General features: G+C 39.7%; 43 protein-coding genes and 1 tRNA gene (1 of these 44 only partly in view). 34 read left to right on the top strand and 10 right to left on the bottom strand.

Annotated features, from left to right (window positions below; all coding sequences use genetic code 11):
* The first annotated feature begins 36 nt into the window (after window positions 1-36).
* The 3 genes from DXA54_RS01755 to DXA54_RS01745 all read left to right on the top strand — a co-directional run bounded on the left by DXA54_RS01755 (window position 37) and on the right by DXA54_RS01745 (window position 4933).
* Window positions 37-1188: an ISAs1 family transposase gene (locus DXA54_RS01755; RefSeq protein WP_032853018.1), complete on the top strand. Its 1152-nt coding sequence runs from the start codon at window positions 37-39 to the stop codon at window positions 1186-1188.
* Window positions 1189-1505: 317 nt separating this feature from the next.
* Window positions 1506-4643, top strand: a complete 3138-nt coding sequence (locus DXA54_RS01750) for a DUF2723 domain-containing protein (RefSeq protein ID WP_008775691.1) — start codon at window positions 1506-1508, stop codon at window positions 4641-4643.
* Window positions 4644-4654: 11 nt separating this feature from the next.
* Window positions 4655-4933 (top strand): DUF3098 domain-containing protein, encoded by a 279-nt coding sequence (locus DXA54_RS01745; protein ID WP_004296016.1) that lies wholly within the window; start codon window positions 4655-4657, stop codon window positions 4931-4933.
* Here DXA54_RS01745 and DXA54_RS01740 read toward each other — a convergent pair.
* Window positions 4905-5924: an arginase family protein gene (locus tag DXA54_RS01740; RefSeq protein WP_004296015.1), complete on the bottom strand. Its 1020-nt coding sequence runs from the start codon at window positions 5922-5924 to the stop codon at window positions 4905-4907. The two genes, DXA54_RS01745 and DXA54_RS01740, sit on opposite strands and share 29 nt — an antisense overlap.
* 91 nt (window positions 5925-6015) lie before the next feature.
* Here DXA54_RS01740 and DXA54_RS01735 point away from each other — a divergent pair, with 91 nt between their 5' ends.
* The 10 genes from DXA54_RS01735 (at window position 6016) to DXA54_RS01690 (ending at window position 18075) form a co-directional block, all read left to right on the top strand.
* A complete protein-coding gene (locus DXA54_RS01735; protein WP_004296014.1) occupies window positions 6016-6366 on the top strand; it encodes a winged helix-turn-helix transcriptional regulator in 351 nt (116 codons plus the stop codon).
* A 95-nt stretch (window positions 6367-6461) separates the two neighbouring features.
* Window positions 6462-7013: an RNA polymerase sigma-70 factor gene (locus DXA54_RS01730; RefSeq protein ID WP_004296013.1), complete on the top strand. Its 552-nt coding sequence runs from the start codon at window positions 6462-6464 to the stop codon at window positions 7011-7013.
* A 97-nt stretch (window positions 7014-7110) separates the two neighbouring features.
* The gene (locus DXA54_RS01725; RefSeq protein WP_120078853.1) at window positions 7111-8085 is read left to right on the top strand and encodes a FecR family protein; all 975 of its coding nucleotides are present in this window, start codon (window positions 7111-7113) and stop codon (window positions 8083-8085) included.
* Between the two features lie 124 nt (window positions 8086-8209).
* Window positions 8210-10831 (top strand): carboxypeptidase-like regulatory domain-containing protein, encoded by a 2622-nt coding sequence (locus DXA54_RS01720; protein WP_120078852.1) that lies wholly within the window; start codon window positions 8210-8212, stop codon window positions 10829-10831.
* 147 nt (window positions 10832-10978) lie between these two features.
* Window positions 10979-12082: an MBL fold metallo-hydrolase gene (locus tag DXA54_RS01715; RefSeq protein WP_004306093.1), complete on the top strand. Its 1104-nt coding sequence runs from the start codon at window positions 10979-10981 to the stop codon at window positions 12080-12082.
* A gap of 187 nt (window positions 12083-12269) precedes the next feature.
* Window positions 12270-13778 carry a 4Fe-4S binding protein gene (locus DXA54_RS01710; protein ID WP_022198943.1) on the top strand — a complete coding sequence of 503 codons (1509 nt, stop codon included), beginning with the start codon at window positions 12270-12272 and terminating at the stop codon, window positions 13776-13778.
* Window positions 13779-13797: 19 nt separating this feature from the next.
* Window positions 13798-15201 carry an aldo/keto reductase gene (locus DXA54_RS01705; protein ID WP_120078851.1) on the top strand — a complete coding sequence of 468 codons (1404 nt, stop codon included), beginning with the start codon at window positions 13798-13800 and terminating at the stop codon, window positions 15199-15201.
* A gap of 8 nt (window positions 15202-15209) precedes the next feature.
* Complete coding sequence (locus DXA54_RS01700) at window positions 15210-15629, top strand: DUF1893 domain-containing protein (RefSeq protein WP_004306090.1); 420 nt, start codon at window positions 15210-15212, stop codon at window positions 15627-15629.
* A 30-nt stretch (window positions 15630-15659) separates the two neighbouring features.
* Entirely contained in the window at window positions 15660-17549 is a 1890-nt protein-coding gene (locus DXA54_RS01695; protein WP_061448356.1) for a TonB-dependent receptor, read from the top strand.
* A gap of 13 nt (window positions 17550-17562) precedes the next feature.
* Window positions 17563-18075, top strand: coding sequence for a hypothetical protein (locus DXA54_RS01690; protein WP_004296005.1), 513 nt, complete (start codon window positions 17563-17565; stop codon window positions 18073-18075).
* Window positions 18076-18206: 131 nt separating this feature from the next.
* On the opposite strand, the gene DXA54_RS01685 is transcribed toward DXA54_RS01690, so the two are convergent.
* The 5 genes from DXA54_RS01685 to DXA54_RS01665 all read right to left on the bottom strand — a co-directional run bounded on the left by DXA54_RS01685 (window position 18207) and on the right by DXA54_RS01665 (window position 27203).
* Window positions 18207-22193: a two-component regulator propeller domain-containing protein gene (locus tag DXA54_RS01685; protein ID WP_120078850.1), complete on the bottom strand. Its 3987-nt coding sequence runs from the start codon at window positions 22191-22193 to the stop codon at window positions 18207-18209.
* A gap of 229 nt (window positions 22194-22422) precedes the next feature.
* Window positions 22423-23607: an ABC transporter permease gene (locus DXA54_RS01680; RefSeq protein ID WP_120078849.1), complete on the bottom strand. Its 1185-nt coding sequence runs from the start codon at window positions 23605-23607 to the stop codon at window positions 22423-22425.
* Complete coding sequence (locus tag DXA54_RS01675; RefSeq protein WP_120078848.1) at window positions 23591-24775, bottom strand: ABC transporter permease; 1185 nt, start codon at window positions 24773-24775, stop codon at window positions 23591-23593. The genes DXA54_RS01680 and DXA54_RS01675 overlap by 17 nt, the downstream gene beginning before the upstream one ends.
* Window positions 24776-24797: 22 nt before the next feature.
* Complete coding sequence (locus tag DXA54_RS01670) at window positions 24798-25784, bottom strand: HlyD family secretion protein (RefSeq protein ID WP_004312436.1); 987 nt, start codon at window positions 25782-25784, stop codon at window positions 24798-24800.
* Between the two features lie 6 nt (window positions 25785-25790).
* Window positions 25791-27203, bottom strand: a complete 1413-nt coding sequence (locus DXA54_RS01665) for a TolC family protein (protein WP_009041125.1) — start codon at window positions 27201-27203, stop codon at window positions 25791-25793.
* Window positions 27204-27979: 776 nt separating this feature from the next.
* Between DXA54_RS01665 and DXA54_RS01660 the strand changes: the two genes are divergently transcribed.
* The 5 genes from DXA54_RS01660 (at window position 27980) to DXA54_RS01640 (ending at window position 32474) form a co-directional block, all read left to right on the top strand.
* Window positions 27980-28052: transfer RNA gene (locus tag DXA54_RS01660), tRNA-Gly, on the top strand.
* 141 nt (window positions 28053-28193) lie between these two features.
* Window positions 28194-28622 carry a DUF2867 domain-containing protein gene (locus tag DXA54_RS01655; protein WP_004295997.1) on the top strand — a complete coding sequence of 143 codons (429 nt, stop codon included), beginning with the start codon at window positions 28194-28196 and terminating at the stop codon, window positions 28620-28622.
* 170 nt (window positions 28623-28792) lie between these two features.
* Window positions 28793-30286 carry a proline--tRNA ligase gene (proS, locus tag DXA54_RS01650; protein WP_004318252.1) on the top strand — a complete coding sequence of 498 codons (1494 nt, stop codon included), beginning with the start codon at window positions 28793-28795 and terminating at the stop codon, window positions 30284-30286.
* A 214-nt stretch (window positions 30287-30500) separates the two neighbouring features.
* Window positions 30501-31178 carry a response regulator transcription factor gene (locus DXA54_RS01645; protein WP_004295994.1) on the top strand — a complete coding sequence of 226 codons (678 nt, stop codon included), beginning with the start codon at window positions 30501-30503 and terminating at the stop codon, window positions 31176-31178.
* 21 nt (window positions 31179-31199) lie between these two features.
* On the top strand, window positions 31200-32474 hold the full coding sequence (locus DXA54_RS01640; RefSeq protein WP_004295993.1) for a sensor histidine kinase: 1275 nt from the start codon (window positions 31200-31202) through the stop codon (window positions 32472-32474).
* 129 nt (window positions 32475-32603) lie between these two features.
* Here DXA54_RS01640 and DXA54_RS01635 read toward each other — a convergent pair whose 3' ends face one another.
* Genes DXA54_RS01635 through DXA54_RS01625 form a run of 3 tightly spaced genes read right to left on the bottom strand, consistent with a single transcriptional unit; the run spans window position 32604 to window position 35451 of the window.
* Window positions 32604-33560: an ABC transporter permease gene (locus DXA54_RS01635; RefSeq protein WP_004295992.1), complete on the bottom strand. Its 957-nt coding sequence runs from the start codon at window positions 33558-33560 to the stop codon at window positions 32604-32606.
* The gene (locus tag DXA54_RS01630) at window positions 33553-34296 is read right to left on the bottom strand and encodes an ABC transporter ATP-binding protein (RefSeq protein ID WP_004295990.1); all 744 of its coding nucleotides are present in this window, start codon (window positions 34294-34296) and stop codon (window positions 33553-33555) included. The genes DXA54_RS01635 and DXA54_RS01630 overlap by 8 nt, the downstream gene beginning before the upstream one ends.
* 3 nt (window positions 34297-34299) lie before the next feature.
* Window positions 34300-35451, bottom strand: coding sequence for an NEW3 domain-containing protein (locus DXA54_RS01625; protein ID WP_004306080.1), 1152 nt, complete (start codon window positions 35449-35451; stop codon window positions 34300-34302).
* 318 nt (window positions 35452-35769) lie between these two features.
* On the opposite strand from DXA54_RS01625, the gene DXA54_RS01620 reads away from it, so the two are divergent.
* Window positions 35770-36207, top strand: coding sequence for a PepSY-like domain-containing protein (locus DXA54_RS01620; protein WP_004306079.1), 438 nt, complete (start codon window positions 35770-35772; stop codon window positions 36205-36207).
* Between the two features lie 21 nt (window positions 36208-36228).
* On the top strand, window positions 36229-37086 hold the full coding sequence (locus DXA54_RS01615; RefSeq protein ID WP_008647531.1) for a PepSY-like domain-containing protein: 858 nt from the start codon (window positions 36229-36231) through the stop codon (window positions 37084-37086).
* 87 nt (window positions 37087-37173) lie between these two features.
* On the opposite strand, the gene DXA54_RS01610 is transcribed toward DXA54_RS01615, so the two are convergent.
* On the bottom strand, window positions 37174-41628 hold the full coding sequence (locus DXA54_RS01610) for a translocation/assembly module TamB domain-containing protein (protein WP_120078847.1): 4455 nt from the start codon (window positions 41626-41628) through the stop codon (window positions 37174-37176).
* A gap of 200 nt (window positions 41629-41828) precedes the next feature.
* Here DXA54_RS01610 and tsaD point away from each other — a divergent pair, with 200 nt between their 5' ends.
* The 14 genes from tsaD to DXA54_RS01540 all read left to right on the top strand — a co-directional run.
* Window positions 41829-42848: a tRNA (adenosine(37)-N6)-threonylcarbamoyltransferase complex transferase subunit TsaD gene (tsaD, locus tag DXA54_RS01605; RefSeq protein WP_120078846.1), complete on the top strand. Its 1020-nt coding sequence runs from the start codon at window positions 41829-41831 to the stop codon at window positions 42846-42848.
* A 44-nt stretch (window positions 42849-42892) separates the two neighbouring features.
* On the top strand, window positions 42893-44125 hold the full coding sequence (locus DXA54_RS01600) for a competence/damage-inducible protein A (protein WP_004325927.1): 1233 nt from the start codon (window positions 42893-42895) through the stop codon (window positions 44123-44125).
* 122 nt (window positions 44126-44247) lie between these two features.
* Window positions 44248-44508: a 50S ribosomal protein L28 gene (gene rpmB / locus DXA54_RS01595; protein ID WP_004295983.1), complete on the top strand. Its 261-nt coding sequence runs from the start codon at window positions 44248-44250 to the stop codon at window positions 44506-44508.
* Between the two features lie 21 nt (window positions 44509-44529).
* Window positions 44530-44718 (top strand): 50S ribosomal protein L33, encoded by a 189-nt coding sequence (gene rpmG / locus DXA54_RS01590; RefSeq protein WP_002560155.1) that lies wholly within the window; start codon window positions 44530-44532, stop codon window positions 44716-44718.
* Window positions 44719-44734: 16 nt separating this feature from the next.
* Window positions 44735-44893: a DUF4295 domain-containing protein gene (locus tag DXA54_RS01585; protein WP_004295982.1), complete on the top strand. Its 159-nt coding sequence runs from the start codon at window positions 44735-44737 to the stop codon at window positions 44891-44893.
* A 138-nt stretch (window positions 44894-45031) separates the two neighbouring features.
* A complete protein-coding gene (gene ftsY / locus DXA54_RS01580) occupies window positions 45032-45991 on the top strand; it encodes a signal recognition particle-docking protein FtsY (RefSeq protein WP_004295981.1) in 960 nt (319 codons plus the stop codon).
* The gene (gene rimO / locus DXA54_RS01575; protein ID WP_120078845.1) at window positions 45988-47298 is read left to right on the top strand and encodes a 30S ribosomal protein S12 methylthiotransferase RimO; all 1311 of its coding nucleotides are present in this window, start codon (window positions 45988-45990) and stop codon (window positions 47296-47298) included. Before ftsY ends, rimO begins: the two co-directional genes overlap by 4 nt.
* Window positions 47291-47563, top strand: a complete 273-nt coding sequence (locus DXA54_RS01570) for an HU family DNA-binding protein (protein WP_004306073.1) — start codon at window positions 47291-47293, stop codon at window positions 47561-47563. Before rimO ends, DXA54_RS01570 begins: the two co-directional genes overlap by 8 nt.
* Window positions 47564-47575: 12 nt before the next feature.
* A complete protein-coding gene (locus DXA54_RS01565; RefSeq protein WP_120078844.1) occupies window positions 47576-48991 on the top strand; it encodes an HU family DNA-binding protein in 1416 nt (471 codons plus the stop codon).
* Between the two features lie 237 nt (window positions 48992-49228).
* Window positions 49229-50224 (top strand): AAA family ATPase, encoded by a 996-nt coding sequence (locus DXA54_RS01560; protein WP_004295977.1) that lies wholly within the window; start codon window positions 49229-49231, stop codon window positions 50222-50224.
* Window positions 50225-50307: 83 nt separating this feature from the next.
* A complete protein-coding gene (locus DXA54_RS01555) occupies window positions 50308-51177 on the top strand; it encodes a DUF58 domain-containing protein (protein ID WP_004295976.1) in 870 nt (289 codons plus the stop codon).
* Window positions 51177-52265, top strand: coding sequence for a hypothetical protein (locus DXA54_RS01550; RefSeq protein WP_004312449.1), 1089 nt, complete (start codon window positions 51177-51179; stop codon window positions 52263-52265). The genes DXA54_RS01555 and DXA54_RS01550 overlap by 1 nt, the downstream gene beginning before the upstream one ends.
* Before the next feature lie 49 nt (window positions 52266-52314).
* A complete protein-coding gene (locus tag DXA54_RS01545; RefSeq protein WP_004295974.1) occupies window positions 52315-53298 on the top strand; it encodes a vWA domain-containing protein in 984 nt (327 codons plus the stop codon).
* Window positions 53299-53343: 45 nt separating this feature from the next.
* On the top strand, window positions 53344-54370 hold the 5' portion of the coding sequence (locus tag DXA54_RS01540; RefSeq protein WP_120078843.1) for a VWA domain-containing protein. Its footprint extends 2 nt past the window's final position; the window shows 1027 of its 1029 coding nt (coding positions 1-1027); the start codon lies at window positions 53344-53346; only part of the stop codon is in view: it crosses the right edge, with 1 base visible at window position 54370.

Genomic DNA, 54370 nt, shown 5'->3' with positions numbered 1-54370 from the left:
CTTATCTTTATAAGATATATTAAAACATAAACTAACATGAAAATTGGCATAATTGACCTTTGTAAACAAATAGAAGATCCTAGGATGAACCGCAAAAAAGTACATAAAATGGAAACTATTATCTATATATCCATTGCTGCTGTAATCTGTGGCGCTCAATCCTGGAATGAGATTGAGGAATTTGGCAATGCGAAAATTGCTTTTTTCAAAAGTCGCATACCTGGTCTGGAGTTCATCCCTAGTCATGATACTTTTAATAGATTCTTCAGTATAATAAAGCCCGAGTATTTTGAGTTGATCTTCCGTAATTGGGTAAAACAAGTCTGTCAGGAGGTGAAAGGCGTTGTTGCTATAGATGGCAAGCTCATGCGTGGTCCAAGCCAATGTGACGGAGAACATACTACGGGAAAAGAAGGATTCAAATTATGGATGGTTTCTGCATGGTCTGCCGCTAATGGAATTTCTTTAGGTCAGGTAAAAGTAGATGATAAAAGCAATGAGATTACAGCTATTCCATTGTTAATTAACTCTTTGGAACTAAGTGGTTGTATTGTTACAATTGACGCGATGGGATGCCAGAAAGATATAACCCAGACCATTATTGAGCATAATGCAAATTATATTATAGCTATAAAGGAGAATAAGAAAAAAAATTATCAACTAGCTAAACAAATCATTGACGATTATCAGGATAGAGATGAAATAACCAATAGAGTCACCAGGCATGTGTCGGAAAACACCGGACATGGAAGGATTGAGACAAGAACATGTACTGTAGTCAGTTATGGATCTATTATGGAGAAAATGTTTAAGAAGAAACTTGTGGGGTTGAAGTCTATTGTAGGGATAAAGTCGGAGAGAACAATAGTAGCAACAGGAGAATATACTCAAGAGGTCAGATACTATGTAACTTCACTTGATAATACCAAACCGGAGGAGATTGCATCTGCCATCAGGCAGCATTGGTCTATTGAGAATAATCTTCATTGGCAACTGGATGTTACCTTTCGAGAAGACTACAGTAAAAAGGTGAAAAATGCAGCCAGAAACTTTTCGGTGGCAACAAAAATGGCACTTACCATACTAAAGAATGAGAAAACAACAAAAGGAAGCATGAATCTGAAAAGACTAAAAGCGGGATGGGATGAAAAATATTTGTCACAACTTTTACAGGAAAATAATTTTTAATGCGTCTGCCCTGTAGAAGAATGAAAGTCATTAAAGATACGAAATTAAATAGCAAAAAACAAGAGTGGCACTTGTTTTTCCTAATATCCCAATAGTTTTTTCATATTTGATACATTGTCATTTTTATGCCATTTACTTTACTATGCCATTATTAATTTGTACCTAATTTATCCTCTGTCTGTTTTTGTCTATCTCTTCACTTTTATTATTATTGATTATCAACATATTATCATTGACGACCGTCCGTATCCGTCCGGTAAAAAATGCCTGTTTTAGCAGTATGTCCTGTAACTTTGCAAATAAAAAAGTACAGAACAATGAGCAACTTATTATTTAAAAGATGGAATGATTTCGGTGGGTGGCTGGTCTTTCTGATAGCAGCATTTGTGTATGGGATGACCATCGAACCAACCGCAAGTTTCTGGGATTGTCCCGAATTTATTTCTTGTGCTGAAAAATTACAGGTAGGGCATCCGCCGGGAGCACCTTTCTATATGCTTGTCGGCAACCTGTTTACCCAGTTTGCTTCCGATGCTTCGCAAGTGTCGGGAATGGTCAACTTTTTAAATGCACTATTGAGTGCCGGTTGTATCTTGTTTCTTTTCTGGAGTATTACCCGATTAGTGAGAGCCTTGCTTGTGGGCGATGAACGGAAATTATCTGTTATGGATGTTATTATCATTCTGGGAGCAGGTTTTGTGGGAGCTTTAGCTTATACTTTCAGTGATACATTCTGGTTTAGTGCGGTAGAGGGGGAGGTATATGCCTTCTCTTCTTTCCTCACAGCCTTGGTATTTTGGATGATTCTTCGCTGGCAGGATGAAGCAGATTCTGTGTCCGGTGACCGCTGGATTATCCTGATAGCCTATATTATAGGGCTTTCAATCGGAGTGCATTTGCTTAATCTGCTTTGTATTCCTGCCATTGTATTAGTGTTCTATTACCAAAAATATCAGACTCTATCACTCAAGGGAGTTATCGGGGCCATTGCATTATCCGGTATTCTTATTGTATTGATTCTTTTTGTTTATATACCCGGAATGGCTGATGTAGGAGGATGGTTCGAATTATTCTTTGTCAATGTGATGGGATTACCCTTCCAGTCAGGATTGATCGTCTTTCTGGGTTTGGTCCTGTTTTTACTGATAGGAGCCATTTATCGGTTCAGAAAACGCATCGTGAATACCGGTTTGTGGTGTTTACTCATGCTCACCATAGGATATACCACCTATGCGGTCATACTCATTCGTGCCAATGCTAATACGCCGCTCAACGAGAATGCACCGGATACTATTTTCACACTCAAAAGCTACCTGAATCGCGAACAGTATGAAAGTGCTCCTTTACTTTATGGGAGAACCTATGCGTCCGAACCGGAGTATGTGCCCGAAGGAGACTATTACAAGGTAAAGACAGAAAAAGGTAGTGCCATCTATCGGCCGGATAAGAAAGAAGGCAAGTATAAAATTATTCGCTATAAGGAAGACGTGTGCTACACTCAAAATATGTTATTTCCGCGAATGTGGAATGATCGTTCGGCCGCTTCTTACAAAGGATGGTCCGGTGGAGGTGCGAATGAGGCTCCTACACAAAAAGAGAACCTGACTTATTTTATCACATACCAACTCAATTACATGTACTGGCGCTATTTCTTATGGAATTTTGTCGGACGACAGAATGATATTCAAGGAAGCGGTGAACCGGAACATGGTAACTGGATTACAGGAATTTCCTGGCTTGATAATCTGCGACTGGGGGATCAAAAACTTTTGCCGGAATCTTTGCGTGAGAACAAAGGTCACAATGTGTTCTATGGCTTACCATTATTATTAGGATTACTCGGTATCTATTGGCAATGGACACGTGGAAAAAAAGGCAAGCAGCAATTCAGTGTCTTATTTTTCCTTTTCTTTATGACGGGATTGGCTATTGTGCTCTATCTGAATCAGACTCCCGGACAACCCCGTGAACGGGATTATGCGTATGCAGGTTCGTTTTATGCGTTCGCTATCTGGATTGGAATGGGAGCCGCCGGATGCTGTGACATGCTTCGCAGGAAACAGGCAAAAATCCTCCCAGTCGGCTTACTTATGCTGCTTTGCCTGTTTGTCCCCATACAAATGGCAAGCCAGACTTGGGATGACCACGATCGAAGCAACCGGTATACCTGTCGTGACTTTGGTGCTAATTATCTGATGACACTTCCCGACAAAGGAAATCCGATCATATTCTGTGAGGGGGATAATGATACGTTCCCCTTGTGGTATAATCAGGATACGGAAGAAGTACGCAGAGATGTACGTATCTGCAATTTAAGTTATGCGCAGACCGACTGGTACATTTATCAGCAACAATGTCCTCTGTACGATGCTCCCGGACTGCCGATCAGTTGGGATCAAAATCAATACCAGGAAGGGAAGAACGAATATGTGGCTGTTCGTCCGGAATTGAAGAAACAGATAGAAGCATTGTATCAGAAACATCCCGAAGAAGCCCGTGATAGTTTTGGAAATGATCCGTATGAAATAAAGAATATCCTGAAATATTGGGTGTTCGCAGAGAAACAGGAATTCCATGTGATACCTACCGATACTATAAATATTTATATTGATAAGGATGCAGTACTCCGTTCTGGAATGATGTTGCCTGAAGCCATTCGTCATTTAAAAGGGGAAGAACTAAGAGATGCAATACCGGATAAACTGTCTATTTCTCTAAAAAATATACGTCTGTTGACTAAAGTGGACTTACTCATGCTCGAGATCCTGGCTAACTGTAACTGGGAACGTCCCCTGTACATGGCTATCTCGGTAGGCAACTCCAGTAAACTGAAATTTGATGACTACTTTGTTCAGGAAGGGTTAGCATTCCGGTTTACTCCTTTCAACTATAAAGAATGGGGAGACGTGGAAGAAGGCAATGGATATGCCATAGATACGGAGAAGCTCTACGAGAATGTGATGAACAGATATAAATACGGTGGATTGGATACTCCCGGACTTTATCTGGACGAAACAACCCTGCGCATCTGTTATTCTCATCGAAGGCTCTTTGCGCAACTGGCTAAAGAATTGGTGAAACAAGGAGACGACATCCGTGCCAGAAAAGTATTGGAATATGCTGGGCAAGCTATTCCGGCATATAATGTTCCTGAAGTATACGAGAGTGGTTCGTATGATATAGCCACCGCTTATGCTTCCATAGGAGAAACGCAGAAAGCGACCGATCTATTGAATCATCTGATAGCAGAATCGGAAAATTATATCGACTGGGCTTTCTCATTGGGAGATAACCGGATAGGGATGGTTCAACAGGATTGTTTGTATAGGTTCTGGCAATGGAATCAGTGTAATGAATTACTGAAGAGTATGGATAAAGAGAGATATGAACAGAGTAATCAGCAATTTGAAAAGAAATATATGCGCTTTACTCAACTAATGAATTATCACAACTAAACTCAAAGAATATGAAATCGAAAAGAATAAGAGAAGAAGAAATAAAAACAGTATTGGGCAAAAGAAATTACGTCATCTTAATTATCGGCTCTATATTGATTATCATAGGATATATATTAATGAGCGGCGAGGGGAGTACCCTTGCCGCCTATAATCCCGATATATTTAGTGGAACACGCATACGTATTGCCCCATTATTGTGTTTATTGGGGTATCTACTGAATGTATTCGGTATTCTTTACCGTCCTCGTCAAAGGGGATTTAATCTTTCAATAGAGGTAACTGATTGAGCATATTTCTAAGTTTGATTGCCACTCGTGGCATAGGTTCGGCAACTGTAAGTCCTACCAGATCATATTCGGAGGATATATCATTAATGATACGAACTACTTCTTCAATCTTCATGCCGTTAGGCTCAACGCCTACGGCAGCGATTATCTCTGCCGGGTCCAATACATCCATATCGAAATGTATAACCACCTTCGAAACCCCGGTACTTTTCAGCCATTCCATAATCTTTGTACGATCATTGGCAACTTCCTGTGGAGATAATCCTTTAATTCCCAGCTTTCTTTGTCGTTCCTGCATACCCTCATCCCATGAGCGGAGTCCGACAATCAGGGCTTTGGAAGCATCCGTTTTTCCCGGAAGTAATTCCATTATTTCTTCATCTCCCATTCCCAAACAAGCTGTTAGTGCCATTGCATGATAACCCTTATATTCATCATAAGGCAGATTGATGTCGGGATGTGCGTCTATCCAGACGATAGCTACATCATCCGGGTATCTATTGATTAAATAAGTAAACGGAACAACACTAACGGAACATTCTCCTCCTAAAGTGACAATCCGATCCGGATGATTCTCTTTAAGCAGATCAAGCGCAGCTTTAGTTTGTTTCAGTATGACACTGCGTGCACTGATACCTTTTTCCGTCGCTCTGTCATTTATATCCAGTGAAACCGGAACTTCGACCGTATTCTGACCGGTCTGTGGGGCTAAATAGTTCAATAACTGTGCTCCCAGATAGTAGCCTCTGGATGAATCTTCCGCCGGAATATCAGGCATCCAATGATCTACAATTCCTCCTTGCCATTGAGGATAGATAAAACGAAGAGTTGATTTTTTATTTTCCATATTTACATTGTTTGTTACTTTTTCTTGTGCATTCATTGAAACGACTCCAACGACTAATGCAAGTGATAATAAATACTTTCTCATCTTTTTGAAGCAAAAGTAGGGAATACCTGAAACATCGGCAAGTAGGGACGAATTATTCATATACTGATAAATTTAGCCCTATACTACATTTGGGGATTATTATTTTTGTTTTTGTAGTGATATCCTTATTTTTGCAGAAAAGCAGAAAACTATGTATAAGAAGAAAATTCCTTTTGATATTGATTGTGGGATAAAGATTACGATGGAAGTGATCGGGGGAAAATGGAAAAGTTGCATCATTCAGGAATTATGCACTGGTCCGAAACGTCCCAGCGAGCTGCATCGTTTATTTACCGAGGCAAGTCCCCGGGTCATCAATCAACAACTGAAAGAATTGGAGATGCACGGCATTATCAGCAAAAAGATATTCATGGAGCTTCCTCCCCATTCGGAATATGCTATCACCGAATTGGGAAAGACGCTGATTCCTCTGATTGAGCAACTGGAAATCTGGGGTGATAGCTTTCGTCCGGAGATGAAGAGAATCTTGAAAATAGAATAAATCTTTCTAATATCATTAATATTTCAAAAAAGACCATCTATCTAAAATAAATTATTGCTTCTTTTGTCCTAATGAAATGAAAATTGGGAGATAGTATGAATAACAACATTGATATAAAAACGCTGGAGGCCTTTCAGGATGGGAATCACAAGGCCTTTGAGACTATTTTTATAGCATACTACAACAAAACCAAAACATTCATTGACGGATATATAAAATCAGAACCTGATGCGGAAGAGCTGACAGAGGATTTATTTGTCAATCTTTGGATCAACCGTCATTCGATTGATACGTCCAGATCATTCAATTCTTATTTGCACACCATTGCAAGAAATGCAGCAATCAACTTTCTGAAACATAAATATGTGTGTGATGCCTATCTGAACAATAATCAAGAAACAGGATATAGCTCTACTTCCGAAGAAGACCTTATTGCCAAGGAATTGGAAATGCTGATTGACGAACTTGTCGGAGGAATGCCCGAACAACGGAGAATGATTTATACATTGAGTCGTAACGAAGGATTATCCAATGCCGAAATTGCCGAACGCCTGAATACTACCAAAAGAAATGTTGAAAGCCAGCTAAGTCTTGCTTTGAAAGAAATACGGAAGGTTATTTCATGTTTCCTGGTATCACTATTATAGCATTATATTTTTTTTCATTCTGCTTTATAAAAAAAACTTCCACTTTCTTATTGAGCTTTTTGCCACTAAACTGTATATATAGTAAAGTGCAGCAAAAATGAAGAAAAGTAATATCAGTAAAATCATCAAAATGTTCCTCTCCGCCCGCTTTCCATCTGAAACGGAAGAGAAAGTGCAGAAATGGATCATCAAAGATGAAAATCAGCAGGCGAAAGCTAAAGCCTCATTGGATTATTGGAATGAATTGGACATAGAAGCCGATTCAAGCACTTATGCTTCATTGGAACGGGTGAATTTAAGAACAGGATATAATAAGGAGCATCTGACCAACATAGCTTCTTACCAGAAGTTTGCCCGTGTCGCCGCCGTTATTGTTCCTTTATTTCTATTTGCGGGAGGGATGTTCTACTATCTTTCTCCTCACAACGAAATGATAGAAATATCCGTTGTCTACGGAGAACAGAAGCGCTTAATCTTGCCGGATAGTTCGGAAGTATGGTTGAACGCGGGAAGTAGCATTTTATACCCGGAAACTTTTGCCAAAGATAAACGCTTGGTCATGCTTGACGGTGAAGCTTATTTCTCTGTCAAAAAAGATACTGTAAGTCCTTTTATTGTAGAAACCTCCCAACTCTCTGTGAAAGTTCTTGGAACCAGGTTCAATGTGAAAGCCTATCCTAATGATGAGAAAATAACGACTACATTGACTAGCGGTAAGGTGGAAGTGAGTGTCCGGTCTCAACCTCCCCATATACTAAAGCCCGATGAGCAGCTTACATACGACAAAAAATCATCAGATATTCACATATCAGTGATAGATACGAATGATACAAACTCTTGGATGGTGGGAAAACTGGTCTTTACCAATGCCAGCGCCGGAGAAATATTCCGAACTCTGGAAAGACACTATAACACCACGATTGATAATACAGCAAATATCCCTGCATCCAAACGATATACAGTCAAATTCCTGAAAGATGAAAGCCTGGATGAAATACTGAATATATTGAAAGATATAATCGGCTTTGATTATCAGCAGTATGAAAAGAAAATAGTATTAACCCGACAATAAAAAGAAACAGCCTATGAATAAAAAGAACCGGGAAGCAGCTTGAGACCCTCTTCCCAGTTCTGAAATGTCTACCCTCATTCAACAAGTGACGTAAAATGAAGTATCAACATACAAATATAGAATAATGAATCGAATAAATACAAATAAACGGGCAGGTAAGCTCGCCATTTTTTTATTTTTTACTTTTCTATCTCTTACAACTATTGCACAGAATAAAGATAAAAAGATTACCATACAAAATAAAAATATCTCATTAAAAGAGGCTTTTGCACAAATTGAAACACAAACCGGATATAGCATCGCTTATGAACAATCGAACCTGAATATCGAAAAGAAGCACTCTTTATCATTCAAAAATGTAACCATTGACAAAGCTATGGCTCAACTATTGAAGGAAACCGGATATGTATATAAGATAAAAGGATATCATATTATAATTTCTTTGCAGGATAACAAACAAAAGACTACTAGCAATGATACACAAAAACTGACTCAAACCATAAGAGGAATCGTTGTTGATTCCAAAACCAATACACCCATAGAATATGCCTCTGTCTGTATAATAGAAGATCCCTCACGGGGAGGTTCGACTGACGGACGGGGAAATTTCCGGATTAATAATATCCCGGTGGGTCGTTATAATATTCAGGCATCTTTTATGGGGTATCGCCCAAGTATCATCAGCGAAGTATCTGTCACTTCATCCAAAGAAGTATTTGTAGAGATTCCTATGGATGAGAATGTACAAGATTTGGCTGAAGTACTTGTCAAGCCGGAAATAAAAAAAGACCGGACTGTCAACCCAATGGCTATCACAGGAGGACGTATGATTAGTATTGAAGAAGCGTCCCGATTTGCCAATGGTTTTGACGATCCTGCACGGTTAAGTTCTGCATTTGCAGGTGTAGCAGGAGATGTCGGTACTAATGCGGTTGCCATCCGGGGAAATGCCCCGCAATTTACACAATGGAGACTGGAGGGAATTGAAATACCTAATCCTACTCACTTTGCTGATTTATCAGGCTTGGGAGGAGGATTCCTGTCCGCTTTGAGTACGCAAGTCATCGGCAACTCCGATTTCTACAACGGAGCTTTCCCGGCGGAATACAGCAATGCCTTATCAGGAGTTTTCGATATGCATCTGCGAAATGGTAATAATCAGAAGTACGAACACGCTTTTCAAGTCGGGCTCATGGGGATAGATTTGGCCTCGGAAGGACCTATCAATAAAAAGCGGGGAAGTTCCTACCTGATTAATTACCGCTTTTCTACTACTTCACTGGCGTCGGGCAATGACATCAACCTGAAATATCAGGATGTAGCTTTCAAACTAAATTTCCCCACACGTAAAGCCGGAACTTTTTCGATTTGGGGATTAGGATTGACAGACAGAAATAAAGTGGATGCTTTGGAACGTTCCGAATGGGAAACGATGGGAGACCGATCTTCAGGATCTAATAAACTGGATAAACTAGCAGGCGGATTAGCGCACAAATATATAATTGATGAAAATACATATATCCGTTCTTCTCTATCGGCAACTTATTCCAAAGACCGTTCAATGGTGGATTTGCATACTGACAATGAGATTGTCCAAGCAGCAGATATTCAAAACAGCAGATGGAATTTTGTGTTCAATTCTTATCTGAACAAGAAATTCAGTTCGAGGCATACCAATAGAACAGGAATTACCATTACAGAACTTAAATATGATCTTGATTACAAGGTTAGTCCCTATTTAGGATTAAACAAACCCATGGAGCAACTTTCAAAAGGTAGTGGAGAAAGTACAGTCCTTTCAGCGTATAGCAGTTCCGTAATAAACTTAGGCAACAGCTTGACAACTAGCTTAGGAGTTACCGGACAATACTTCACTTTAAACAAAAACTGGTCAATAGAACCGAGAGTTGCGCTTAAATGGGAAATGAATCCGGCACATTCTTTAGCAGTAGCTTACGGTTTGCATAGCCGCAGGGAAAGGCTCGACTATTATTTTGTTGAACAGGTAATCAACGATAAAAAGGAATCAAACCGATATCTGGATTTTTCTAAGGCACATCATTTCGGGCTTACTTATGACTGGAATATCAATCAAGGTCTGCATCTGAAAATAGAACCCTATTATCAATACCTGTTCCACATACCGGTGGAAGAGAATTCTTCCTTCTCAATTATTAATTATGAGGAATTCTATTTAGACCGGATATTAATAAACACCGGAACTGCGAAAAATTATGGAATAGATATAACACTGGAGCAGTACATGAAAAATGGCTTCTACTATATGATTACAGGTTCATTATTCAAGTCGAAATACAGGGGAGGGGATCGTATCTGGCGAAATACGAGATTGAACAAAAGCTATTTAGTGAACTTGCTCGCCGGAAAAGAATGGATGGTCGGCAGACTCAAACAAAATGTATTAAGTGTAAACGGACGCCTGTTCTTTCAGGGAGGAGGACGCTATACACCTGTCGATGAAGAGAAAAGCCAGGAAGAGCACGACATCGTTTTTGACGAAAGCAAGGCATATACCAAACGTTTCAATCCTTCCATCAACGGTGATGTTTCTATCAGCTTCCGGATTAATAAGAAAAGAGTGTCTCACGAGTTTTCTCTAAAGATACTGAATGTAGGTATGCGTACCGGAATGCATTTCTATCAATATAATGAAAGGACGAGCGTAGTAGAAGAAAAGAAGGGATCAGGATTGATACCGAATATCAGTTACAAAATTTATTTCTAAAGAACCAAATAAGAAAAGGTTTGTTCACACAATAGACTGACATCCAACGGACAACTGCTTTCAGTAATTATGGTATAACAATCTGTAATATATATACTAACAAGTTCTCTGAATACCTGTATATTTGCTGCGTGAAATAATTTAGTTATGAATTATATGCGTATCATATTCAAGAAATTCAAAGCACGTATGATTGTAGGATGTATATTAGCTGTAATAGCATTGCTGGCGGTGTCAGTCATTGTTTTTATCAATCAAGCCAGTTTCGGCAGAACTCCCCGTGGGGAACGGCTGGAAAGAGTCATGAAATCTCCTAATTACAGAAACGGAGAATTTAAAAATCAGCATGAAACTCTATTGATGACTTCCGACAGGGGACGTTTTAGCGGAATCTGGGAGTTCATTTTCAGAAAGATAGACGGTTTGCGCCCCAAACAGGCTGTCAAAGCAATAAAAACAGATTTACGCAAGATTGACCGTAATGAAGAAATATTGGTATGGTTCGGACATTCATCTTACCTGATTCAAACGGGAGGAAAGCGAATATTGGTTGACCCGGTATTTTGTATGGCTTCTCCCGTATCTTTTGTCAACAAGCCATTCAAAGGTACGGAACTTTATACACCGGATGATATGCCGGACATTGATTATCTCGTGATTAGTCACGATCATTGGGATCATTTGGATTACAACACAGTCAAAAAATTAAAAGACCGGATTGGAGCAGTGATTTGTCCGTTGGGTGTTGGCGAACATTTCGAATATTGGGGATTTGATAAAGAGCGTCTGATAGAACTTGACTGGAATGAAGACGCAAACCTCGCTCCGGGCTTTATGATACATTGTTTGCCTGCCCGCCATTTCTCCGGTCGCGGACTTACTGCCAACCAGTCACTTTGGGCTTCCTTCCTGTTAGAAACTCCTTCACAAAAGATATACATCGGTGGAGACGGAGGATATGATACGCATTACGCAGAAATAGGTAACCGATTTCCGGACATCGACCTTGTAATCCTCGAAAACGGACAATACAACGAAGAATGGAGCTTGATCCATTTGATGCCCCAGTATATGGCACAGACGGCCAGAGATTTAAAAGCGAAAAGAGTTCTGACCGTACATCATTCTAAATATGCGTTGGCCAAACATCGTTGGGATGAACCTCTCAAAAATGCAGAAGAGATGAAGAATAAAGATTCTCTGAATGTATTGATTCCGGAGATTGGAGAGGTCGTGGCATTAGAAAAATAGTGCTTTACCCAATCGGCTAAAGGTTTTCCCGTCTGTTATCAGTGAAATTGGTAAAACATTCTGTAATTTGTATAGTTGAAAAACAAATTTCCCTGATTAACTTTGCAAAGTTGAAATATAGATGGTTCAATCCTGACAGTTTTAGACATTTAGATATAACTACTATAAATTGAAAATTAATTAGTTTATGCTACGTACTATCAGACTTACAACCGCCATTGTGTGCTTTACACTTATTACCCTGCTCTTTCTCGACTTCACGGGTACATTGCACACATGGTTCGGATGGTTGGCGAAAATTCAATTTCTGCCGGCTTTATTAGCCTTGAACATAGGTGTCGTATTGTTTTTAGTTGTACTTACATTCCTGTTCGGACGTATCTACTGCTCTGTTATTTGTCCGTTGGGAGTGTTTCAGGACATTGTTTCGTGGGTATCCGGCAAACAAAAGAAAAACCGGTTCCGTTATTCACCAGCAATGAAATGGTTGCGGTATGGCGTTTTAGGAGTATTCATTATTATGATGGTTGCAGGATTGAACTCTTTGGCTATCTTGCTGGCACCGTATAGTGCTTATGGCCGGATAGCTTCCAGTCTTTTTGCACCGGTCTGGCAATGGGGAAACAACCTGTTGGCGTACTTCGCCGAACGAGTGGATAGTTATGCTTTTTATGAGGTAGATGTATGGATAAAGAGTCTTTCGACGATGCTGATTGCCATTGTTACCCTTGTTGTTCTTTTCATTCTGGCGTGGCGCAACGGACGAACCTATTGTAATACGATCTGCCCCGTAGGTACTGTATTAGGGTTTATATCCAAATATGCGATATTCAAACCGGTAATTGATACTTCCAAATGCAATAGTTGCGGTTTGTGTGCCCGCAATTGCAAAGCATCGTGTATTAATCCGAAAGCTCATGAAATAGATTATAGCCGTTGTGTGACTTGTATGGATTGCATCGGAAAGTGTAAGCATGGAGCCATTACATACACAAGACGGAAACCTAAGAACGAAACAGCTACGAGCGAAGATACGAAAGCAAAGTCTGTCACTACTGAACAGGTAGACAATGCCCGTCGTAGCTTCCTTTCAGCATCGGCCATTTTTGCAACAACTTCTGTACTGAAAGCACAAGAGAAAAAAGTAGACGGAGGATTGGCTACTATCGAAGATAAAAAGATTCCCCAAAGAGAAAATCCTATCTATCCTCCCGGTGCTTTAAGCGCACGCAATTTCACTCAACATTGCACAGCCTGCCAATTATGTGTCTCTGTTTGTCCCAACCAGGTATTGCGCCCATCGGACAACCTATTGACATTGATGCAACCGGAAATGTCATACGAACGTGGGTATTGCCGTCCCGAATGTACTAAATGTTCGGAAGTTTGTCCTGCCGGTGCTATTCATCTCACCAGTCTTGCCGAGAAATCAGCTATTCAGATCGGGCATGCCGTATGGATTAAAGAGAACTGTGTACCTTTGACAGATGGAATGGAATGTGGCAACTGTGCCCGCCATTGTCCGACAGGTGCCATACAGATGGTAGCTTCCGATCCTGAAAAAACAGATTCTCCAAAGATTCCGGTAGTAAATGTAGAAAAATGTATCGGTTGTGGGGCGTGTGAGAACCTTTGTCCGTCCCGTCCTTTCAGCGCTATTTATGTGACAGGACATCAGATGCATAGAATTATTTGATCTAAATCAGTATAAGATTATGGAAGATAAAAATAAGAAAGATATAAATAGAAGAGATTTCATTAAGATTGTAGGTATTAGTGCAGCCACGTCGACAGGGCTATTATACGGATGCTCTTCAAAAGGTACTTCCTCTTCAAGCAGCGCAACAGGAGAAGGAGAGGTGCCTACCGATAAAATGACTTACCGCACGTCTCCGACTACCGGTGACCGTGTTTCACTCTTGGGATATGGTTGTATGCGTTGGCCTCTCAAACCTGTTCCCAACGGTAATGGTGAAGTAATCGACCAGGATGCCGTGAATGGACTAATTGATTATGCAATCGCTCACGGAGTAAACTATTTCGATACATCTCCGGCATACGTACAGGGCTTTTCCGAAAAGGCAACGGGTATTGCATTGAGCCGTCATCCCCGTGACAAATATTATATCGCCACCAAGTTATCCAATTTCTCTCCCGATACATGGTCTCGTGAAGCATCGCTCAAGATGTACCACAAATCGTTTGCAGACCTGCAGGTAGATTACATTGATTATATGCTGCTTCACGGCATCGGCATGGGAGGAATGGAAGCCCTTAAAGGACGCTACCTGGATAACGGAATGCTTGACTTTCTAGTGAAAGAACGGGAGGCAGGACGTATCCGCAATTTGGGATTCTCCTATCACGGGGATATCGAAGTGTATGACTATCTGCTTTCACGGCACGATGAATTCAAGTGGGACTTCGTACAGATACAATTGAACTATGTAGACTGGAAACATGCCAAAGAAACCAATACCCGGAATACGGATGCTGAATATCTGTATGGAGAATTGCATAAACGAGGAATTCCATCTATCATCATGGAACCGCTTTTAGGAGGTCGTTTGTCTAAATTGAATGACAACCTGGTGGCACGGCTCAAACAACGCCGTCCGGAAAGTAGTGTCGCTTCCTGGGCTTTCCGTTTTGCCGGTTCATTTCCGGACATTCTGACTGTGTTAAGTGGCATGACTTATATGGAACATCTGCAAGATAATCTCCGCACTTATTCTCCTTTGGAACCGTTGACAGATGAAGAAAAAGAGTTTCTCGAAGAAACGGCACAATTAATGTTGAAATATCCAACGATCCCTTGCAACGACTGCAAATATTGTATGCCATGTCCGTATGGGTTGGATATACCTGCTGTGTTGTTACATTACAACCGTTGTGTCAATGAAGGGAATGTCCCCAGGAACAGGCAGGATGAGAATTATGCGAAAGCCCGGCGTGCTTTTCTAGTCGGATATGACCGTAGCGTGCCCAAACTTCGTCAGGCAAGCCATTGCATCGGTTGTAACCAGTGTGTGGCACACTGTCCGCAGAACATTGATATTCCGAAAGAGCTGCATCGGATAGATCAATTCGTAGAACAATTGAAACAAGGTACTTTATAAAAGAAAAGATGGAAGAATTAATCAATTTACTACATACGGGAGGATATTCCTGTACTATTGCTAACAAAGGAGAAATCCGTACTTTCACTCAACGCGGTGTGGCTGATATCTATGATTTACTGACCCAGGAACCGGAGTTTCTTAAAGGAGCCTCGATTGCTGATAAGGTGGTTGGAAAGGGAGCTGCCGCCCTGATGATTCTGGGAGGTATCAAAGAGTTATATACTGATATTATCAGTACCAAAGCTCTGGAGTTGCTTCAGAAATCAGATATAAAAGTTGGTTTTACAGAGAAAGTACCTTTTATCTGGAACCGTAACCATACAGGAGGATGTCCTGTAGAGACAATGTGCAGCGAAGTGGAATCAGCAGAAGAAATATTACCACTGATCCGCGATTTTCTGGAAAAGATCAGAAATAAGAAGTAAAAAGAAGAAACTTGAAACACGAAATAAAGTATGAAAAGAAATACAGCTTGTTTATTCCTGTTCGGTAGCTTGCTTTCCATCTCGGGAATGGCACAGACTAAAAAGGATAGCATACAGGCCGGAAGAAATTATATGATTGATGAAGTCGTAGTCACCGGAACACGTAATGAAACCGATGTGCGTCATCTTCCGATGACCATTTCCGTAGTCGGCAGGCAACAAATTGAGAAAAGATATGAGCCTTCTCTTTTGCCGTTGTTAACGGAGCAGGTACCGGGATTATTCACTACCAGTCGTGGCATCATGGGATATGGCGTATCTACCGGAGCTGCAGGTGGCATGAGCTTGCGTGGTATCGGTGGTAGTCCGACAGCGGGATTATTGGTACTGATTGACGGTCATCCCCAGTACATGGGGTTGATGGGACATCCGATAGCGGATGCTTATCAATCTATGATGGCAGAGAAAGTGGAAGTTTTACGTGGTCCTGCATCTGTACTTTATGGTTCGAATGCCATGGGTGGTGTGATTAATATTGTTACCCGTCGGCAACAGGAAGAAGGTGTGAAGACGAATATGCAAGTTGGGTACGGTTCATATAACACGTTGCAGACTGAATTTTCCAACCGTGTCAAGAAGGGACGTTTCAGTAGCGTCGTAACCGGATCATATAATCGTACAGATGGACATCGTCCCGATATGGGGTTCGAGCAATATGGTGGATACGCAAAGTTAGGTTATGATATCAGTTCTTTCTGGAAAGTATGGGGAGATGTGAATGTAACCCATTTTAATGCTTCCAATCCGGGGACTATCCAAGTACCACTGATTGACAACGATTCTCGTATCACTCGTGGAATGACATCGTTCGCTTTGGAAAATCATTATGAAAAGACTTCAGGAGGTTTGAGCTTTTTCTATAACTGGGGACGGCATAAAATCAATGATGGCTATCAGATAGGAAAAGAACCGCAAAAATCACATTTCAACTCTAAAGACAAAATGCTGGGTGTATCATGGTATCAGAGTGCCACTTTCTTTACCGGTAATCGTTTGACCGTAGGATTTGATTATCAACACTTCGGAGGTGAATCATGGAACAAAGTACTGGCTACGGGTGAACATACTCCGGGAGTAGACAAGCAAATGGATGAGTTTGCCGGATACGTTGATTTCCGTCAGGATATCAGCAGTTGGTTCTCACTGGACGCAGGTATTCGTGTAGACCACCATTCACACGTAGGTACAGAATGGATTCCACAAGGCGGACTGGCTTTTCATTTACCCAAGAATGCAGAACTTAAAGCAATGGTCAGCAAAGGATACCGTAATCCAACCATTCGTGAGATGTATATGTTTCCTCCTGCCAACCCGGAACTGAAACCGGAAAAACTAATCAACTATGAACTTTCCTATTCACAACGTCTGCTGGAAGGGGTATTGTCCTATGGAATCAGCCTTTACTATATCAATGGCGACAATCTGATTATGTCAAACGGACTCTTTCCTCCATTGAATATCAATTCCGGAGAGATAGAGAATTGGGGAGTTGAAACGAATATAGGCTACCACATCAATTCACATTGGAATGTGAACGCCAATTATAGCTGGTTGCACATGGAGAATCCCGTTCTTGCTGCCCCCGAACATAAATTGTATGCAGGGGCGGACTATACTTCCGGACGTTGGAGTATATCGACTGGAGTACAATATGTGAAAGGACTTTATACTTCTGTTGTAAAGGGTAGCGAGCAACAGGATCATTTTGTTTTATGGAATTTTCGTGGGAATTATCGTGTCTGCCGTTTCGCTAACCTCTTCATAAAAGGAGAGAACCTGCTGGCACAGCGTTATGAAATAAATGCAGGTTATCCCATGCCCAAAGCTACGTTTATGGGTGGTATTAATTTGAACTTTTAAATAATAAAATGATATGGAATCAACTACTGTAAAACTCTATTCGCTGAATTACGGCAATGTGAGAACTTATCTGGCAGCCTCGTTATTCATCGTTGGCAATATCCTTTTTCCCCAATTTTTTCATCTCATACCGCAAGGAGGAATAACCTGGCTGCCTATCTATTTCTTCACACTGATCGGAGCTTATAAGTACGGATGGAAAGTCGGTCTGCTGACTGCTGTTCTTTCCCCTATTATCAACTCCTCACTTTTTGGTATGCCGATGCCGGTGGTGCTGCCTGCTATTTTATTAAAGTCCGTATTGCTCGCCATTGCTGCCGGTTGGGCCGCACAACGTTTCGGACGTATCTCCATCCCGGTATTGGTTGGCGTAGTACTTACCTATCAAGTTGTAGGGACATTGGGAGAGTGGATGTATATAGGAAATTTCTACAATGCCATTCAGGATTTCCGCATTGGAATTCCCGGAATGTGCCTGCAAGTATTCGGAGGTTATTTATTCATTAGATATTTGATTCGCAAATAACTTCCTTATCAATAACCGCTTTTCCCTGAAAAGAGTTATAAGCCTTGAAAAAGAAAGTTCTCCTCTGTTATAGATACCCATAACAGAGGAGAACTTTTTTAAATACAACGTATCTATTCGCTTTTTATTTATCAATCTTCTTCGTCATCTTCCAGTTCAGCAGAGGGATTGCCTCCTTCTTTAGCATACCTGCTCGGACTCATCTTATAGTATTTTTTGAATACTTCCCGAAAATATTTAGTTTCAGAGAATCCAACCATGTCTGAAATCTCATTAATAGCATATTCACCCTCTTTCAATAACTCGGTAGCACGTTTCAAACGCATCCCCCGAATAAACTCTGTCGGAGACTGTCCCGTCAATGCTTTCAATTTACAATAGAAACTGGTACGGCTCATGCCACTTGATTCACAGAGCACATTAACGGAAAATTCAGGGTTGTTTATATTCTCATCCACGATTTTCTTTACATTTGATATAAACTTCCAATCGAGGCTGTTAGTACCGTTTGCAGATGGAACCATTGATTTCGCTTCTATATCCAGATTGGCATATCTCATGCGCAACAGTTCCCGGTTTGCCAACAGATTAGCGATATTCGCCCGTAATATTTTCACGCTGAAAGGTTTGATGAGATATTCGTCCGCACCAATCGACAGTCCATCCAGAATATTATTTTCTTCTCCCAAAGCAGTGAGCAACAACACAGGAATATGTGAAATTTCAATATCACTTTTGATAGCCACACACAATTCATCTCCCCGCATCTCTGGCATCATGATATCAGAAAGAACCAGTTCCGGCCAATATTCTTTGATAATAATCAATGCTTCCTTTCCGTTAGCGCAAGCTTGTACATTATATATAGAAGACAATGAACTGACCAGATAGGAGCGTAGCTCATCATTGTCTTCTACAACAAGAATCCGTCGTAAATTTGGATCATCTATCGTAGCGGTTGTCTTTGCCGGTACATTCGGAGCGGGCAGTACAGGAGCCAACGCCTCAAATTTAGAAGATGCTTCGTCACTGATACTTTGAGAAGTCTTATTCTTTTTCGGAAAAACAATTTTGATTGTCGTACCTTGATGTTCGACACTATCTACACTAATTTTACCTCCATGAAGGCTCACCAGTTTTCCTACCAACATTAATCCGATACCACTACCCGTCACTTTAGAGTTAATAGCATTGCTGGCACGGAAATGAAGCTTGAACAACTTACTTTGTTCACTGGCAGGAATACCTATACCTGTATCCTTGATTATCACTTTCCATGAATCATTCGTATCGGACACGGAAATGCTGACCTTTCCATTTTCCGGAGTATATTTTAGCGAGTTCGATATTATATTCTTCAAAATAGAATCCATCTTCTCCTTATCAAACGATACATTCATATAGCTGAAAGTACTCTCGTATGTATATTCAATACGCCTAATGGCAGCATAAGAAGAGAATGAATTATATATTTCATTCATATAGGTATTCAACTCATACTCGGAAACACTCATTTTAGAGGAATATACATCCGTTCGCTCAAAATTAATCAGATTGCTGACCAGTCGTAAAAGAACTTCCACATTCCTCAATGCAATGTTCGTACGAGTTATTCCATTGTCGGTAAGCGTCTCTTCTTCCAATAATTCCTCCAAAGGTGCTTTTATTAAAGTTAATGGAGTACGTATATCATGGGCCGTATTGATGAAGAACTGCGTTTTTTCATCAGATATATTCTTTTGTTTTCTTAGATTTATCACACGTAGAACAAAATAAAATCCCCCTATTACCAACAGAATATAACACAAGATAGCCCACCAACTCGACCAAAAAGGTTGCGTGATGATAATTTTCATAGCACGTTCCTGAAAAACAATGTCATGTTCTTCTCTGGATATAGCACGTACATGAAGAATATATCTACCTGGAGGCAAATTGGTAAAACGAATCAAATTATTTGCTCCCGGTTGAGTCCATTTCTCATAAAAGCCTTCTAATTTCCACGAATATAGTGCATTTCCGGGAGAATCATAATTGATTGTAGAAACTTCAAATGAAAACGTATTCTCATCATAAGCCAGCTCTAATACATCTGTCTCATCGATACTTTTCTGTAAAGGAGAATCCTTGACACCCGGATAAACAGGTTGATAAGACAGATGAAAGTCGCTAAATACCAATCTGGAGAACTTATAATCCGGGAATTTCACATTCATCGGAAGTTCAATTGCTCCATCCGTACTACCGAATACAAAGTTTTTATTTTTACGCACCGTTCCTGCCGCTGCGTTAAAGTATGCAGGCAACAAGCCTTCTCCTCTAGTCCAATTACGAAATATCTTTTCTTTAGTATGAAAACAGGTTATTCCGTTCTCTGTACTCATCATTATACGTCCATCTACTTCCGGCAATATTGTAAATATTCTATTTGAAACTAAAGCAGAATTATCAGAAAAATAATGTTCGAAAGTCTTATCTTGAGGATTATAGATAAATACTCCCATACCATTTGTCCCGATATATAACAACCCATTATCTGCCTGATAAAGCGTATTAATATAAGTGATTCCTATCTCCATTTCAATATACTGATATTCACCAGTATTTCGATTCAATAAATACAAGCCAGCAGCAGTTCCGATCCACATATTATCTTTGTCTTTTTCAACAATTGATGTTATGGAATTCAGTCCCGGATATAGACGTGCACTGTTAGTCTCCAAATCAAAACATTTTAGATTATAATAGCCTCCCGACCAGATATGTCCTCTTGAATCTTTAACTATATCACGAATATATTTATCCGGACGCATATTGACGTGAGAAAGAAGGTAAGGAGAGAAGTATTCAACTGATAGCGTTTCTTTATTTATTTTATAAATGCCGGAAGTATATCCTCCTGCCCATATAATGCCAGGAGCCACTTCACATAAAGTAATAAATATATGATTCTTGTCCTTTAGTTGATGATTAAAAGAGCTTAGAAATGAATGCCACTGACCTGTTTTTGAATTATAAAGACTAATACCATTACTAGTTCCAAACCACAGATCACCTTCATGATCTTCGATAACCGCTTGTACCTGATCATTGATTAATGACTGTGCATTACCCATAGCATGTTTCATCCAATGATAATTTTCATAGCGATTATCAATCACTGTAATTCCTGTTGGATAATTAGCAAGCCATATCCGCTTTTCTTCATCTACAAAAACATCATTGATATTATTTCCATTCATTTCATTATAACTCTGATAATTAGCAATAATGTAATCTTCCAGTTCACAGGTATTTACGTTAACTTTATACACCCCCATTCCTTCCGTTGCAATCAGTAACTCTGTTTCATTCAATGGGCTGATACGAGCTATGTTTACATCACTAAGATCAGCGTCCGGACGTATAATTTCCTGTGTATTCATATCGTACACAAAAACTCCTCTTTCAAATGAACCAATGAACAATCTTTTTAATTGCCGATGAAAATACAGTTCACTCACCTGTGCATGAAAATAGTCCAGTGTTTCAACAGGCATGGTCTCTAAAATACCATTCTCCAGTTTGACATATCGTACGCCCGTCTCCGTTGCTATAAAGAAATGGTGCTCATCTACTTGTTCTATTGCCGTAATACTACTATGCAATACATTGGGAAATCGAACTATATGAGCATCTTTAATATTATACAGCAATACAGTATCTTTACGACATATCCAGATATTATCATTGCGATCCAGATAACCACAACTTATTGCTTCAGAGGTATCCGGTAATTTATATACCATTTTGAAATCGTCTCTGTCGGCTTCGTATTGAAAGACTCGTCCTTGTTTGCCAACCACCCATATACCGATATGTGGTTCTGTATATAACCATCCCAAACGTATGGGAGCATCCAAAATAGTGCCTTCTTTATTTAATTTATAGTGTTTTATATCTTTACCGTTGTATCGGTCCATCCCTTCATTTGTAAGAAACCACATATAGCCCTGAGCATCTTTCTGAATATTGAATATCCGGTGATTGCTCAAGCCATCTTCTATTCCTATATATTTGTATGTTTGTGCTGTAACCCAAACAGGAAAAAAGAGAAGAATATATACAATGTATTTCATATAAATAGTTGTTTTTTAAACTACTTCTAACGATCATATAAACATAACAGTTAACGAAACTAGACAAAAACAATGACAAATGCAAAGAAATAGGAGAGATTCTACAAGAAAACATCTATTTAGAAACATTTTTATTTCCAAAGTTGATTATTTACTTTGCGAAGTTGATTTATCTGAAAGTGTTCTTTTGCTATATGTTATAATTAGCGCATGTTTTGTTTTTGTTAATTTAACTAATCAGATTTGATTCCAGTTTCTTCTTATAGACCCATATACTTATTGTAAAATAAATAAGTGCCTGTATCCAGAGAGTTATATATTCCGGTCTGATATCAGCCATACTGGCTCCCATAGAATTCAGTTTCACAAAAGCGAGTGTGCCTGGTGCAGCTGGGAAAATGTAATGGACTACTTTCCAATACCAGGGCATTAGTTCCATTGGATAGGAAACGCCGGAAAGAAAGATTAATCCTACGGAGAAGAAGGCGATCATGAGTAGGGGAGCTTCAGAATCCGTAAAATACCTGGATGCAGCCAATCCCAAGAAAGAAGTTGCCATCAAATATGGAATCAATAATAGTACGATGTACAATCCGTTTCCAATATTGGGGATGCTGAAAAAGTGAGGGAGCAAGCCTAATAGAAAAAAGGCAAAGATGGCATAAAGAGTACAGTACACGGACGTTTTTCCTGCCACTATACGAATGGCAACTCCCCAGCCATACCCAAAAGGAGTATATGCGCGGATTCCTTTACTACTGTATTCTTCTCCGGTCACCATGCCAATAACCATCAGTAAGGTCTGGAAAATTATAATCATCATGACTGCCGGAATAAGATAGGAACCATATCCTTCGGTATAATTGTAGAGTGCAGTGCCTTCCACATTAATCGGTTTCGCCATAGCTACGGCAAGCAATCCTTGTGGTGGAAGAAACACCGCTTCATCTGGCCGGTATTTATCATTAATAGCCAACATGACACGTGAAGAAGCACCTTGCAAAGCTTCGAAATACAAGAAGGCATCAGTAGTTGCATAAAGGGAAAATACGGCTTCATCTCCCCGGAACACCCGTTCCTCAAAGTCATGAGGCAGATAGAGTATTCCCTGTACTTTGCCTTCTTTCATCCATTCTTTTGCTTCATGATAGTCCATAGCCTGACTGGAAATCTCTGCCTGGGGAGTAGCATCCAGCCAACGGATAAAATCACGGCTCAATTCACTGTGCGAATTGTCGACTACGGCAACAGGTACATCGGTTACAATATTCGGTGCATACATATAATTGTAGAGCAACCCGTAAACGAAGATTCCTCCCATCAACACCAGTAAAACCGCATAACTGGTACTGATAGCTAGAAATTCACGACGAATGATGAATGACAACTGTTGTAACTTACTTAATGTTTTCATACTTATGACTTTCTATAGCTCGTTTTAAATGAGGAAGCAGCGACAGGGCCAGCAACGGGAAGATACAGAGTATCACAGCCGACGGCCAAAGATGGATAAACCCACCGCCTCCATAGAGCATGGTTTGCATCATTTCCGTAAAATGACGGACAGGGAACAAATTGGAAGCATCCCTCACCAACGGATACATATTGGGAACCGGAAAGGTTACTCCGGACAAAGTAGCCCCCAGAGAACCTACCATAGAAACTACACTTATAACCAACGATATTGCCGGAAACAGCGAGAATAAAAACAGCCCTAAAGCCTGTGTTGCAATGATGAAAAGCACAGTCATGATATTCATTAACCACCAACTCCCCTGAAAAGGAATATGCAAAATACCAAACATGACGTAATTAGCCAACCATCCTATCAGTATATATATAATGGTATAAGGTAATAATTTACCTAAAACAGCTGTCACTATATTGCCTTTTGCAGTCGCCAGCCAATCATCTGCTGTGCGGAACTTGATTTCAATGCCAACCGCATACACGGTAATCAACAGAATCAAAACCTGAAACAGCACAAAGAAAAAGGGCTGACTTAAATATACCGAATAATCCAGACTAGGGTTATATATCGGATGGTTATTAGCTTGTACGGGTAATAAAAAGGTGGTAATCTGATCCTGTTCTACTCCGAGTGCCATCGCTTGCATCACCACAGGAGAAAGAGCCACCGGAGCTAAGGAAGTTTCGAATGCCGCCATCAACTCACCACCTACCGACATTAATGCATAATGATAATAGTAGGAGAGTGTTGCATTCTTTCCGGTAATCGCATTCTGTTCAAATTGGGGAGGTATGGAAAGATATCCATAAATCTCTTTCTTTTGCACAGATTCACGGGCAGCTGCTTCATTTACAAAATGCTTTGTCACTTTAAAAGTTGGTACGGCAGAAATATTCCTGACTATCGTCCGGGAAGTAGCAGTATTATCCTGATCGACAATACCAATAGGAATGTTTTCCATCTGTCCGTTACCAAAGATCGTAGCCATAAAGAAAAGGGTGAACAATGGCAAGACAATGCAGACAGCAAAATAAAGGCGCCGTGAAGTCATTCGCCACCACTCTCTGAGCAGTACGGAACGAAAAGGGGAATATGTTTGTGATTCATCCATTCTCTGGTTTATTTGATGTCGATTAATCTAAAGTCAATAACACGGACATGCCGGGACGCAAGTCATCCACCTTTTGGGTTGGACGGGCATGAATCTCAAAGGTACGTAAGTCATAACTTCCGGTTTGCTTGGTTGATTTCCAGGTAGCAAAACTGCCTAGCGGACTAATATAATAGATTTTGAATTCAATATTTTTTTTACCGATAGCGGGCACATCCGCAACAAATGTTTCGTCCATTTTAAATTGCGGCATCAGATCTTCCCGCACGTTAAGAACAACATGTATATCATCCACCACCACCAAATTCATAATGGGAGTTCCCGGTGCAACCAACTCTCCACGTTTAGGGAAGATTGTTGCTATCTGACCGTTTTCCGGAGCGGTCAACCGAGCATCGACCAGCAAAGCCGAGACTTCATCCACTGTGCTTCGAGCAGCATCCACCATGCTGGCAGCAGACGCTTTATCTTCTTTTTGTGCACCATCTACAGCCATCTGATACTGTTCATAGGCAGCACGTTCGGCTGCTACAGCCGCTTTATACATAGCTTCTACTTCATCCTTTCTTTGAGAAGTAATGACACTGTCCTTATATAAAGTAAGAATACGGTTGTAAGTTGTCTGGGCGAGAGTAAGATCGCTCTTCGTTTTATTCCATAATTGCAGTGCAGTAGCCACGATCTGACGACGGGTTCCGGCATCTATTTTCTTGTTCTGTTGTACTGCCACCTGTTCCAAGGCATTCACTTGTTGATACTTGGCATGTACTTCAGGGCTATTAATGACGACAAGAGTATCTCCCCGGTGTACCCAGTCTCCCTCCTGAACGAAGAAAGTGTCGATACGGCCGGGAAGTTTCCCACTGATACGGATTTCTGTTGCTTCAGCTTGTCCTTGCAAGACCAGCGGCTGTTTATGCATTAATATAACTCCCAAGCCGGTGAAAATACCGACAGCCAGAAGAATGATGACAAAAGCCCATGATAGGGTTTTACTAGTTGGTTTCATTGTTTGTTACGGTTTAGGTTGATAGTTTGCAAATTGTTCCGGTGTGCCACAAAGCGAGAGTAGATTCATTAGTGCCACATCATATTCATAATATGCTGCCAGGCGAGCCACTTTTACACTGGCAAGCATGGTTTCAGCATCAATAACTTCGGTAGAAGTTGCCATCCCTTCTGTAAATGATTTCTTTCGGATGCGTACCAATTCTTCACTTAAGGCAATCGTTGCATTTAAAGCTTTTACATTATCCTGTGCCTTTTCCAGCTGCGTGTAAAGCTTATCTACCCCAACAGCCAGATCATCACGGGCTTTCATCTGCCCTAAAGCCAGAGTTTGTTCCGTTAATTTCGATTGCCGCACTCTTTTTTCACGATCCAGTCCGTCAAAGAGGTTCCATGTAAAACCAATGCCTACCATGGTACGCGGTAATAAATTACTCTGAATGCCATGCGAATACAAGGTCTGTTTTCCGAAAAGGGCTATATTCGGCAAATAGCCGCTTTGGGCAATCCGCACTTCTTGTTTGGCAATATGCTGCTGCAGCTGTAATTGGTTGAGTGTATAGTTCCCACTGTTTACAGAAAGATCAAATAGCATTTTAGGTGGCAATGAATCATTCATAAAAAGGGGAGAGGTAGGAATAATATTGGCATCTGCATCCTTTTTATTCAGCAAAACTTTTAAGGCACTTTGCACTACTGTTTCTTCTTTTCGCGCAGCTTCCAATGCACGTTTGGCTTCATCCATATTTACCTGGGCAAAAAGCCTTCCTGCTTTGTCAATCATTCCTGCTGCCTCTAACTTCAAGGCATTTTCATAATGTTTCTTCAATCCGTTGTAGGTTTCTTCACGAACCGTCACAATTTGTTGTGCCAGTCGAAGCCCGTAATAGCTTTCAACCAATAAACTTTGCTGATTGGCCGATACCTGTGCCCGACTTTCCCGTGCCAGATCAACCATCGTTCTTCCGATGTTGGTGGCATGAAAACGCTTACCACCGGAAAAGAGTACCCACTCGGCTGATAAATCAACAGTTGTCAAATTTCTTGGAGTCAAAGGAAATATAAGGGTATTTGCCCCAATTTGATCCAGTATAGACGAAATGATCTGGTCATCCGGAATAATGGAATGTACAAAGTCTTTAGCCGGATCGGTAAACTGCGATAAAGGCTGTTTAACTTCGATCTTCTCCGACATGTGTACAAACGCACCTGTAGACTGAAGACTGGGATACCAAAAAGCATTCAACTTATCACGTTCAGCCTTCGCAATCTCAATACTCTTATCCGCTATTTTCAGACTCTGATTTCCTTGATTCAACAGATGCAGTGATTCTTCGAAACTTAATGGTATCTGTGCATCTATCTGACCGATGGAAAAATACAAAGTCAATAGTATACAAAGTCGCTTATTTTTTTTCATACTGGTTAGGTTATATCTGAATTTGAGATATTCTAACAGATGAAAAGAGAGGTTTGTTCATCAGAAAGAATATAGCAATACAACAAAAGAAGGTTTCAACGCTTTTTTATAAGATGTTCTATTTTTCATCTTCTCTTTGAATCACGTTTGTATCATTTCTATCAGATAGAAAAAATGATGCATAAAATAATGCAAGTATATGCAATAAGCGTGTTATTAATGGATATAAACTACTTGATTATACAAAATATAAATGCATATTGGAGTTGTTTCTTTAAAGGAAAAGCTCCGTTCCTTTAAATGGAACCAACCGTTGGTCGGTGAGAAGCGTGTTCTCCCTTTAAAAGGAAGCTACCAAACAGCCCATAAAGTACCTGTTTGTCTCTAAATCTTATTTATTTTGCTAGAAACTAAATCTGTCAATTTGAAATAATATAAGCAACTTTGTTCTCACATATTCAATATTCATTCTCTATTTAGAACCTAGTGATAGATTATTCACTAAAATAGTTTATATCTGAATCTTATTAACCGGAAATCCTGGAGTTTTTTCTATAGCGACTATCGCCAATCTGTATATTTTTAATTATACGGGCTACTAATATGCGTTTTTTCATATCCGGTTGTTTTTCATCAAAACAAAAGAATTGAAGAGGCTTTAATTTCTCTTTTTTCTTGCATTAAAATTTCTGCGATTTTATTTGAGATATAAAAATTATGTTTACCTTTGCATCACCATTTCATAAGGCTTTTGAGTCGAGAAATGCAGTAAATATGCGGTAATAGCTCAGTTGGTAGAGCACTAGCTTCCCAAGCTGGGGGTCGCGAGTTCGAGCCTCGTTTACCGCTCTTTTGAAAATCAGGTGGTTATCTTAAAAAAAAAACTGCCTGATTTTTTATTTTTCAAGCCCCCTTTTCTATGGTTTTATCTATTATCGGACGAAACCTAAACTGAACATATTGTAGAATAACCCTAATTGAATAACCAATATGGCTAAGAAAATAGAGAAATATCTCCCCGTAGATTACAGTGACAGTTTTTCCATAGAAGTTACAGAAAATCGTTTGTCTCCTAAAGATATTATTTTAAAAGTCTTTGCTCATAACCCCGCTTGGCTCCGAATGTTGTATGCAATAAGGGCCTGTTTAGTCAAACCTTTCGGTATAGAAACTAAAGCTATTGAAAGTGAAGAACTTATTATAGAGGAAGACAAGCAAGAAGCAATTATGAGAAAAGACGATAAACATTTATTGTTTTATGTCGATATTTTCATTACGCCATTGGAAACAGGAAAACAAATGATTGAGGTTACCACATTAGTAAAATACCATAATTGGGTAGGAAAGGCTTATTTCTTTTGTATAAAACCTTTTCATCGGGTCATAGTGCCTTTAGTTCTCAAAAAGGCGCTATGCTGAACAAGCATAGTCGCGGATGCAACGATATAACGAATATGAAAAATGAGATATGTAATATAGAAGCAAATGACTTTAGAAAATTAATGCATGAAGAATAGGGCAGTTCATGCATTTTTCGTATTTTTGCACCCTGTTTTAACACTCAAGAAAACTTTAAATAGAAAAATATAATGGCAAAAGAACTGAAAGACCTTACCAAACGTAGTGAAAACTACTCACAGTGGTATAACGATTTGGTGGTAAAAGCTGATTTGGCAGAACAATCTGCCGTGCGCGGATGTATGGTGATTAAGCCTTACGGATACGCTATCTGGGAGAAAATGCAACGTCAATTGGACGACATGTTCAAGGAAACAGGACACGTAAATGCATATTTCCCGCTATTAATCCCGAAATCATTCTTAAGCCGCGAAGCAGAACACGTAGAAGGGTTTGCGAAAGAGTGTGCCGTAGTAACACATTATCGTTTGAAGAATGCGGAAGACGGTTCAGGAGTTGTAGTAGATCCTGCAGCTAAATTGGAAGAGGAATTGATTATCCGTCCGACATCAGAAACAATCATCTGGAATACTTATAAGAACTGGATTCAGTCATACCGTGACCTGCCTATTCTCTGCAACCAATGGGCGAACGTTTTCCGTTGGGAAATGCGTACCCGTCTTTTCCTGCGTACTGCCGAATTCCTGTGGCAAGAGGGACATACCGCTCATGCTACCCGTGAAGAAGCAGAGGAAGAAGCAATCAGAATGTTGAATGTATATGGTGAATTTGCAGAAAAATATATGGCTGTTCCCGTTGTAAAGGGAGTGAAATCAGCCAATGAACGTTTTGCAGGTGCACTTGACACTTACACAATAGAAGCCATGATGCAGGACGGAAAAGCATTGCAAAGTGGTACTTCCCACTTCCTGGGACAAAACTTTGCAAAGGCATTCGATGTTCAGTTCGTTAACAAGGAAAACAAGATGGAGTATGTTTGGGCTACTTCATGGGGTGTTTCTACTCGTTTGATGGGTGCATTGATTATGACTCACTCGGATGACAACGGATTGGTATTACCTCCACATTTGGCTCCGATTCAGGTAGTAATCGTTCCTATCTATAAGAATGACGAACAACTGAAACAAATTGATGCTAAAGTAGAAGGCATTGTAGCTAAGTTGAAAGCACTGGGCATCTCTGTGAAATATGATAATGCAGATAACAAACGCCCGGGCTTCAAATTCGCTGATTATGAATTGAAGGGTGTACCTGTTCGTTTGGTTATGGGTGGTCGCGATCTTGAAAACAACACGATGGAAGTGATGCGCCGTGATACACTGGAAAAAGAAACAGTTACCTGTGAAGGCATTGAAACATACGTTCAGAACCTGCTTGAAGAAATGCAGGCTAATATCTACAAAAAAGCATTGGACTACCGTAACTCCAAGATTACAACAGTAGACACCTATGACGAATTTAAAGAAAAAATCGAAGAAGGCGGATTTATTCTGGCTCATTGGGATGGAACTACTGAAACCGAAGAAAAAATTAAGGAAGAAACTAAAGCAACCATTCGTTGTATTCCGTTCGAGTCATTTGTTCCGGGCGACAAAGAACCTGGTAAATGTATGGTAACAGGTAAACCATCTGCTTGCCGCGTGATATTTGCACGTTCTTATTAAACAAAATTCGCACATAATTATAAAAAGGATGGAAACGGCTCAATCGCTTTCATCCTTTTCTCTTTTTCCTTCCATATTATATTATTTATGGCCTGTCCTAACAGTTCATTAGACATTCAATAGTTATTTCAAGCTCTTTTTTCAATCCATTTCAGTTTTATTTCAGAAATATCCCTTTTCTTTGTAGTATGTAAAAAAGAAAGGAGACAAAATTATGAAGATATTGATTGTAGAAGACGAACCCTCTTTGAGAGAACTGATTCAATGTTCACTTGAAAAAGAACGTTACGTTGTAGAAACAGCCAGTGACTTCAATTCTGCTCTACGCAAAATTGAAGATTACGACTATGATTGTATCTTATTGGACATCATGCTACCGGACGGAAGCGGACTTGATCTTCTTGAACGACTGAAAGCTCTCCATAAGCGGGAGAACGTGATTATTATTTCCGCAAAAGACTCCCTGGAAGACAAAGTTTTGGGATTAGAACTGGGAGCGGACGATTATTTGCCAAAGCCATTTCATTTGGTTGAACTAAATGCACGAATTAAAAGCGTGATTCGTCGCCATCAGCATGATGGAGAGATTGATATCCGCCAAGGCAACGTACGGATAGAACCGGATAAATATCGTGTATTTGTCAACGAGCAGGAAGTGGAACTAAATAGAAAAGAATATGATATCCTGTTATATTTTATCAATCGCCCTGGGAGATTAATCAATAAAAACACTTTGGCCGAATCAGTGTGGGGAGACCATATCGATCAGGTCGATAATTTTGACTTCATATATGCACAAATCAAGAATCTTCGCAAAAAGCTCAAGGATTCTGGTGCAACTATTGAAATTAAAGCAGTCTATGGATTTGGGTATAAAATGATAGTAGAATAAAAAGGAAAGAGATTATTGTCCATGAAATTAATATATTACATCATTCTTCGTATTACCCTTGCTCTGACCCTCATACTGACGGTCTGGGCTATCTTCTTTTATGTTACGATGATCGATGAAGTCAACGATGAAGTGGATGATGCTTTGGAAGATTATTCGGAAACCATCATTATCCGGGCATTGGCAGGAGAGGAGCTACCTTCTAAAACCAATGGCTCCAACAATCAATATTATATGATGGAAGTAAGCAAAGAGTATGCGGAAAGCCGGGAGGATATTCAGTATAAAGACTCTATGGTATACATTGAAGAAAAAGGAGAGACCGAGCCGGCACGTATTCTTACTACTATCTTTAAAGATGATGAAGGACGATACCACGAGCTGACAGTATCAACTCCCAGCATTGAAAAAGACGATTTGAGAGATGCCATCCAGGTGTGGATTATATTTTTATATGTAGCTTTATTATTCTGCATTATTATCATTTCCGTATGGGTATTTTACCGGAATATGCGACCGCTCTATGTACTTCTACACTGGCTGGACGGTTATCAAACAGGAAAAAGAAATAAACCTTTGAGTAACGATACTCAAATCACGGAATTCCGGAAATTAAATGAGGCTGCCATTCGTTATGTGGAACGTACGGAGCAGATGTTCGAACAACAAAAACAGTTTATCGGAAATGCTTCACACGAGATACAAACTCCACTTGCTATCTGCCGTAATCGATTGGAAATGTTGATGGAAGATGATTCGCTATCAGAAAAACAACTGGAAGAACTGATGAAAACGCATCAGACTTTAGAATACATCACTAAATTAAACAAATCCCTATTATTGCTTTCCAAGATTGATAATGGTCAGTTTACGGATACCAAAGAATTGGAACTCAATGTACTTCTCAAACAATATCTGCAAGATTACGAAGAAGTTTATGATTATCGCAACATAGAAGTCACGATAGATGAACAAGGCGTTTTCAAGGTGACAATGAACGAATCCCTGGCTGTTGCTTTACTCACTAACCTCCTGAAAAATGCATTTGTACATAATATTGATGGGGGACATATCCGAATCACCGTTACTAAGAACGGTATTACTTTCCGAAATTCGGGAGTGGAACATCCGCTGAACAAGGAACATATCTTCGAACGTTTCTATCAGGGTAGCAAAAAAGAAGGATCTACAGGGCTGGGATTAGCTATAGCCGATTCCATCTGTCGTTTGCAACATCTGAATATAAAATATTACTTCGAGCAGAATGAACATTGCTTCGAGATTTCCCAATCATAAGATTCATCTGAAAAACACAGAGGACACGGATTTTAAGTGAACGACCTGTCGGTTATCATAAAACCAATTTGTCAGGTATATCCATCCACCTGTTTCTCCGTGTCCTCTGCGTCTTTTATAGTGAGCAGGTTATCGGGATCGTATTTCTCTCCTCATAAACATGATATAAGAAATAGCGAAGCAAATAACCGTTGCCGCAATCAATCCGGTCAACTGTGGCCATACAACTAAAAGACTTTGTCCCAATGGGAGCGGACTAGGGATAGCTCCCTGTACCTGTTCCATAGTCAATGGCCCCAAACTTCTGACAGAAGGCATCAATAGTGTGGTGGTAGCTTCATTAAACAGTTCACTCGGTGCCAAACGCATCAACCCTAGAATAAACTTCTGATAACTGATAATCTGATAAGGTGATGCCATCTGTGACGGACTCAACCCTTTTGCCACCAAATTAACAATCATGGTATAGAATACACTAAAAAACAGCCAAACAGCCACAGATGCTAAGGCAGAAGTCGCTGCCTGACGGAAACGGAGTGAGAACAGAATAGCCAGATTCAACCAGAATGCTACATAAAAGATACTGGTAATGATGAAGAAAACAATTCTCCAAAACTCTTCTGCCGTAGGAGGAATACCAATAGCAATCAGCCCACATCCCATCACCAGAAAGCCCAATACAAACAACATGATACCTATCACAATCAAAGCAGCCACAAACTTCGCATTGATAATGCAATCGCGATGAATAGGCTGGGACAGCATACGGCTCAATGTTCCTTTATTTTGTTCGGAATTGACTGCATCAAATCCCAAAGCGATTCCCAATAGGGGACCTAAGAAGTTAATAAACAGCACAAAAGAGGGGAGAGTTCCATCTGAAACCGTAAACAACTTCAAGAAAAGAAACGAACCGTCCGGATCATTAGGTTTGATGGCTTCACTAATATTGGTGAGTGCTGTATATAGCGACCCCATACAGGTAAGTGCTATAATACCTATTAGTATAATAAAACGCCAACTTTTGACATGATCGGAAATTTCCTTGTTGACGATAACCCAAAAAGGATGATTGACTTTATTCATGTCTTTCTCCTCCTTCCTCAAAATAATGGTTATAAATATCAGACAATTCCTGCTTCTTATCTTTCAATTCTGCCATATCGATCAAAGCAAGTAATTGGCCATTACTGAACAAACCTACCCGGTCGCACACTTTCTGTACCTGATCCAGATGATGGGAAGAGAAAAGCACTGTCAGTCCTTCTTCTTTACTCAACCAGCGAATCAGTTCGATAAATTCCTGAACACCTGCAGGGTCAATCCCTGAAGTCGGCTCATCGAGAATAATAATCTCCGGATTTTTAATAAGTACATCAGCCAATCCCAACCGCTGTCTCATACCACGAGAGTATTTCCCTGTCTTTTTGGCTAACTGATCTTCAAGGCCTACCCGCTTCATCAGTTCCATAGCCTTGGTTTTTGCCTCTTTATCAGAAATACCATTTAATCGCGCTGTATAGATCAAATTCTCCGGTCCTGTCATATCATCATAGAATCCTACATCTTCTGGCAAATACCCAATTTTCCTTTTTACTTCAATGGGGTGTGTAGTAGAATTGATTCCACAAATTTCAACTGTTCCCGAAGTAGGCTCTGTCAATCCCAACATCATTAAGATAGTAGTTGATTTTCCAGCACCATTCGGTCCCAGTAATCCGAAGATTTCTCCTTTCCGGATATTCAGGCGAATATGATCTACAGCAGTGAAATTACCGTATTGTTTGGTCAAATCGGTAAGTACGATCACTTGTTCGCCCATAATTTACCTCCTTCCATATTTACGGAACAGATAGTAAACCACGCCGATGGTGGCAATAATGATAAGAACGCCTACCCATCCCCATATCATCGGAGTTTTTACTGCAACTCTGAACTGCGCATCTGCATTTACTTCAGGAGTTTTTGCCATGATGGTAGTCACATAGTCGCCTGGCAATGCTTTTTTAGAAGCTTTCAAAGTAGCCATAACCGTTGATGTCTCTCCGGCTTTTAGTGCATCGATTTTTGAAGGTTCGAAAGTTACTTCCCAGTCAGCAGGTTTATTAGCAGACAGCTGAATATCTTTCAGTAATGAAGAGCCTGTGTTTCTGACTTCCAGTTCTATTTTCTTTATATCACCTGCTGTGACATCTGTGCTCAATAACCCACGGGGAGTAGTCAGTTCCATTTGATAAGAGCCGGTAACAACCACTTCCAGTTCCAATTCAGCGGAAGTGGTACCTGTAGCAGCGCGTACCGGAATTTTGTAACTGCCGGCTTCTACATTGGCAGGAGGAGTAATATCTATACTTACATTTTGGGTACTGTTGGCTTCCACTTGTGCAGAAGTGGCTTGCTTATAATTAGGTTTAAAAACTACATTCCAACCTCTAGGTGCATTAGCCATCAAAGCATATAGCTGCTGGTCGGCAGTCTGATTCTTTAAAGTGGCGCTGAAAGTGAAGGTTGATTTAGAATTTCCCTGCATGTTGGGTTGGTCGGTAGTAAATTCAGTCTGGTATGTTCCTTTTTGAGCAACCACCACATCCAATGGAAGTTTGGCGTTTCCGGCATATACCACAAAGTGATAATTACCTTTATTCACTTTTAATGGGACTTCGACTTTTAAATTGAAAGTCTTTTTCTCTTTGGGAAGTACCGATAGTTGGCTAAGGCTCCAGCCACCGGATTTCATTTCGTGTTTCCAACTGGCGGACAATCCGCTGACAGAAAGATTCGCATTCGTCAACTGGTCTGTGTTGTTGATAAGATCAATACTGTAGTCAATTGACGCTCCGGGAGATACGGAGATTTTTGTGTAAGGTGTGTACAGAATCACGCTCTTAGGTATTGAATCATTGGCGTGCGTGTAATTCATAGGGATCATCCCCAATAGAATAGCTAATAATAAAAAATAATTTGTTCTCATAGTCATACAAAAGTTCTTATGGTTGTTTAATATGAATATTGTCAAATTTGTGTGTGCAAAAATAAGCGATGTATCTATTAGTAGTTTTAAAAGAATCCTAAAGAATCTAATTTCAAGAAGAAATTATAGTGACACTATCCCTATAGGATGGTGACGGTATCCTTTATGTATAGTGACGCTATGTTAACCGGATAGCGTCACTATATTTTTTCGATTTTTTTTTCGGAAATTCTCAAAATTCCCAAATCTTTTCAGATTCTCCTCTCATCTTTGCATTATCAAATTAATAATAATAGTAAAAACCAATATTAAAAAACAACGATTATGAAAAAGTTAGTATTCTTATTAGTGTGTCTTTTCACTTTGCAAACAGTAGCTCGTGCAGATGACGACAAACCAATCCAGGTAACTCAAATGCCACAACCGGCACAGCAGTTTATCAAACAGCATTTTGCCGACAGCAAAGTAGCATTAGCCAAAATGGAGAGTGATTTCTTTTATAAAAGTTATGAAGTGATTTTCACGAATGGCGATAAAGTGGAGTTTGACAACAAAGGCAACTGGGAAGAAGTGAACTGCAAATATAGTTCTGTACCTACAGCAATTATTCCGGCAGCTATTCAGAAATACGTAACGACCAATTACCCTGATGCTAAAATTCTAAAAATTGAGAGAGATAAGAAAGATTATGAAGTAAAACTGTCCAACCGTACGGAACTGAAGTTTGACCTGAAATTTAATTTGATTGATATTGATTTCTAAACCTATTTAAATTGAACAAAGATGAAACTAAAGATTTATACACTTTTACTGGCACTAAGCGTCACATGGAGTCTGCAAAGTTGTGACAACGATGACGATGGTTCAATAGCTGTTCCTGCCGAACTTCAAAGTGCATTTTCATCCAAATTCCCTAATGCTGCAAATGTGAAGTGGGAAACTAAGTCTGGATATTATGTAGCAGATTTCTATGACGGATATGAAGCATCTGCATGGTTCACCCAAGATGGTAAATGGCAAATGACAGAAACGGACATTCCTTACAATGCATTACCACAAGCAGTAAAAATGTCTTTTGAGAACAGCGAATATGCCTCATGGAAGCGGGATGATATAGACAAACTGGAACGGACAGGCGTTGAAACTGTTTTCGTAATTGAAGTCGAAAAGCAGAATCAGGAGGTCGATTTGTATTATTCTGCTGATGGAACTCTGATTAAAAGCATTGTAGACACTGATGATGATAACAACGAACATCTTCCTGTACAATTGACTGAAGCTATGAAAAACTTCATCAATGAAAAGTATCCGAATGCAAGAATCATGGAAGTAGACGTTGAGGATGATAGAAATGATTGGGATTTTGGATATACAGAGGTAGATATCATTCATAATGGAATCCCAAAAGATGTATTGTTCAACCAGACTGGAAATTGGTATTCTACTTCATGGGAAATACGTCAGAATGAATTGCCTGAAGCAGTAAACAATACTCTCAATAATCAATATGGAGAATATCGTTTTGACGAAGCGGAGTATATTGAAAAAGCAGATGGTAGCATATATTATCGAATTGAACTTGAGAAGGGGGATGTAGATAAAGTAGTAAACATAGGCGAGAACGGTACTGTCCTTTCATAGGTCAAAGTGCATAATTCTGAAACATAATTCTCACAAACAACAAACGATGACATAATTCCTGATGGATATGTCATCGTTTATTATTTTTTACTGCTCCTGTACACGTTTTCTTTTCACTGCCGATTTAGCAGTTTTATCAGTGATGCTGTCCGTTTGTTGCGGTTTCACCTTTTCAGCTTCTTCCCGTTTCCGCTTATTGCGTAACCGCCATTTATTCCAGAAATATAGATCACTCCATTTATTGAAATCCTTTTTATACATGATACCTACACCTTGTGTAGTCAAGTTTGTTTTTGTGTAATAACGGTCATTTGTCTCATTATAAGCCTTCAAACGAATATCTCCCGAACGGGTAATCAGCCATTCTGCTTCAAAGTCTCCTACAAAGTTAGTATTAGCCATCGGATTATCCCGATAACCGAAGTTTCCGTTTATCAATAAACGGTTATTCAATAATTGTCCCGACAAAATACCTTCTACTTCCATGTCTGTCCAACCCTTATCACCCGTACTCAAATTCGTACCGATATTCCAGTTATTCGTTTCAAAGACCTGTGAAAGTGCATTGTTCAACTGGCCGGAGAGAGTAGATGAGAGCACCGATGACATCACATTCGAATTCTGATTATTATTACGGGCATCTTCCGTATAGAACTTGCCAATACCCAGCAAATAAAGAATCTGCATATTCATTTGCTCTTCCGTACTGATATAATTACGTACCAATGTTTGTATTTCATCTCTTTCATTCGGAAGCTCAATACCCAGTTTGATAGTCGGTCGTACCAGCATACCACTTAGATTCATGATACAATTTACACGCACATTGGGTTGTTGTATAATAGCCGAAGCATCCGGTATCAAATCATTCAAAGAGGCAGAGTTCACTGTATATGAAGCTTGTATGTCCATGTTAGCATCCAAAGGTGCACCATTGAACGTTATTGTACTTCCATCTTTGATAATAAAGTCTTTACGAATCACTTCCTGCAAACTAAATTTATATACTCCTTGATTGATCCGGTAATTACCAAACATTTTCACATCGCCCTTATTATAAAATTCCGTCCGGATATTTCCCGTACCTTTTCCGCTGATATAATCTCCGGCAATAGGGTCCATAATGATTCGCATGGTGGCATCGGGAGTTGCATCCACGAGAATATTCAAACGGATATCTGTTTTCTGCTCTTCCTCCTCCTGACGTTTTTGCTGTATTTGTTCGTAATATGAGATTACTTGAACAGAATCCTGGATAGTACGACGAGGTGTTTTATCCACGAATTTGATAAACTGATTGCTAGTAGCCGATGCTACACTACCATTAATATATGTAAAGGTAGTATTTCGATTGGTGGTCATGGCCACATTTACGTCGAGCCCCTGTATGGCGTTTCCAGAGAGCAATACATTCCCGGTACCATATACCGTACCATAGAAAGGCATATCTGTCGATTCTTTTGTGTTCATCACAAGCATATTATTTGCCTGTATCTCGAAACGATAGTTTAGGTTCTTAAAATGCTGGAAAAGCAAATATCCATTCATTCTCCCCGAATGCCCTTCCATATCAGAGATATGTATGTTATTGAATGTCAATCCGGTAGGAGCCAAATGAATAGTATCTTTTACCGCAAAATGTGTGTTTAAAATATCAAAATTCATGGATGCATCTGTCATAACCGCACCATCCAGGTTCAATCCTTTAAATTTTCCATAGAAATGTACTTTTCCTGTTCCTCGCCCTTTAATATCATTGGCAATAGACTTCATATAATGTTCGAGGAATTTCAGATTCAATTCATTTGCTTCAATATTTAAATCAAGTCCGCTCTCGGGTTTTAATGGATAAATAATACCCGTGACACGCGACGGAGAAGGAGATATATCCTGAATGGATGCATCCAACCGGATACCTCTATTTTCATTATCCCACTCACCATATATATCCAGTTCACCCAAACGACCGTGGTTGAGTGAGAAATTCTTTATAAATAAACGGGTATTCATAATAGGCTTTTTAAGCACTCCGCTTGCATAAGCCGTTCCTGTCGCGTCGCCCTCAAAGTTTACATCGTCGGATATACTTGCAATATCAAATACATATCCCATATTTATATCCTTTAGATCAACTTTTACAGTATCTTTAGGATTCTCGGAAAGCCGGCCGTTAATGCGTACATATCTATCCTGATGACTAAAGTAGAAATTATTCACATCCACTCGTCCGGAATCGACCACCACCTGCGAAGGATGTATCTTCCAGAGAGTATCATTTAAAATAACATCAGTAGGCTTCACATCCACCATCGCTTTCAACAATGACTTTTCTCCGCTTGTACGTAGAAATTTGGCAACAGCTGCTAATTTCCCGCTATATGTTGCTGCAGCATTATTTCCCCAATCCAAAGTCGTACTGACATTGTCATCTTTAGCTTGTGCATCCAGAGATAGATTGACTGCTCCTTTCTTTTTCAAATTAGTCAGACGAACCCGTGCACGAATATGATCTGCCGGATTCTCGCACAGAATCATACCTGACTCAATATAGTTGTTCTTATATTGCAGACGGGGAAAATATCCCTCTACACGCAAGCGTTGTAAAGCATCATTAAAATATCCCTTCAACGTAGAATGAGTATATACCGTTAACGGTATATCAAATATCGTAGATAAAATGTCCGTATTATATATATGTATATCAAACAAAAAGTTATTATGGGTTTCAATCGGCTTCTTGGGAGGTAATATCAAAGACGGCACATATTTCCGCATAATATTCAGAATACTGGCAGGCAATGTGTGATATTGGAATTTTCCCTCTATGCTTGCTTTCAGGAATTCGGAAGTCAATCTAAGCTGATTTTCTCCATTTTGTTTGGTTGCCCGGATATTCATATTCTGCATGAAATATGCTTTATCCGGAGCTGTAAATTCCAAGCTATCCACATTGATTTCTCCAATCATCTCATCCACTGATCCACCTGTAAAATTGGCTTTCAGTTTTAAAGAGAACTCTGCATCAGGATATTTGGTCGTAAGATTCAAATCATGTGGGCGTACTTTATTGACTACTGCAAGAAAATTAAAAGTAGGAACTTTGGATGCAACATTTACGTCTCCATTCAGATAAATAGAGCCATTAGGATCATCCAACGCAATCTTTCCATTAAATCCGCCTTGTTTGTATTCTCCGTCCAGTGTGATATTTTCATATCTATATCTGCTATAATCTATCGAAGCAATCAGTCCTTTCAATTCTACGGCAGGCAAGTGGTCAGCAATATGCCGGCCATGTACATCCAGATTGAAAGTAATTTCTCCCAATTCCTCATTATCCAATAATTTACCTAGTTGAAAATCCTCTGTTTTGACAGCTCCGGAATACGCAAACAATCCTTTTGTCTTATCAGAACTCAATTTTAAGTCGGTCTTTACATTTCCAAGACTCGTTTGTAATTGTCCATAAGTAACTAAGTCCGTGAAGTATCCCGAAATTTCTCCCTGGAAACTCACGTTGCCCAAACGTTCGAGAAGAGGAGGAACTCCATTATAATTAGGACTCAAATTACGCACTAAAAAACCGACTCCGCGCGTATTGGCCGAAAGTTCGGAAAGAGTTCCATATACATACGCATCTTGTGGATGAGATAAGTCCTGAAGCGATACATCTCCTCGCAGACGGAACTGACGGTCATCGGCTGTAATCTCCAGATGCGAACAAGTCAACTGATCCACAGTTCCCTTCACCTCCATATCCAACGTCACCGGTTCCTTGAAATGCGAGAGGATAGGGACAAAAGGAGAAATATCTTTTAAAGTAACTTGCGATGGCAAAGTACGGAAAGAGAAATGCACCTGTTCTGTAAAACGGTCAAAAGCTTTCAAACTATCATACTCCAAATGAATGGTATCAAGCTTGAGAGAGGTTTCGGGCAATTCTATTGTAAAATTATCAATGTTTGTCTGCTTGTTATTGGCAACCAGTTTCAAACTCATTTTTTTCAAAGAGAAGCCGGATGCTTTTTCATCAAGGCTCAATCGCTTGATCCCTAAATTCAAAGAGTCCTTACTTAATGCCTTCAGCGATATATTAGCGATGATATTTTGAAGCTGAATATGCTTAGCGTTAAATTTCCCCGGTGTTTCTTCTTCCGACAACACATGATAAGACATCCTTCCACGACGAATCAGGATGGAATTAATACGCAAATCAAGGGAGTTTTCTTTCTTCACGGTATCTTTGGAAGCAAAAGCATCCAAAACAAACTTAAAATTAGGAGGGGAATCCGGAGTCTCTTTCCGGAGATTGATATTAAATCCGAAAAGCTGGACACTGCTAATGGATATCTTTCCTTTAAAAAAGGGCATAATATCGAACTTGGCGGACAAACGTGTGACTTTAAGCATTTCCTGACCACTCTGATCGTCAAGCAATACATCATCAATAATAATACGGTTCAATAGACCGATATTAATTCTACCAATTACTACCTTTGTATTTAAAACTTCGGAAAGTTCTTCAGCTACAAATACACTCATTGCTTGCTGAATGTTTGGTATATTCAGCAAAACAATAGTCCCGATATATACTCCCAGTACAATACCTACTACCCAGCGTACAGTCTTTTTCAGCGTTCTGATATGCGATAACTTTTATTTTGCGAACAAAAATATAAAATAGTTCGTTACGAATCGTAGTTTTATGATTACTTTTGCACCGTTTAATAGTTTAAATACTTATGAGTGCAATAATTTTAGGAATTGAATCCTCCTGTGACGATACGTCGGCAGCCGTAATCAAGGATGGTTATTTGCTGTCAAATGTGGTATCAAGTCAAGCCGTACATGAAGCATACGGCGGAGTAGTACCCGAGTTGGCTTCACGGGCACACCAACAAAACATCGTACCGGTAGTACATGAAGCATTAAAACGTGCCGGCGTCACCAAAGAAGAGTTGAGCGCGGTAGCTTTCACTCGCGGACCGGGATTGATGGGGTCTTTGCTTGTTGGAGTCTCCTTTGCAAAAGGATTCGCTTGTTCTTTAAACATCCCAATGATTGATGTTAATCATTTGATCGGACATGTTTTAGCTCATTTTATTAAAGCGGAAGGAGAAGAAGAGAGACAACCTGTTTACCCATTTCTCTGTTTGCTGGTATCTGGAGGAAATTCACAAATCATACTGGTCAAAGCCTATAATGATATGGAGATTCTTGGACAGACTATTGACGATGCCGCAGGTGAAGCTATTGATAAATGCTCTAAAGTGATGGGACTTGGTTATCCCGGCGGACCGATCATTGATAAACTGGCTCGTCAGGGAAATCCGAAAGCTTTTACATTCAGCAAACCGCATATTCCTGGTTTAGATTACAGCTTCAGCGGATTGAAAACTTCCTTTTTATATTCATTACGCGACTGGTTAAAGGAAGATCCTGATTTCATAGAACACCATAAAGTAGATCTTGCAGCATCATTGGAGGCTACTGTAGTGGATATTCTGATGGATAAATTACGAAAAGCCGCCAAAGAATATAAGATTAATGAAATAGCTGTGGCCGGAGGAGTTTCTGCAAATAATGGATTGCGTAATGCTTTCCGGGAACATGCCGAGAAATATGGCTGGAACATTTTTATCCCTAAATTCAGTTATACGACTGATAATGCAGCCATGATCGCCATTACCGGATATTTCAAATATCTGGATAAGGACTTTTGTTCTATTGATCTTCCGGCTTATTCTCGTGTGACGTTATAATTGGGTACACCTTATTATATATAATAGGATAAAAACTAAGAAGTATGTTTGCCGAAATAATAACCATTGGCGACGAACTGTTGATAGGACAGGTTGTCGACACTAATTCAGCCTGGATGGGGCAGGAATTAAATAAAATAGGCATTGAGGTTCTTCGTATTGTTTCAATCCGTGACCGGGAAAAGGAAATTTTGGAAGCGATTGATAATGCGATGGAAAGGGTGAATATTGTTTTAGTAACCGGAGGACTCGGACCTACCAAAGACGATATCACCAAACAAACTTTATGCAAATACTTTCATACAGAACTGGTTTTCAGCGAAGAAGTATTCGAAAATGTAAAACGGGTACTGGCAGGGAAAATACCAATGAATGCACTCAACAAAAGCCAGGCAATGGTTCCGAAAGATTGTACAGTGATAAATAATCCTGTAGGAAGTGCTTCTGTCAGCTGGTTCGAAAGAGATGGAAAGGTACTTGTTTCCATGCCGGGCGTTCCGCAAGAGATGACTGCCGTAATGACAGAAAGTGTATTACCTAAGCTGCACGAGAGGTTTCAAACGGATGTGATTATGCATCAAACATTTCTTGTACAACACTATCCGGAATCCGTATTGGCAGAAAAACTGGAACCGTGGGAGAGTGCTCTGCCAGAATGTATCAAATTGGCATATTTGCCTAAGCTGGGGATTATTCGTCTTAGACTGACAGGACGCGGACAAAACAGGGAAGAAGTAAAAGTTCTTCTTGAACGTGAAAAGGTAAAATTAGAGAAAATACTTGGTGAAGACATTTTCGGTGAAGAAGATACGCCATTGGAAGTTATAGTCGGTGAACTTTTAAAAAAGAAGAAATTGACCGTTTCCACCGCAGAAAGTTGTACCGGAGGCAGTATTGCCGCACGTTTGACCTCCATTGCCGGTAGTTCTGAATATTTTAACGGAAGCGTAGTAGCCTATTCTAATGAAGTAAAAATGGGACTTTTACACGTTTCCTCCGAAACATTGGAGCAACATGGGGCTGTCAGCGAAGAAACTGTGATTGAAATGGTAAAAGGTGCGATGAAAACACTAAAAACCGATTGCGCCGTTGCTACTTCAGGGATAGCAGGTCCTGGAGGGGGTACTCCCGAGAAGCCGGTGGGAACTGTTTGGATAGCCGCTGGTTATAAAAACGAAATTCGTACTTACAAACAGGAAACGAACCGCGGAAGAAGCATGAATATCGAAAGAGCAGGCAATAATGCACTATTAATGCTTCGTGATTTACTCAAATAAAGAAAAATAGGTGCCTGGAAGTGAATTATTTTAGGAAATTCTTGTTTTATACGGATAAAAGTGCTTACTTTGCGTCCTGTTTGAAAGAAGTATAGATATAAAACTATAAAAATAAGATAGAAATGTCGAAGATTTGTCAAATTACCGGAAAGAAAGCCATGATTGGCAACAATGTTTCACACTCAAAGAGAAGAACTAAAAGAACCTTTGATTTGAACTTGTTTAACAAAAAGTTCTATTATGTAGAACAAGATTGTTGGATCAGCCTTAGCATTTGTGCTAACGGGTTGCGTATTATCAACAAAAAAGGACTGGATGCTGCGCTGACTGAAGCTGTGGCTAAAGGTTATTGTGATTGGAAAAGCATTAAAGTAATCGGCTAAACGTAGAGGAGAAAACTTACAATGGCAAAGAAAGCAAAAGGTAACAGAGTACAAGTGATTCTGGAATGTACAGAACACAAAGACAGTGGAATGCCGGGAACATCTCGTTATATCACAACTAAGAACAGAAAGAATACTACAGAAAGACTTGAGTTGAAAAAATACAACCCGATTCTGAAGAGAGTAACAGTACACAAGGAAATTAAATAATAAAGTAGTATAACCCATGGCAAAGAAAACAGTAGCAAGTTTGCACGAAGGTTCTAAAGAAGGTCGTGCTTATACCAAGGTTATCAAAATGGTAAAATCTCCGAAAACTGGAGCATACGTTTTTGATGAACAAATGGTTCCGAACGAAAAAGTACAAGACTTTTTCAAAAAATAATCGAAATAGCATATACGCTATAACTGCAAAATCCTCTCATTGGCGAACAATGAGGGGATTTTTTATTGCTTCTTTTTTTACTTTTCCAATCCTTTGTTATATCTTTGTAGCAAATGTATTATACAAACAAGTGTAAATATGGGATTTTTTAGTTTTTTTTCAAAGGAGAAGAAGGAAACTTTAGATAAAGGATTATCTAAAACCAAAGAGAGCGTATTCAGTAAAATAGCTCGTGCTGTGGCTGGCAAGTCAAAAGTAGACGATGAAGTATTAGATAATCTGGAAGAAGTGCTGATTACATCTGACGTCGGCGTAGAAACAACTTTAAATATTATCAAGCGCATCGAAAAACGTGCAGCTGCAGATAAGTATGTAAATACTCAGGAACTGAATCTTATATTACGTGACGAAATAGCAGCTCTGCTTACTGAAAATAATTCGGGTGATGTAGCTGATTTCGACGTACCCATCGCAAGAAAACCTTATGTCATTATGGTTGTGGGAGTAAATGGGGTAGGTAAAACTACAACCATTGGTAAACTGGCTTATCAATTCAAGAAAGCAGGTAAATCCGTTTACTTGGGAGCCGCTGACACTTTCCGCGCTGCAGCTGTGGAACAGCTAATGATTTGGGGAGAACGGGTAGGAGTTCCCGTAGTTAAACAGAAAATGGGAGCAGATCCCGCATCTGTGGCTTATGACACTCTTAGTTCGGCCGTTGCCAATAACGCAGATGTGGTTATTATTGATACAGCCGGTCGTCTGCACAATAAGGTAGGCTTAATGAACGAGTTGACCAAAATTAAGAATGTGATGAAAAAGGTAGTGCCTGATGCACCGGATGAAGTTTTATTGGTACTGGACGGTTCCACCGGACAAAATGCATTTGAGCAAGCCAAACAATTTACTTTGGCGACGGAAGTTACCGCTATGGCCATCACTAAGCTTGATGGAACCGCTAAAGGTGGTGTTGTGATTGGTATTTCCGATCAATTCAAGATTCCTGTTAAGTATATCGGACTAGGCGAAGGCATGGAAGACCTGCAGGTATTCCGTAAAAATGAATTCGTTGATTCCTTGTTTGGAGAAAATGCATGAAAAGAAAAACAATAGATATTATTACTTTAGGATGTTCTAAAAATCTGGTTGACTCCGAGCAGCTAATGCGCCAATTGGAGGAAGTCGGATACAGCGTAACTCATGACACTGAAAATCCGCAAGGAGAAATTGCGGTAATCAATACATGTGGTTTCATTGGTGATGCCAAAGAAGAATCCATAAATATGATTCTGGAGTTCGCTGAAAGAAAGGAAGAAGGGGATTTAAAGAAACTTTTCGTGATGGGTTGTCTTTCCGAACGCTATCTCAAGGAATTAGCTGTTGAGATACCACAGGTAGATAAGTTTTATGGGAAGTTTAATTGGAAGGGGCTTTTACAGGACTTGGGAAAGGTCTATCACGATGAATTATATATCGAACGGACATTGACAACTCCCCAGCATTATGCTTACCTGAAAATTTCAGAAGGATGTGATCGTAAATGTTCTTATTGTGCTATCCCTATTATTACAGGACACCATATTTCCAAACCAATGGAAGAAATTCTGGACGAAGTACGATACCTGGTATCGCAAGGCGTGAAAGAATTTCAGGTGATCGCACAGGAATTGACTTATTACGGCATAGACCGGTATAAGAAACAAATGCTTCCGGAATTGATTGAGCGTATTTCTGATATACCCGGGGTGGAATGGATTCGCTTGCATTATGCCTATCCAGCACATTTCCCAACAGATTTATTCCGGGTTATGCGCGAACGTGACAATGTATGTAAATACATGGACATTGCCCTTCAGCACATCAGTGACAATATGTTGAAGTTAATGCGCCGACAAGTGAGCAAAGAGGATACTTACCAATTGATCGAACAATTCCGCAGAGAAGTGCCGGGCATTCACCTGAGGACGACTTTAATGGTAGGACATCCCGGAGAAACCGAGGAAGACTTCGAGGATCTCAAAGAATTTGTACGTAAAGTACGTTTTGATCGAATGGGTGCTTTCGCATATTCCGAAGAAGAAGGGACTTATGCTGCAGAAACATACGAAGATTCTATTCCACAAGAGGTTAAACAAGCCCGACTTGATGAATTGATGGATATCCAGCAAGGTATTTCGGCAGAGTTAAGTGCAGAAAAGATCGGTAAACAGATGAAAGTGATCATCGATCGTCTGGAAGGAGATTATTATATCGGACGGACAGAATTTGATTCACCGGAAGTAGATCCGGAAGTATTGATTGATCGTTCAGAGAGAGAACTTAAGATCGGACAGTTTTATCAGGTAGAAGTGGTGAATGCGGACGATTTTGATTTATATGCAAAGATTATAAATGACTATGAATAATAAGGAATTTACATCCGAACTAGCGGAAAGATTGGGATACACAATCAAGGATACTTCCGAATTGATGAATTCTTTGTTGTCCAGTATGACACAAGAATTGGAAGAAGGTAATGTGATTGCAATTCAAGGATTCGGTTCTTTTGAAGTGAAAAAGAAAGCGGAACGGATTTCAATCAACCCGGCAAGCAAACAACGCATGCTGGTTCCACCTAAATTGGTATTATCGTATAGACCTAGCAATACATTGAAAGATAAGTTTAAATAAATATTTCCCGTTATGAATGAAAGACTAACAATTCAAGACCTTACTGACTTATTGGCAGCCAAACATAGCATGACCAAGAAAGACGCCGAAGCGTTTGTTAAAGAGTTTTTCCTCTTGATAGAACAAGCCTTGGAGAACGAAAAGACTGTAAAAATCAAAGGATTGGGAACTTTCAAACTTATTGATGTAGATAGCCGGGAAAGTGTCAATGTCAACACAGGCGAGCGTTTCCAGATAAAAGGACATACAAAAGTCTCATTTTCTCCGGATGCAAATCTAAGGGATACGATAAATAAACCTTTTGCACACTTTGAGACTGTTGTATTGAATGAAAATACAATTCTGGAAGATACTCCGATAGAAGAGACTGAGGAAGAAGAAACAGGAGAGGAAGCGTCAGCACAGGCAGTCTTGAATGAGATGGGGGATGACTCTGAAACTACTGTGATAGAAGAAAATGAAGGTACTGATGATGGTCTTTCGGAAGAAGAGCCGATTCAGGAAGAGCAAATAGCCAGTCAGCCACTTGTGGAAGAGTCCATTGAAGAACCTGCTATTACTGAGGAATCTGCAATAGCACAGGAATCGACAGAACAGACGTCTCCTAAAGAGCCCGAAGAAGCCATTACAGAGACTGATATCGAAGAAAAGGTAGAACAGCTGGAAGATGAAGAGGTTCCGGAAGAGGAAGTGATAATCAATGAGCAGCAAGCAGCATTTATAGAAGAAGAAAAAGAAGAGATCACTGCCGAAAAGATTATAGAGCAAGAGCTTCTAAAAGCAAATCTGCAACCTGTGACTCCTATAGTGCCTCCTGCTGAAAAAGAAACGATAAAACCGGTCCAACCGGAACAAGTATCCCAACCGATTTCTAAAAAGACAGCCCCAGTGAAGGAAAAATCTCCTGTACCTTATTTAATAGCTGTTATTGTAGTCGTTTTGTTATTATGCGGAGGTGTCATTCTTTTTATTTATTATCCGGATTTATTCTCTTCTTCATCTGACAAGAATGCACTGGATATGCCGCCTGTGACCACTCAACCCGTTCAACCGGAAGCGCAGCTTTCTGATACGATTGCACATAAGGATACTACAAAGGTAATAACGCCTGATGTATCCAAAGTCGCTACCACGACACAACCGGTTGCCAAAAAAGAAGAAGCTATTCCTGTCAAAGCAGAACCTCAAACGGTTACACAACAACCTGCTACTTCTGCCTATCTGGATTCAGCATCTTATAAGATTACGGGAACCAAGACAAAATATACAATCAAAGAAGGAGAAACTTTGACTAGGGTTTCCTTGCGTTTTTATGGTACAAAGGCAATGTGGCCATACATTGTGAAACACAATCCGAAGGTTATTAAGAACCCCAACAATGTACCGTATGGCACAACTATTGAAATACCAGAACTTACAAAAGAATAAGTAGTTATAATCCATTCACCCGACCATGCAAATCCTGTATTGGTCGGGTGAAGTGTTATGGATGTACAAAAGCGTATGAAAGTACCTTAATCTAAAGATTTCGCATTGTTTTTTAATAAAAATTAGTTGCAATCGTTAATTATATGGCGTACTTTTGGGGCAAAATAAAAAGCCTTATGACACAGGCAAGGCTTACATAAAATTAATGGGATTTAAATAATAAAATATTAAGTATTTATGGCTGAATCAATTGATATCCGCGAGCTAAATGAGCGGATTGAAAGACAAAGTGCTTTCGTTACCAATCTTACGACAGGTATGGACCAAATCATTGTTGGTCAGAAACATTTGGTTGAATCACTGCTTATCGGATTACTTTCCGATGGACACGTCCTCTTGGAAGGTGTGCCTGGTTTGGCGAAAACTTTGGCTATTAAGACACTCGCTTCTCTGATTGATGCGAAATATAGCCGTATCCAGTTTACGCCGGACTTATTGCCTGCAGACGTTATCGGTACAATGGTTTACAGTCAGAAAGATGAATCTTTTAAAGTGCAGCGCGGACCTATTTTCGCAAACTTTGTATTAGCTGATGAAATTAACCGTGCTCCTGCAAAAGTACAAAGTGCTTTGCTGGAAGCAATGCAAGAACGTCAGGTTACTATTGGTAAAGAAACATTCATGTTACCGGAACCTTTCCTTGTATTGGCAACTCAGAACCCTATCGAACAGGAAGGTACTTATCCGCTTCCTGAAGCACAGGTTGACCGTTTCATGCTGAAAGTAGTCATTGATTATCCGAAGTTGGAAGAAGAAAAATTGATTATTCGTCAGAATATCAATGGTGAGAAGTTCAATGTGAAACCTATTCTAAGAGCGGATGAAATTATTGAAGCACGTAAGGTTGTTCGTCAAGTCTATCTGGATGAGAAGATCGAGCGTTATATTGTAGATATCGTATTTGCAACTCGTTTCCCTGAAAAATATGATCTCAAGGAACTGAAAGATATGATCGGATTCGGAGGTTCACCTCGTGCGTCTATCAATCTGGCTTTAGCTGCTCGTACGTATGCATTCATCAAACGTCGCGGCTACGTTATTCCGGAAGATGTACGTGCTGTAGCACATGATGTTCTTCGTCACCGTATCGGATTGACATACGAAGCTGAAGCTAACAACATGACTTCGGACGAAATCATCAGTAAGATTCTGAATAAGGTTGAAGTACCCTAATTTGTAGTTATAATACAGTCAATAAGTAGTCATAAATATCTATGCATGACTACTTAACTATCTACTAATTAACTACTGTATAAATGGAAACAAGTGAAATACTAAAAAAAGTTCGCCAAATTGAAATAAAGACACGAGGATTGTCTAACAATATCTTTGCAGGCCAGTATCATTCGGCTTTCAAAGGTAGGGGTATGTCATTTTCGGAAGTCCGTGAATATCAATTCGGTGATGATATACGTGACATAGACTGGAATGTGACTGCGCGCTTCAATAAACCTTATGTGAAAGTGTTTGAAGAAGAACGTGAACTGACAGTTATGTTAATGGTTGATGTTTCCGGAAGTTTGGAATTTGGTACGATCAAGCAGTTAAAGAAAGATATGGTGACGGAAATCGCTGCTACTCTTGCTTTCTCTGCCATCCAGAATAATGATAAAATAGGTGTGATTTTCTTTTCAGACCGGATAGAGAAGTTTATTCCTCCCAAGAAAGGACGTAAACATATCTTGTATATTATCCGTGAATTAATTGATTTCCAACCGGAAAGCCGTCGCACAAATATTCGTCTTGCCTTGGAATATTTGACAAACGTAATGAAAAGGCGTTGCACTGCATTTATCTTATCAGATTTTATTGACCAGGAAAGCTTTAAGAATGCGCTGACCATTGCTAACAGGAAACATGATGTAGTAGCATTGCAAGTATACGACAGGAGAGTCAGTGATCTCCCTCCAGTAGGACTGATGCGAATCAAAGATGCAGAAACTGGGCATGAACAATGGATTGACACCTCTTCCAAAGCTGTACGCCGGGCACATCGCGACTGGTGGATACAAAAGCAGACTGAACTGAACGATACTTTTACCAAAAGCAACGTAGATGCTGTATCCGTCAGAACCGATCAGGATTACGTAAAGGCATTGTTGAATTTATTTGCCAAACGAAATTAATGGAATCAAAGATGAATAGAAATATTATTCTGATAGCATTATTAGGTCTATTGTTTGTCAGTAAAGCAGTAGCACAGTCTGTTACAGTAGAAGCAAAAATTGATTCACTGCAGATACTGATCGGCGAACAGGCGAAAGTGCAACTGCAAGTAGCCATGGATGCCAAACAGCGTGCTATTTTTCCTGCTTACACTGATACACTGGTAAGAGGTGTGGAAATTATAGAAACAGTCAAACCAGATACCCAATTCCTGAATGATCGTCAGCGGATGGTGATTACGCAGGAGTACATTATCACTTCTTTTGACTCTGCTCTATATTATCTCCCGCCAATGCCAGTTACCGTAGATGGGAAAGTGTACAACTCCAAAGCTCTCGCATTAAAAGTATATTCAATGCCGGTTGACACCTTACATCCGGACCAGTTCTTCGGACAAAAATCTGTGATGAAAGCTCCTTTTGCATGGGAAGACTGGTATGGATTGATCGCTTGTTCATTCTTGGCTTTACCTTTGCTTGGTTTGCTGATCTATCTGATTGTTCGCATACGTGATAATAAACCGATTATCCGTAAAATTAAAGTTGAACCTAAATTGCCGCCACATCAGGCTGCAATGAAAGAGATAGAACGTATCAAGACAGAGAAGGTGTGGCAGAAAGGGCAATCGAAGGAGTACTATACCGAACTTACCGATGCTATTCGTACATATATTAAGGATCGTTTCGGATTTAATGCATTGGAAATGACTTCTTCTGAAATAATTGATCAGTTACTGGAAATGAATGATAAAGAGGCCATATCAGACCTAAAACTATTGTTCCAGACTGCTGATTTAGTGAAGTTCGCCAAGCATAATCCTCAGATGAATGAAAACGATGCCAATTTGATTAATGCCATTGATTTTATCAATGAGACCAAACAACCGGAAGAGGAAAATCAGAAACCGCAACCAACGGAAATCACTATTATTGAGAAACGTTCTTTACGTGTTAAAGCTATGCTGATTTGTGGAATTGCATTGTTATCAGCAGCATTGATCGGTACCTTTATATATATAGGTCTACAGTTATACAATCTTTTTGTATAAAGGATGTATAGCTTAATACTAAATAGTAAACTGTTAAATCATAAATAAAATGGTTTTTGCCAATATTGAATATCTGTTTTTGCTATTATTGCTTATACCGTATATTGTATGGTATATCCTGAAGCAAAAGAAAAGTGAAGCAACTCTTCAAATTTCAGATGCCCGGGTATATGCGCATACACCTAAAAGTTATAAGAATTATTTGTTGCATGTTCCATTTCTATTACGTTGCCTTGCTTTAGTACTGGTTATTTTGGTTCTTGCACGCCCGCAAACTACTAATAAATGGCAGAACAGTGAGATAGAAGGAATTGATATTATGCTGGCTATCGACGTTTCTACCAGTATGCTGGCTGAAGACTTGAAGCCGAACAGACTGGAAGCTGCTAAAGACGTAGCTGCAGAGTTTATCAATGGACGTCCCAATGATAATATCGGTATTACATTATTTGCAGGAGAAACTTTCACCCAATGTCCGTTGACTGTAGACCATGCTGTATTGTTGGATATGATACATAATATCAAATGTGGTCTTATCACTGACGGTACTGCTGTCGGTATGGGTATTGCAAATGCTGTAACCCGCTTAAAAGATAGCAAAGCGAAATCCAAAGTTATTATCCTATTGACGGATGGTACTAATAACAAGGGAGATATTTCGCCTATGACAGCGGCAGAAATAGCAAAAAGCTTTGGTATTCGTGTATATACCATCGGAGTAGGTACCAATGGAATGGCTCCTTATCCTTATCCAGTCGGAAATACGGTGCAATATGTAAGTATGCCGGTAGAAATTGATGAAAAGACATTGACAGAGATCGCCGGAACGACAGATGGTAACTATTTCCGGGCTACGAGCAACTCGAAGCTTAAAGAAGTATATGAAGAAATTGATAAACTGGAAAAGACGAAACTGAATGTAAAAGAGTATAGTAAGCGGGACGAAGAATATCATTGGTTTGCTTTAGCAGCTTTTCTCTGTGTCTTGTTGGAAGTACTATTACGTAATTCGGTACTCAAGAAAATTCCATAAGGATGTTTGTCAATCGTTATTTGCCAATCATAAAATAGTAAGAAGATGTTTCGATTTGGAGAACCTACATATTTATATTTATTGCTGCTATTACCTTTTTTAGCAGCTTTCTACTTGTATTCCAATTACAAGAGGAGAAAGAATATCCGACGTTTCGGAGATCCGACTTTGTTGGCTCAGTTAATGCCTGACGTATCCAAATATCGTCCGGATGTAAAATTCTGGATTATTTTTGTTGCTATTGGTTTGTTCTCCGTATTACTGGCACGCCCTCAATTCGGTTCAAAACTGGAAACGGTTAAACGCAAGGGAGTAGAGGTAATTATTGCTTTGGACATTTCAAACTCTATGTTAGCGCAGGATGTACAGCCTAGCCGTTTAGAAAAAGCAAAAAGATTAATATCCAGATTAGTAGATGAGCTTGATAATGATAAGGTAGGTATGATTGTATTTGCCGGTGACGCTTTTACACAGCTGCCAATTACAAGTGACTATATTTCCGCTAAGATGTTCTTAGAATCCATTAGTCCTTCGTTGATTTCTAAACAGGGTACAGCTATTGGGGAAGCAATCAATCTGGCAGCTCGTAGTTTCACTCCGCAAGAAGGGGTAGGACGCGCCATTATTGTTATTACTGATGGTGAAAATCATGAAGGTGGTGCAGTGGAAGCTGCCAAAGCTGCGGCAGAAAAGGGTATTCAGGTAAGTGTATTGGGAATAGGTATGCCTGATGGCGCTCCAATACCGGTGGAAGGAACGAATGATTACCGCCGCGACCGGGAAGGTAATGTGATTGTTACCCGTTTGAATGAAGCTATGTGTCAGGAAATTGCAAAAGAAGGAAAAGGTATATATGTACGAGTAGATAATTCTAATTCAGCCCAAAAGGCCATCAATCAAGAAGTGAATAAAATGGCGAAATCTGATGTAGAGTCGAAAGTATATACGGAGTTTAACGAACAATTCCAGGCTATTGCATGGGTTATTCTACTATTGTTATTGGCAGAAATCTTAATTCTGGATCGCAAAAATCCTTTATTTAAGAACATTCACCTGTTTTCTAATAAGAAAT

It is taken from the genome of Bacteroides sp. OF03-11BH (assembly GCF_003604005.1).
GTDB classification, from domain to species: Bacteria; Bacteroidota; Bacteroidia; order Bacteroidales; family Bacteroidaceae; genus Bacteroides; species Bacteroides ovatus.
Note: the sequence above shows the minus strand (reverse complement) of the source record. Positions and strands in the feature narration are given on the sequence as shown.

Bases quoted from the DNA above. Each gene is read 5' to 3' on its own strand.
- DXA54_RS01645 (WP_004295994.1), top strand. From the start codon at position 30,501: ATGAAGATATTGATTGTAGAAGACGAACCCTCTTTGAGAGAACTGATT.
- DXA54_RS01615 (WP_008647531.1), top strand. From the start codon at position 36,229: ATGAAACTAAAGATTTATACACTTTTACTGGCACTAAGCGTCACATGG.
- DXA54_RS01600 (WP_004325927.1), top strand. From the start codon at position 42,893: ATGTTTGCCGAAATAATAACCATTGGCGACGAACTGTTGATAGGACAG.
- DXA54_RS01655 (WP_004295997.1), top strand. From the start codon at position 28,194: ATGGCTAAGAAAATAGAGAAATATCTCCCCGTAGATTACAGTGACAGT.
- DXA54_RS01680 (WP_120078849.1), bottom strand. From the start codon at position 23,607: ATGAAAACATTAAGTAAGTTACAACAGTTGTCATTCATCATTCGTCGT.
- DXA54_RS01640 (WP_004295993.1), top strand. From the start codon at position 31,200: ATGAAATTAATATATTACATCATTCTTCGTATTACCCTTGCTCTGACC.
- DXA54_RS01675 (WP_120078848.1), bottom strand. From the start codon at position 24,775: ATGGATGAATCACAAACATATTCCCCTTTTCGTTCCGTACTGCTCAGA.
- DXA54_RS01710 (WP_022198943.1), top strand. From the start codon at position 12,270: ATGCTACGTACTATCAGACTTACAACCGCCATTGTGTGCTTTACACTT.
- DXA54_RS01715 (WP_004306093.1), top strand. From the start codon at position 10,979: ATGAATTATATGCGTATCATATTCAAGAAATTCAAAGCACGTATGATT.
- DXA54_RS01690 (WP_004296005.1), top strand. From the start codon at position 17,563: ATGGAATCAACTACTGTAAAACTCTATTCGCTGAATTACGGCAATGTG.
- rimO (WP_120078845.1), top strand. From the start codon at position 45,988: ATGAAAAGAAAAACAATAGATATTATTACTTTAGGATGTTCTAAAAAT.
- DXA54_RS01725 (WP_120078853.1), top strand. From the start codon at position 7,111: ATGAAGAAAAGTAATATCAGTAAAATCATCAAAATGTTCCTCTCCGCC.
- DXA54_RS01665 (WP_009041125.1), bottom strand. From the start codon at position 27,203: ATGAAAAAAAATAAGCGACTTTGTATACTATTGACTTTGTATTTTTCC.
- rpmG (WP_002560155.1), top strand. From the start codon at position 44,530: ATGGCAAAGAAAGCAAAAGGTAACAGAGTACAAGTGATTCTGGAATGT.
- DXA54_RS01555 (WP_004295976.1), top strand. From the start codon at position 50,308: ATGGAAACAAGTGAAATACTAAAAAAAGTTCGCCAAATTGAAATAAAG.
- DXA54_RS01565 (WP_120078844.1), top strand. From the start codon at position 47,576: ATGAATGAAAGACTAACAATTCAAGACCTTACTGACTTATTGGCAGCC.
- DXA54_RS01750 (WP_008775691.1), top strand. From the start codon at position 1,506: ATGAGCAACTTATTATTTAAAAGATGGAATGATTTCGGTGGGTGGCTG.
- DXA54_RS01620 (WP_004306079.1), top strand. From the start codon at position 35,770: ATGAAAAAGTTAGTATTCTTATTAGTGTGTCTTTTCACTTTGCAAACA.
- DXA54_RS01735 (WP_004296014.1), top strand. From the start codon at position 6,016: ATGTATAAGAAGAAAATTCCTTTTGATATTGATTGTGGGATAAAGATT.
- DXA54_RS01635 (WP_004295992.1), bottom strand. From the start codon at position 33,560: ATGAATAAAGTCAATCATCCTTTTTGGGTTATCGTCAACAAGGAAATT.
- DXA54_RS01720 (WP_120078852.1), top strand. From the start codon at position 8,210: ATGAATCGAATAAATACAAATAAACGGGCAGGTAAGCTCGCCATTTTT.
- ftsY (WP_004295981.1), top strand. From the start codon at position 45,032: ATGGGATTTTTTAGTTTTTTTTCAAAGGAGAAGAAGGAAACTTTAGAT.
- DXA54_RS01560 (WP_004295977.1), top strand. From the start codon at position 49,229: ATGGCTGAATCAATTGATATCCGCGAGCTAAATGAGCGGATTGAAAGA.
- DXA54_RS01705 (WP_120078851.1), top strand. From the start codon at position 13,798: ATGGAAGATAAAAATAAGAAAGATATAAATAGAAGAGATTTCATTAAG.
- DXA54_RS01755 (WP_032853018.1), top strand. From the start codon at position 37: ATGAAAATTGGCATAATTGACCTTTGTAAACAAATAGAAGATCCTAGG.
- DXA54_RS01610 (WP_120078847.1), bottom strand. From the start codon at position 41,628: ATGAGTGTATTTGTAGCTGAAGAACTTTCCGAAGTTTTAAATACAAAG.
- DXA54_RS01570 (WP_004306073.1), top strand. From the start codon at position 47,291: ATGAATAATAAGGAATTTACATCCGAACTAGCGGAAAGATTGGGATAC.
- DXA54_RS01695 (WP_061448356.1), top strand. From the start codon at position 15,660: ATGAAAAGAAATACAGCTTGTTTATTCCTGTTCGGTAGCTTGCTTTCC.
- tsaD (WP_120078846.1), top strand. From the start codon at position 41,829: ATGAGTGCAATAATTTTAGGAATTGAATCCTCCTGTGACGATACGTCG.
- DXA54_RS01670 (WP_004312436.1), bottom strand. From the start codon at position 25,784: ATGAAACCAACTAGTAAAACCCTATCATGGGCTTTTGTCATCATTCTT.
- DXA54_RS01550 (WP_004312449.1), top strand. From the start codon at position 51,177: ATGGAATCAAAGATGAATAGAAATATTATTCTGATAGCATTATTAGGT.
- DXA54_RS01685 (WP_120078850.1), bottom strand. From the start codon at position 22,193: ATGAAATACATTGTATATATTCTTCTCTTTTTTCCTGTTTGGGTTACA.
- DXA54_RS01740 (WP_004296015.1), bottom strand. From the start codon at position 5,924: ATGAATAATTCGTCCCTACTTGCCGATGTTTCAGGTATTCCCTACTTT.
- DXA54_RS01745 (WP_004296016.1), top strand. From the start codon at position 4,655: ATGAAATCGAAAAGAATAAGAGAAGAAGAAATAAAAACAGTATTGGGC.
- rpmB (WP_004295983.1), top strand. From the start codon at position 44,248: ATGTCGAAGATTTGTCAAATTACCGGAAAGAAAGCCATGATTGGCAAC.
- DXA54_RS01630 (WP_004295990.1), bottom strand. From the start codon at position 34,296: ATGGGCGAACAAGTGATCGTACTTACCGATTTGACCAAACAATACGGT.
- DXA54_RS01585 (WP_004295982.1), top strand. From the start codon at position 44,735: ATGGCAAAGAAAACAGTAGCAAGTTTGCACGAAGGTTCTAAAGAAGGT.
- DXA54_RS01730 (WP_004296013.1), top strand. From the start codon at position 6,462: ATGAATAACAACATTGATATAAAAACGCTGGAGGCCTTTCAGGATGGG.
- DXA54_RS01625 (WP_004306080.1), bottom strand. From the start codon at position 35,451: ATGACTATGAGAACAAATTATTTTTTATTATTAGCTATTCTATTGGGG.
- proS (WP_004318252.1), top strand. From the start codon at position 28,793: ATGGCAAAAGAACTGAAAGACCTTACCAAACGTAGTGAAAACTACTCA.
- DXA54_RS01700 (WP_004306090.1), top strand. From the start codon at position 15,210: ATGGAAGAATTAATCAATTTACTACATACGGGAGGATATTCCTGTACT.
- DXA54_RS01545 (WP_004295974.1), top strand. From the start codon at position 52,315: ATGGTTTTTGCCAATATTGAATATCTGTTTTTGCTATTATTGCTTATA.